This is a genomic window from Flavobacterium sp., from assembly GCF_029945805.1.
GTDB lineage: Bacteria > Bacteroidota > Bacteroidia > Flavobacteriales > Flavobacteriaceae > Flavobacterium.
This window is the reverse complement of the sequence record NZ_JAQSDH010000001.1, coordinates 1-57,671: the sequence shown is the minus strand read 5'-3', so window position 1 is coordinate 57,671 and position 57,671 is coordinate 1. Positions and strand designations below refer to the sequence as shown.

46 protein-coding genes, 1 tRNA gene and 1 riboswitch (1 of these 48 running past the window's edge) are annotated in these 57,671 nt (G+C 35.3%); of the genes, 23 read left to right on the top strand and 24 right to left on the bottom strand.

The features are described 5' to 3' along the window. From pepT to purL, 4 genes are all read right to left on the bottom strand, one after another. Positions 1-205, bottom strand: partial view of a peptidase T gene (gene pepT, locus PSU83_RS00235; RefSeq protein WP_300585410.1) — the 5' portion only. Its footprint begins 1,088 nt before the window's first position; the window shows 205 of its 1,293 coding nt (coding positions 1-205); its start codon is at positions 203-205; its stop codon lies beyond the left edge, outside the window. A 79-nt stretch (positions 206-284) separates the two neighbouring features. Continuing rightward, positions 285-1,061: a DUF3667 domain-containing protein gene (locus tag PSU83_RS00230; protein ID WP_300585408.1), complete on the bottom strand. Its 777-nt coding sequence runs from the start codon at positions 1,059-1,061 to the stop codon at positions 285-287. A 6-nt stretch (positions 1,062-1,067) separates the two neighbouring features. Beyond that, positions 1,068-1,526 (bottom strand): hypothetical protein, encoded by a 459-nt coding sequence (locus PSU83_RS00225; RefSeq protein ID WP_300585405.1) that lies wholly within the window; start codon positions 1,524-1,526, stop codon positions 1,068-1,070. Positions 1,527-1,654: 128 nt separating this feature from the next. Further along, positions 1,655-5,368 (bottom strand): phosphoribosylformylglycinamidine synthase, encoded by a 3,714-nt coding sequence (gene purL, locus PSU83_RS00220; RefSeq protein WP_300585402.1) that lies wholly within the window; start codon positions 5,366-5,368, stop codon positions 1,655-1,657. A gap of 125 nt (positions 5,369-5,493) precedes the next feature. Between purL and PSU83_RS00215 the strand changes: the two genes are divergently transcribed. Continuing rightward, entirely contained in the window at positions 5,494-7,764 is a 2,271-nt protein-coding gene (locus PSU83_RS00215) for a T9SS type A sorting domain-containing protein (protein WP_300585398.1), read from the top strand. A gap of 50 nt (positions 7,765-7,814) precedes the next feature. Here the strand turns inward: PSU83_RS00215 and PSU83_RS00210 are convergent, their stop codons facing one another. After that, positions 7,815-9,341, bottom strand: coding sequence for a right-handed parallel beta-helix repeat-containing protein (locus tag PSU83_RS00210; RefSeq protein ID WP_300585395.1), 1,527 nt, complete (start codon positions 9,339-9,341; stop codon positions 7,815-7,817). A 184-nt stretch (positions 9,342-9,525) separates the two neighbouring features. On the opposite strand from PSU83_RS00210, the gene PSU83_RS00205 reads away from it, so the two are divergent. The 4 genes from PSU83_RS00205 to PSU83_RS00190 all read left to right on the top strand — a co-directional run bounded on the left by PSU83_RS00205 (position 9,526) and on the right by PSU83_RS00190 (position 11,896). Continuing rightward, complete coding sequence (locus tag PSU83_RS00205) at positions 9,526-9,951, top strand: PaaI family thioesterase (RefSeq protein WP_300585392.1); 426 nt, start codon at positions 9,526-9,528, stop codon at positions 9,949-9,951. Further along, the gene (locus PSU83_RS00200; RefSeq protein WP_300585389.1) at positions 9,948-11,012 is read left to right on the top strand and encodes an isochorismate synthase; all 1,065 of its coding nucleotides are present in this window, start codon (positions 9,948-9,950) and stop codon (positions 11,010-11,012) included. The genes PSU83_RS00205 and PSU83_RS00200 overlap by 4 nt, the downstream gene beginning before the upstream one ends. 31 nt (positions 11,013-11,043) lie before the next feature. Next, positions 11,044-11,760 (top strand): bacillithiol biosynthesis deacetylase BshB1, encoded by a 717-nt coding sequence (bshB1, locus tag PSU83_RS00195; RefSeq protein ID WP_300585386.1) that lies wholly within the window; start codon positions 11,044-11,046, stop codon positions 11,758-11,760. A gap of 62 nt (positions 11,761-11,822) precedes the next feature. After that, positions 11,823-11,896 (top strand) — tRNA-His (locus tag PSU83_RS00190). A 45-nt stretch (positions 11,897-11,941) separates the two neighbouring features. Here PSU83_RS00190 and PSU83_RS00185 read toward each other — a convergent pair. Both PSU83_RS00185 and PSU83_RS00180 read right to left on the bottom strand, forming a co-directional pair. Beyond that, on the bottom strand, positions 11,942-12,964 hold the full coding sequence (locus tag PSU83_RS00185) for a M28 family metallopeptidase (protein WP_300585383.1): 1,023 nt from the start codon (positions 12,962-12,964) through the stop codon (positions 11,942-11,944). A 6-nt stretch (positions 12,965-12,970) separates the two neighbouring features. Beyond that, complete coding sequence (locus PSU83_RS00180; protein ID WP_300585381.1) at positions 12,971-14,029, bottom strand: DUF3667 domain-containing protein; 1,059 nt, start codon at positions 14,027-14,029, stop codon at positions 12,971-12,973. Between the two features lie 74 nt (positions 14,030-14,103). On the opposite strand from PSU83_RS00180, the gene PSU83_RS00175 reads away from it, so the two are divergent. From PSU83_RS00175 to PSU83_RS00165, 3 genes are read left to right on the top strand one after another with little or no spacing between them, the layout of a single operon-like run. Next, positions 14,104-14,559, top strand: coding sequence for a DUF1801 domain-containing protein (locus tag PSU83_RS00175; RefSeq protein ID WP_300585379.1), 456 nt, complete (start codon positions 14,104-14,106; stop codon positions 14,557-14,559). Beyond that, positions 14,523-15,062: a GNAT family N-acetyltransferase gene (locus tag PSU83_RS00170; RefSeq protein ID WP_300585377.1), complete on the top strand. Its 540-nt coding sequence runs from the start codon at positions 14,523-14,525 to the stop codon at positions 15,060-15,062. The genes PSU83_RS00175 and PSU83_RS00170 overlap by 37 nt, the downstream gene beginning before the upstream one ends. 13 nt (positions 15,063-15,075) lie before the next feature. Beyond that, entirely contained in the window at positions 15,076-16,032 is a 957-nt protein-coding gene (locus PSU83_RS00165; RefSeq protein ID WP_300585375.1) for an ion channel, read from the top strand. Between the two features lie 23 nt (positions 16,033-16,055). On the opposite strand, the gene PSU83_RS00160 is transcribed toward PSU83_RS00165, so the two are convergent. The 7 genes from PSU83_RS00160 to rmuC all read right to left on the bottom strand — a co-directional run bounded on the left by PSU83_RS00160 (position 16,056) and on the right by rmuC (position 26,015). Then, positions 16,056-16,595: a YceI family protein gene (locus PSU83_RS00160; protein WP_300585373.1), complete on the bottom strand. Its 540-nt coding sequence runs from the start codon at positions 16,593-16,595 to the stop codon at positions 16,056-16,058. Positions 16,596-17,378: 783 nt separating this feature from the next. Further along, positions 17,379-19,436 (bottom strand): FG-GAP-like repeat-containing protein, encoded by a 2,058-nt coding sequence (locus PSU83_RS00155; protein ID WP_300585371.1) that lies wholly within the window; start codon positions 19,434-19,436, stop codon positions 17,379-17,381. A gap of 28 nt (positions 19,437-19,464) precedes the next feature. Then, the gene (locus PSU83_RS00150; protein ID WP_300585370.1) at positions 19,465-20,595 is read right to left on the bottom strand and encodes a hypothetical protein; all 1,131 of its coding nucleotides are present in this window, start codon (positions 20,593-20,595) and stop codon (positions 19,465-19,467) included. A 216-nt stretch (positions 20,596-20,811) separates the two neighbouring features. Next, on the bottom strand, positions 20,812-22,857 hold the full coding sequence (locus PSU83_RS00145) for an FG-GAP-like repeat-containing protein (protein WP_300585368.1): 2,046 nt from the start codon (positions 22,855-22,857) through the stop codon (positions 20,812-20,814). 24 nt (positions 22,858-22,881) lie between these two features. After that, a complete protein-coding gene (locus PSU83_RS00140) occupies positions 22,882-23,976 on the bottom strand; it encodes a hypothetical protein (protein ID WP_300585366.1) in 1,095 nt (364 codons plus the stop codon). Between the two features lie 118 nt (positions 23,977-24,094). After that, a complete protein-coding gene (locus PSU83_RS00135) occupies positions 24,095-24,634 on the bottom strand; it encodes an acyl-CoA thioesterase (protein WP_300585364.1) in 540 nt (179 codons plus the stop codon). After that, complete coding sequence (gene rmuC / locus PSU83_RS00130) at positions 24,624-26,015, bottom strand: DNA recombination protein RmuC (protein WP_300585362.1); 1,392 nt, start codon at positions 26,013-26,015, stop codon at positions 24,624-24,626. Before rmuC ends, PSU83_RS00135 begins: the two co-directional genes overlap by 11 nt. Positions 26,016-26,168: 153 nt before the next feature. Here rmuC and PSU83_RS00125 point away from each other — a divergent pair, with 153 nt between their 5' ends. From PSU83_RS00125 to PSU83_RS00115, 3 genes are all read left to right on the top strand, one after another. Next, the gene (locus PSU83_RS00125) at positions 26,169-27,095 is read left to right on the top strand and encodes a DUF4476 domain-containing protein (protein WP_300585360.1); all 927 of its coding nucleotides are present in this window, start codon (positions 26,169-26,171) and stop codon (positions 27,093-27,095) included. 443 nt (positions 27,096-27,538) lie between these two features. Further along, positions 27,539-28,111, top strand: coding sequence for a pseudouridine synthase (locus PSU83_RS00120; protein ID WP_300585358.1), 573 nt, complete (start codon positions 27,539-27,541; stop codon positions 28,109-28,111). A gap of 20 nt (positions 28,112-28,131) precedes the next feature. Next, on the top strand, positions 28,132-28,584 hold the full coding sequence (locus tag PSU83_RS00115) for a tRNA (cytidine(34)-2'-O)-methyltransferase (RefSeq protein ID WP_300585357.1): 453 nt from the start codon (positions 28,132-28,134) through the stop codon (positions 28,582-28,584). On the opposite strand, the gene PSU83_RS00110 is transcribed toward PSU83_RS00115, so the two are convergent. The 6 genes from PSU83_RS00110 to PSU83_RS00085 all read right to left on the bottom strand — a co-directional run bounded on the left by PSU83_RS00110 (position 28,571) and on the right by PSU83_RS00085 (position 33,011). Further along, a complete protein-coding gene (locus PSU83_RS00110) occupies positions 28,571-29,068 on the bottom strand; it encodes a hypothetical protein (protein WP_300585355.1) in 498 nt (165 codons plus the stop codon). The two genes, PSU83_RS00115 and PSU83_RS00110, sit on opposite strands and share 14 nt — an antisense overlap. 34 nt (positions 29,069-29,102) lie before the next feature. Next, positions 29,103-29,900: an ABC transporter ATP-binding protein gene (locus tag PSU83_RS00105; RefSeq protein ID WP_300585353.1), complete on the bottom strand. Its 798-nt coding sequence runs from the start codon at positions 29,898-29,900 to the stop codon at positions 29,103-29,105. Then, complete coding sequence (locus tag PSU83_RS00100) at positions 29,897-30,922, bottom strand: iron ABC transporter permease (protein WP_300585351.1); 1,026 nt, start codon at positions 30,920-30,922, stop codon at positions 29,897-29,899. The genes PSU83_RS00105 and PSU83_RS00100 overlap by 4 nt, the downstream gene beginning before the upstream one ends. A gap of 33 nt (positions 30,923-30,955) precedes the next feature. Then, positions 30,956-32,092: an ABC transporter substrate-binding protein gene (locus tag PSU83_RS00095; protein ID WP_300585349.1), complete on the bottom strand. Its 1,137-nt coding sequence runs from the start codon at positions 32,090-32,092 to the stop codon at positions 30,956-30,958. A 52-nt stretch (positions 32,093-32,144) separates the two neighbouring features. Beyond that, positions 32,145-32,741, bottom strand: coding sequence for a T9SS type A sorting domain-containing protein (locus tag PSU83_RS00090; protein ID WP_300585347.1), 597 nt, complete (start codon positions 32,739-32,741; stop codon positions 32,145-32,147). A 93-nt stretch (positions 32,742-32,834) separates the two neighbouring features. Next, positions 32,835-33,011 (bottom strand): hypothetical protein, encoded by a 177-nt coding sequence (locus PSU83_RS00085; RefSeq protein ID WP_300585344.1) that lies wholly within the window; start codon positions 33,009-33,011, stop codon positions 32,835-32,837. Between the two features lie 66 nt (positions 33,012-33,077). Beyond that, positions 33,078-33,413, top strand: a riboswitch (cobalamin riboswitch). Positions 33,414-33,517: 104 nt separating this feature from the next. Between PSU83_RS00085 and PSU83_RS00080 the strand changes: the two genes are divergently transcribed. Beyond that, positions 33,518-35,458: a TonB-dependent receptor plug domain-containing protein gene (locus PSU83_RS00080; protein WP_300585341.1), complete on the top strand. Its 1,941-nt coding sequence runs from the start codon at positions 33,518-33,520 to the stop codon at positions 35,456-35,458. Positions 35,459-35,603: 145 nt separating this feature from the next. Continuing rightward, on the top strand, positions 35,604-35,762 hold the full coding sequence (locus PSU83_RS00075) for a hypothetical protein (protein ID WP_300585338.1): 159 nt from the start codon (positions 35,604-35,606) through the stop codon (positions 35,760-35,762). Between the two features lie 100 nt (positions 35,763-35,862). On the opposite strand, the gene PSU83_RS00070 is transcribed toward PSU83_RS00075, so the two are convergent. Further along, a complete protein-coding gene (locus PSU83_RS00070; RefSeq protein WP_300585336.1) occupies positions 35,863-36,384 on the bottom strand; it encodes a hypothetical protein in 522 nt (173 codons plus the stop codon). A 190-nt stretch (positions 36,385-36,574) separates the two neighbouring features. Between PSU83_RS00070 and ctlX the strand changes: the two genes are divergently transcribed. After that, entirely contained in the window at positions 36,575-37,510 is a 936-nt protein-coding gene (ctlX, locus tag PSU83_RS00065; RefSeq protein WP_300585334.1) for a citrulline utilization hydrolase CtlX, read from the top strand. Positions 37,511-37,558: 48 nt separating this feature from the next. On the opposite strand, the gene PSU83_RS00060 is transcribed toward ctlX, so the two are convergent. After that, a complete protein-coding gene (locus PSU83_RS00060) occupies positions 37,559-38,986 on the bottom strand; it encodes an SDR family oxidoreductase (RefSeq protein ID WP_300585332.1) in 1,428 nt (475 codons plus the stop codon). A 47-nt stretch (positions 38,987-39,033) separates the two neighbouring features. Further along, positions 39,034-39,657, bottom strand: coding sequence for a MarC family NAAT transporter (locus tag PSU83_RS00055; RefSeq protein ID WP_300585330.1), 624 nt, complete (start codon positions 39,655-39,657; stop codon positions 39,034-39,036). A gap of 113 nt (positions 39,658-39,770) precedes the next feature. Here PSU83_RS00055 and PSU83_RS00050 point away from each other — a divergent pair, with 113 nt between their 5' ends. Beyond that, on the top strand, positions 39,771-40,136 hold the full coding sequence (locus tag PSU83_RS00050) for a CoA-binding protein (protein ID WP_300585328.1): 366 nt from the start codon (positions 39,771-39,773) through the stop codon (positions 40,134-40,136). Between the two features lie 60 nt (positions 40,137-40,196). On the opposite strand, the gene PSU83_RS00045 is transcribed toward PSU83_RS00050, so the two are convergent. Then, positions 40,197-41,693 (bottom strand): sodium:solute symporter, encoded by a 1,497-nt coding sequence (locus tag PSU83_RS00045; protein WP_300585326.1) that lies wholly within the window; start codon positions 41,691-41,693, stop codon positions 40,197-40,199. Between the two features lie 155 nt (positions 41,694-41,848). Between PSU83_RS00045 and recR the strand changes: the two genes are divergently transcribed. The 8 genes from recR to PSU83_RS00005 form a co-directional block, all read left to right on the top strand. Continuing rightward, positions 41,849-42,469: a recombination mediator RecR gene (recR, locus tag PSU83_RS00040; protein ID WP_300585324.1), complete on the top strand. Its 621-nt coding sequence runs from the start codon at positions 41,849-41,851 to the stop codon at positions 42,467-42,469. A 77-nt stretch (positions 42,470-42,546) separates the two neighbouring features. After that, entirely contained in the window at positions 42,547-43,335 is a 789-nt protein-coding gene (locus PSU83_RS00035; RefSeq protein ID WP_300585322.1) for a polysaccharide biosynthesis/export family protein, read from the top strand. 11 nt (positions 43,336-43,346) lie between these two features. After that, positions 43,347-45,818 (top strand): tyrosine-protein kinase, encoded by a 2,472-nt coding sequence (locus PSU83_RS00030; RefSeq protein ID WP_300585320.1) that lies wholly within the window; start codon positions 43,347-43,349, stop codon positions 45,816-45,818. Beyond that, complete coding sequence (locus PSU83_RS00025; protein WP_300585318.1) at positions 45,815-46,795, top strand: SDR family oxidoreductase; 981 nt, start codon at positions 45,815-45,817, stop codon at positions 46,793-46,795. Before PSU83_RS00030 ends, PSU83_RS00025 begins: the two co-directional genes overlap by 4 nt. Positions 46,796-46,804: 9 nt before the next feature. Next, a complete protein-coding gene (locus tag PSU83_RS00020; RefSeq protein WP_300585316.1) occupies positions 46,805-48,196 on the top strand; it encodes a UDP-glucose 6-dehydrogenase in 1,392 nt (463 codons plus the stop codon). Between the two features lie 41 nt (positions 48,197-48,237). Further along, positions 48,238-49,515, top strand: a complete 1,278-nt coding sequence (locus tag PSU83_RS00015; protein WP_300585314.1) for a nucleotide sugar dehydrogenase — start codon at positions 48,238-48,240, stop codon at positions 49,513-49,515. A gap of 208 nt (positions 49,516-49,723) precedes the next feature. After that, the gene (gene rfbB, locus PSU83_RS00010; protein WP_300585312.1) at positions 49,724-50,770 is read left to right on the top strand and encodes a dTDP-glucose 4,6-dehydratase; all 1,047 of its coding nucleotides are present in this window, start codon (positions 49,724-49,726) and stop codon (positions 50,768-50,770) included. A gap of 363 nt (positions 50,771-51,133) precedes the next feature. Continuing rightward, positions 51,134-57,671: immunoglobulin domain-containing protein (locus PSU83_RS00005; RefSeq protein ID WP_363319829.1), on the top strand; the 6,538-nt coding region annotated here is incomplete at its 3' end.

Sequence of the window (57,671 nt, the reverse complement as noted above, 5' to 3'; positions counted from 1 at the left end):
CATGATCTACATTTGATGGTAGTGTGGCCATAATATAACCATGTTTGTCAATAGTTACTTCGGTTAAACCAATAGTTTTTAACTCTTTTGCCAGTTTGTTAGCTAAGTCAAATTGTTTTTTAGTACTTGGAGTTGTTCCCGAATTTGGATCCGATTCGGTGTCGATGATTACGTAGCTTACAAAGCGGTCAATTATATGTTGCATTTTGATTATTATTTTTAGCAAATATAATCAATTACAGCTTTATGTTTGGTTGTAAAAGGTTACAGATTTCAGCAGTTTGTTACTTTAGATGGAAAGTCCAATCCGTGAAATAACCAACTAAAAAGAGCAGTAATAGTATCAATTCAACCAATAAAAGGAATAAAAAAAATATGCTTTTAAAAAGTGTTTGTGTTCTCGAATAGCAATTTCTGAAAGTCTTATAATAGCTAATCAAAATAAATAATAGAATGGATACCGGAGTCATAAGATTTATAAATTCCGATACAAAATCCATATGCTCAATAAAGTCAATAAAAAAAATAAGAGTTGATGCTGTTACAATAATCATAACACCAAGGAAAACCATTCCGGCTATGATAAAGTGCTCGCTGATGTTCAGTTTTTTTCTTTTGTAAATTAAAAAACTGTTCACGGCAAAAAGCGGAACAAAAGAAAAAATAATCAGTTTGGAATAATCCGTTAAAAAGTCTCCTAGTGATTTACCAACCTCGTTTGCCGCAGATTCAGTAGTATTTAAATAAATATGAGATAATTTATCATGGAAATTGTTCATGAAGATGTTCAAACCGATCATCAGCAAAATCAAATAAAACACGTTGTAATAGCGAATTCGTTTTCCACTTATGTAGTCCAACGCAGCTTTACCTGGTCTTCTGATTGCTTCTTTTAACGAAAATAAAATTCCCTTTTCGAAATGCCAAATTCCATGCAGAATATCATGAAAAATAAAGTGTTTGAAGGTTATTCGATGTGTATCCGTTTTCTGTCCACAATTGGGGCAGAATTTTTCTGATACAACTCTATTACAATTCAAACAAAGAGAACTTTGACTCATATCGTTTTATTTGGAAACCTTTAATTTGTAGTCTTTGCTGCGTTCGCCTTGAATAAACATTTTTAACGTATTGGGATGGATGGTAAAATCAACAGGTTTCCATTCCATGTCTTCATCAGCATCTTCTTGTAATTTTGTAGTATATTGATACCAAAGCGTGTATTTTGAATTGTCAAATCCCTTTTTATAAATAAGAGCTCCTTTTTCATCACATTCAATTCCCCAAATCATGGGTCTTTTAAGTTGGTCATGTAACTGATAAAAACCAGCTCCGTATTCATTCAACTCAACAACAGGTTCAGCGCCTTTGAACGTATATTTTCCCCAAATAGGCTGATCAATATATTCCTTATTATCTGTAATGTAATGGATGCCGTCTTTGGTTTCAATTTTTGTCCAAATTTGGGAGAAACTAGTCATTGAAACTAAGAATAATGTAATAAAAAGTATTTTTTTTACTTTCATAATAGTAGGTTTTATATCCAAATAAAAATAAAAACTATTCTATGTCGTTCGTCTAGCGCCAAAATTAGTTATGAACACATTATTTTTAAAATGTTGATTATCGATTTCGTTCGAATGAAAAAAGAAAACTAGTTCTCAAGCCAGATTCGTGCATTTACAAAAGCTTCTAGCCATGGCGATACTTCGTCTTTTTTATCACTTGGATAATACGCCCAATTCCATGGAAAAGTTGATCTTTCAATATGTGGCATCATAACCAAATGTCTTCCAGTTTTGTCACAAAGCATAGCGGTGTTGAAATCAGAACCGTTCGGATTTGCTGGATAACCTTCATACGCATATTTTGCCACAATATTATATTGATTTTCTGCTTCCGGTAATTGGAACTTTCCTTCACCATGCGAAACCCAAACACCAAGTGTAGTTCCAGCAAGCGTTTTCAGCATAACCGAATTATTTTCCTGAACTTTTACCGAAGTAAAGATGCTTTCGTGTTTCTGGCTGTCGTTATGCAACATTTTTCCATGAATTTTATGCTCCGGATTAATCAATTCTAATTCCATGAACAATTGACATCCGTTGCAAATTCCAACCGAAAGTGTGTCGTCTCTTTTGAAGAAGTTCTTTAACGCAGTATTTGCTTTTTCGTTGTATTTAAATGCGCCAGCCCATCCTTTAGCAGAACCCAAGACATCCGAATTCGAAAATCCACCAACGGCTCCAATAAACTGAAGATCTTCCAGATTTTCTCGTCCCGCAATCAAATCGGTCATGTGAATGTCTTTTACATCAAAACCGGCTAAGTATAATGCATTCGCCATTTCACGCTCGGAATTACTTCCTTTTTCGCGGATAATCGCCGCTTTTGGACGCGGTTTTGAAGGGTCAAATTTTGGTTTATTTCCTGAGAAATGAATGGGGAAAGTATAATTTAAAGGTTGTTTTTTATAATTGTCAAAACGTTCTTTCGCTTTGTTGTTTTTGGATTGTTTTTGGTCGAGTAGGAAAGAGGTTTTAAACCAAATGTCTCTGTAAGTTCCAATATCAAATTTTGTCACACTTAGCGCAGTCGAAGTGCTCACTTCCAAAGTTTGTGAATTTTCAACGGTTCCGATTTTGAAATACTCTAAATCCGCGAAAGCGTTTTCAAATGTTGCATCGTCTTTCGCTTGAAGCACCAATCCGATGTTCTCGGAAAATAAAATCTTAACCAAATCTTTTTCTGTAAAGGATCCGAAGTCGATTTTGGCTCCCAAATTAATATCGGCAAAACACATTTCTAATAAAGTCGTAATCAATCCGCCGGAACCAATATCGTGTCCGGCCACAATTTGTCGGTCTTTAACTAAATTCTGAATCGTATTGAATGCTTTTTTGAAAAATGCAGCATCTTTAATAGTTGCAGTATCATTTCCAACTTTATTTTGAACTTGCGCAAACGAACTTCCACCCAATTTAAACTCGTCCTGCGATAAATTGATATAATAAATTGAACCGCCATTTTTCTGTAAAACAGGTTCCACAACTTTAGTTATATTTGAACAGTTTCCAGCAGCGGAAATAATAACCGTTCCCGGTGCAATCACTTCGTCATTTGGATATTTCTGCTTCATCGAAAGCGAATCTTTTCCTGTTGGAATATTGATTCCCAATTCGATTGCAAAATCAGCACAGGCTTTTACAGCTTCATACAAACGTGCATCTTCGCCTTCATTTTTACAAGCCCACATCCAGTTAGCCGAAAGTGAAACGCTTTTCAATCCGTCTTTCAACGGAGCAAAAACAATATTTGACAAGGCTTCTCCAATAGAATTTCGAGAACCAGCACTTGGATTAATCAACGCCGAAACTGGCGAATGTCCGATGGTTGTCGCGATTCCTTCTTTTCCGTGGTAATCCAAAGCCATTACACCAACATTGTTCAAAGGCAATTGTAATGGTCCGGCACATTGTTGTTTGGCTACTTTTCCACCAACGCAACGGTCAACTTTATTGGTCAGCCAATCTTTACAACCCACAGCTTCCAATTGGAAAATCTGTTCTACATACTGCTGGATTTTATCTTGAGAATAGTCTAAATCCGTATAATTTATTTGAGATTTTTTATCGTTCATTACTACTTTTGGAGAACTTCCAAACATATCTTCCAAAGCAAAATCCATTGGTTTTTCGCCTGTTGATTTTGATTCAAAAGTGAAACGATGATTGTCCGTTACTTCACCAACTTCGTACATTGGAGCTCGTTCGCGTTCGGCAACTTTTCGCAATAATTCAATATCCTCTTGACCAATAATTAATCCCATCCGTTCCTGCGATTCGTTTCCAATGATCTCTTTTGCAGATAAAGTTGGATCGCCAACAGGCAATTTATCCAAATTAATCAAACCGCCCGTTTCTTCAACCAATTCAGAAAGGCAATTCAAATGTCCGCCCGCACCGTGATCGTGAATAGAAACAATTGGATTGGTATCGCTTTCTACAAAAGCACGAATGGCATTCGCGGCTCGTTTTTGCATTTCAGGATTTGAACGTTGGATTGCATTCAATTCAATTCCGGAGCCAAAAGCACCAGTATCAGCAGACGAAACTGCTGCGCCACCCATTCCGATTCTATAATTTTCTCCACCAAGAACTACGATTTTGTCGCCTTTCTTAGGTTTGTGTTTTATGGCTTGTTCCGCTTTTCCGTAACCAATTCCGCCCGCAAGCATGATTACTTTATCGAAGCCTAACTTTTTACTGGTCCCACTGAGCTTGTCGAAGTGTTCGTGTTCGAATGTTAAAACCGAACCTGTAATCAAAGGTTGCCCGAATTTGTTTCCAAAATCAGAAGCTCCGTTTGATGCTTTTATTAAAATATCCATTGGTGTTTGGTACAACCATTTTCTTTCTGCCATTCCGTTTTCCCACGGACGATTTTCAGCTACTCTTGAATAGGCCGTCATGTAAACAGCCGTTCCCGCTAGTGGTAGCGAACCTTGTCCGCCAGCCAATCGGTCGCGAATTTCTCCACCCGAACCGGTTGCAGCTCCGTTAAACGGTTCCACAGTGGTTGGGAAATTATGGGTTTCGGCTTTTATGGAGATCACCGAATTGAATTCTTTTTCCCGATAGAAATCGGCTTTATCTCCCGTTTTTGGAGCAAATTGGATCACTTTCGGCCCTTTGATAAAAGCCACATTGTCTTTATAAGCCGAAACAATATCATTCGGATTCAACTCCGAAGTTTTCTTGATCATTTTAAACAAAGACATATCTTGTTCTACGCCATCAATCACAAATGTGCCGTTGAAAATTTTGTGACGACAGTGCTCTGAATTGACTTGAGAGAAACCAAAAACTTCTGAATCGGTTAGTTTTCTGTTTAGTTTTTTTGATAGATTATCTAAGTACTGCACTTCTTCATCGCTCAAAGCTAAGCCTTCTTGCTTATTGTATTTAGCAATATCCTCAATTTCAAGAATAGGTTCTGGTTTGATATTGATCGTGAAAATCTCCTGATTCAGTTCGCTATATTTCTGAAAAAGCATTGGATCGAAATCGGAGAAATCAGCAGAAACGTTCTGAAATTCTTCAATTCTGATAATACCTTCAATTCCCATATTTTGGGTAATTTCTACAGCATTCGTACTCCAAGGCGTAATCATTGCTGCGCGTGGTCCAATAAAAAAATCCGTCAGGACGGATTTTTCTATTTTAGGTGCGTTAGCGAATAACCAATTTAGTTTTGAGATAGTTTCTGCTGAAAGTTCGTTTTGCGATTGAACGGCAAAAAGAGTAGTACTTTCGTTTCCGAAGAAATGAATCATTAGTGTTGTTTTTTGTAGTTGTTGTAGTCGCAAATTTAGCGTAAAAACCACGAGTGACAAAATGTGTTTGCGATAGTTTTTAAATAATTATTCACTTAATTTAAAATAATAAATATCTTATAAATTTATTTGATACTTTTGATGCTCAAAGTACATTTATGAAACATTTATACGCTGTTATAGTTCTATTAGGATTCTTATCTGTTGGTAATGCTCAGATTATTAATTTTCCGGATGCTAATTTTAAAAATTATTTGTTATTGGCAATAGAGGGTTCAGGTATTACAACAGATATTAATAATAATAGTATTATACTTGACGCTAATGGTGATGGTGAGATACAAATAAGTGAAGCTGCTGCGGTTCATTATTTAAGAGTAGGTTATAATAGTGATATCACTAATCTGACTGGCGTAGAGTATTTTACTAATTTAACGAGCTTAGAAATATATTATACAAATGTTCAAAGTTTAAATGCTAGTTCACTAACTAATTTGATTTATTTATCTTGTAATAATAATGCTATTAATTCGCTTAATGTAGATGGTTTAGTAAATCTTAAACAACTTAATTGTAGAGACAATGACATAAATAGTATTAATTTAAATCAGCTTACTTCACTTGAGGCATTACTTTGCGACAATAATTCAATTACAAGTATTGATATAAATGGACTTTTGAATCTAGAACAATTGTATGTTGGTTATAATAATCTAACATCACTTAGCGTTCAAAACTGCCCACAGCTAATTACTTTGTGGTTTAATAATAACTTTATTCTTTCATTTGATTTTCATGCTTTAACAGGATTAACATCTCTTTATTGCCAAGATAATTTATTGACAAGTATTGATGTGAGCAACTCACCAAATTTATTGGAATTTTTCTTTTCTGGCAATAATCAGCTAGTTACAATAAATATGAAGAACGGAAGTTATCAAACTATTGATTATTCTATTGGTCTGCAAAATTTACGTTTTGTATGTGCTGATGAATCAGAAATAGATAATATACAGACAATTTTCAATAGTAATAATTATACTAATGTAAATCTAAACACTTATTGCTCTTTCGTACCTGGCGGAGATTACTATACAATTCAAGGGAACTCAAAATTAGATTTAAATTTGAATGGATGTGATACTAGTGATTTTAATTTTTCAAATCTTAATTTGTCAATAACTGACGGAACAAATACAGGAAATTTTATATCAAATGGCAGTGGAAGTTATTCTATTCCAGTTCAAGCTGGTACGCAAACAATAACACCTGTTTTAGAAAACCCATCGTATTTTACTATTTCACCAACTAGTTTTTCAGTAACGTTTCCGAATCAATCCGCACCATTTGTGCAAAATTTTTGTATTACTCCAAACGGTTCACATCAAGATGTGGAAACATGGATTATTCCATTAACTCCAGCAAGACCAGGATTTGATTCCAGATATAAAATTATGTATAAGAACAAAGGGAATACAACAGTTTCCGGTAGTTTAGTTTTTGCTTTCGATGATGATTATATGGATTTTATTTCTGCAATGCCATTACAAAATAATCAAAGTTTTAGTTTATTGAATTGGAATTATTCAAACTTGCTGCCTTTTGAAACTAGAGAAATTGAAGTTAAGTTTAACATAAATTCGCCAATGGAAACTCCAGCAGTTACCATTGGTGATCTTTTAAAATTTTCTTCTACCATTTTTCCACTTACCGGAGATGAATATTCCAGTGACAATGCTAATGGTTTGAATCAGATTGTTGTTGGTTCACTTGATCCAAATGATAAAACTTGCGTTGAAGGTAATTTTGTTGAACCTGAAATGATTGGGCAATACGTTCATTATGTGATCCGTTTTGAGAATACGGGAACTTTTGCTGCTGAAAATATTGTTGTTAAAGATATAATAGATGAAACGAAGTTTGATATTTCAACTTTAGTACCATTAGACGCCAGTCATGACTTCACAACTAGAATTACGGGTTCAAAGGTGGAATTTATATTTGAAAATATTAATCTTCCGTTTGATGATGAAAATAATGATGGCTATGTAGCTTTTAAGATTAAGACAAAGTCAACATTAACTTTAGGAAATACATTTAGTAATACCGCCAATATCTATTTTGATTATAATTTTCCTATCGTAACTAATACGACTGCAACAACCATTCAAAGATTAGCAAATCAGAATTTTGAATTTTCTAATTACTTTACGTTGTATCCAAATCCTGTTAAAGACATCTTGCATATTAAATCAACAAACGACCTTTCTGTATATTCCGTTACTATTTATAATCCATTAGGACAAGTACTCCAAGTTATAACCAACCCAACTCAGGAGATTGATGTTACAGACTTAAAAACTGGAAACTACTTCATTAAAGTTACTACCGATAAAGGAATTTCTTCAAGCAGATTTGTCAAAATTTAAGCATAAAAAAAGCTTCTGAAAAGAAGCTTTTTTTATGCTGTTTTAAAAAATTAATCGGGGAAAACGATAAAATTATAAGCGCCAATATCAAAAGGAGAAACTCGTGGATTTCCAAGAATGTCAAATGGTATTCCGGCATCTATTCCAGCTCCTTTTGCAAAAGAATCTACGCCAATAACCAATTTGTTTCTGCTGATATTTAAGAAATTAGGCGTTTTGTTTATAATATTCCCGTTTTGTTCTAATCGAATAACATCATACAAAGGATTCGCTGGAATGGTCGAACTAGCTGAAACATTAATCTTCACAAGGCAATTTTGGAATGATGTGCTGAAAACTGTTCCTTTTTTATCCTGAATCAATTCGTTGCTATTCGAGCCATAAATGATACAATTGGTAAAATTAGCTGTTAACGGCAAGGTGTCTGGAGTAGCATCTTTAAGATAATCTGAAATATATACAGCTAATTGTTTTGAGCTGCTCCAGTTATTATTGAAAGTACAATTAGTAAAATTATAAGTTCCGCCATAAACGGCTCCAAAACAAAATTGTCCACAACTGTTAACGACTATTTTCTTACCTGTAATGGTTCCGTTATAGGATAGAATTCCATAATTGGCACAATCATATATCTGAGTATTTTCAATCGTTATGGCTCCAGTATCGGGTTCAATTAGTAAACCAATAACGGCATTTTTTAGGGTTAAATTTTTAATGTTGTGATTGGTACTTCCTTGTCGGAGGTAAACAGCGCCCCATTGTCCCGGAGCTTCAGAAAAGTCGGGTTCCAAACGATCGCCTTCAAAAATAACTTCATTTTCTAGCGCTTCAGTTAGAGATGTTGAACCAGTAATATTTAAACTTCCACCTTGTTGTACTACCAATCCAGAGTCTGCATGAAAATGTACTCTTGCTCCACCAGGAATGTTCAACGTCTTTCCATTGGGAACACTGGCGTAGCCATAGACGACATAGGGTTTGTCTGTTCGGAAACTATATTCATCTCCATTATCAGGATGGTTATTACTTAAATTTCGACCATTGGTTTCCAAAACTGTTCCGTCTTCGTTAAAGCCAATCGGAATTTGGCCAATCATGCCATTAGTATTATTTGGAAAAATAAAATACGCGTCTTGTATAAGTGTAACTAATTCTACTTTCTGCAAATTGGCACCGTTGTCAAATTCGATTTGGTCGGTATAAAGAAAATCTGCGGGGTTGGCATCACCGATTCCTGCTGTAGTTTCAATGAAAATATACATACTGTCTTTGGCAAGCAATTCCACATCGTGGAAAATTCTATTTTCGTAACCCATCATGCCATCAACGGTCATTCTGTATTTTGATCCAATGCCCTTCGCAAACTTGATCGTTGGAATTTTGATGTCTTTGTTACTTTTATTATATACTTTCAACGTGTAGGTACTTGAACCAATATTGGCAAAAACAGTATCTAAATAAATGGTATCTCTTGAAAAAGTTAAATCTCCTGTGCTGGGTTGGAATACAAAATCCTGACGACATGAGCTAAGGCTAATGGCTAGACCAACAAATAAAAGAATAATGATTTTACGCATCTGCAATAGGATTTTTGGTAAATGTAAGTATTAAAGTTTAATCTTAAAATAGGTCAATTGAAAATTTGAAAATGTCAGACTATTTACTGTTTTAGATAACGAAAAAAACGCATTATTATTACATGTTATTCTGTTAAACTATTTCTTTGATGCTAAATAAAATACTATTTTTACCAAAAAAGCTATGTCATTTGATAAAGATAAAATGCTCCAATTATGTAATGATTGGTGCCAAAATACCTTAATGGAAACGTTAGAAATTGAATATATTGATGCTGGTGAAGATTTTTTAACTGCAAAAATGCCAGTCAATTCCACAGTGCATCAACCTTTGGGATTACTGCATGGTGGCGCTACAGTTGCCTTAGCCGAAAGTGTAGGAAGTGCCGCCTCGTTATTGTTCATCAACTCCGAAAAGCAAGAAGTTCGCGGCATAGAAATTTCAGCCAATCATTTAAGAAGTAAACGTGACGGAACTGTTTTTTGTACGGCAAAAATTATTCACCAAGGCCGAAGTATTCATCTTTGGGAAATAAAAATTACAGATGAAGTCGGCCGATTGATATCGCTTTGCAAATTGACTAACATGATTTTACCAAGAAGAAAATGACGGATTTATTTATAAAAGTCAAAATTCATCAAGAGCAGCAATTGCCTTTTGTTTTGTTCTGCAAGCCTGATTCTGATAGGGTTGTTGGGGTTTTTCAGAAGAACGATCATCTTTATTTTCTAGAAACTTTTGAAGAAAAAGGTTTTGTTTTTGCCCCATTTGAAGCCGATACTTTTCCCTTTATTCCTTTGGAACATTCGGATGTGTATGTTGAGTATGTTTCGAATACAGATTATTTTTTTGAGACGAATGCATTAGAATCCAATACTTTAAAAGGTAAAGATTTTTTTGAAGAATTGGTTTCGAAAGGAATTGAAGCGATAAACGACAATCAATTTTTAAAAGTGGTTTTATCCCGAAAAGAGGAAATTGCTATTTCAGAATTCGACATCGAAAGCACGTTAAAAAAAATGATAGGCCATTATCCGAGCGCTTTCAACTATTGTTTTTTTCATCCTAAAATAGGAACTTGGATTGGTGCTACACCAGAACAATTACTAAAAACTAATGGCACTGCTATAAAGACAGTCGCGCTCGCTGGAACCCAATTGGCAACAAAAGCTAAAACAGTAAGTTGGCAAGAAAAAGAAGAAACGGAGCAACAATTAGTCACTGATTTTATTGTTCAAAGTCTAGAGGGTTTGGTTAAGGAAATTACAATTTCGAGTCCCTATTCTGTTAAAGCGGGTGATTTATGGCATATTAAATCTGACATTTCTGCGGTATTAAATTCGAAGAAAATAATAAAGAAGATCATTACAAGTTTACATCCAACTTCGGCGGTTTGTGGATTGCCAAAAGCACCAGCAAAGGATTTTATTCTGAAAAACGAAGGTTATAATAGAGAATATTATTCGGGGTTTTTGGGGGAAATGAATATCGATTTTGTAACTTTTAGGACCTTGCAAACCGATTTATTTGTGAATTTACGCTGTATGAAAATAATGCTAAATAAGGCGCATTTGTTTGTTGGTTGTGGCATTACCAAGGATAGCGATCCAGAAAAAGAATACATCGAAACGGTGAATAAGACGACGACGATGAAGAAAATCATACAATAAGACCTATTTTTGTCTTTTAAATTTTACTAAAATGAAGCTAGATATATTAGCCTTTGGCGCACATCCGGACGATGTTGAATTAGGGTGCAGCGGAACAATTGCCAAAGAAATTTCCTTTGGAAAGAAAGTTGGTGTTATTGATTTAACCCGCGGTGAATTGGGAACGCGAGGTTCGGTTGAAATTCGAAATGCAGAATCGGCGAAAGCCTCAGAAATATTAGGAATCTCCGTAAGAGAAAATCTCGATATGCGTGATGGATTCTTTGTTAATGATGAAGCACATCAGCTGAAAATTATTCAAATGATTCGCAAATACCAGCCAGAAATCGTGCTTTGCAATGCGATTCGAGATCGTCATATTGATCATGGAAAAGGAAGTAAGTTGGTTTCAGACGCCTGTTTTCTTTCGGGATTACGACGCATAGAAACTAATTTGAATGGAGTAAATCAAGAAGCTTGGCGCCCAAAAGTAGTGTATCATTACATTCAGTGGGAAAACATTGAACCCGATTTTGTAGTAGATATTACAGGTTTTGACGATAAAAAAGAAGCGGCTATTTTGGCGTACAGTTCTCAATTTTACATCGAAAACTCAAATGAACCGGTAACTCCTATTGCAACTAAAAACTTCTTAGAAAGCATTCATTACCGCTCTCGAGACTTCGGTCGGTTGGTAGGTGTAGAGTATGCCGAAGGATTCACAGTTGAAAGATATTTGGCTGTCAATACCTTAAGTGATTTAAAGTAACTTTTTAATTTTTTTCTTGGCAAAAGAGAAGAATTGTAATATATTTGCACTCGTTAAAAATGGTGGTTGTAGCTCAGCTGGTTAGAGTATTGGTTTGTGGTGCCGAGGGTCGCCGGTTCGAACCCGGTCAGCCACCCTTAACTAAAAAGTCCTGAAAATTTCAGGACTTTTTTTGTTTGTATTAGTTCTCATCTGTTTTATCAACAACCAAACGATTCGCCCTATTGGCAATTTCCCAAGCAATGGCAAAAGCAAATTTAGTTCTGGTAGTTAAGGCGTCAAACTCAATCTTACTAACCTCGTCTGTGGCTTTGTGGTAGTCCTCGTGCGTTCCGTTAAATAGGAATACTGCTGGAATGCCGTTTTTAGCAAAATTGTAATGGTCAGAACGATAGTAATAACGGTTTGGGTCTTTTTTGTCGTTGTACTTATAGTCTATAGTTAAGAAGTTGTATTTTTTATTCACGTCTTCACATATAGTATACAGATCTGTTGATAGGTAATCAGAACCAATTAAATAAACATAGTTATTACTGTCCTCGTGAAATTTATCCCGGCGTCCAATCATGTCAATATTAACATCAGCAACTGTATTGGTTAAAGGGAATAATGGGTTTTCAGCATAAAAACGAGAGCCATGCAAACCGTGTTCTTCTCCAGTAACATGGAGTATTAAAATGGAGCGTTTTGGACCATGTCCTTCGTTTTTGGCTTTTTGAAATGTGGCGGCAATTTCCATTAAAGCAACGGTTCCCGAGCCATCATCATCAGCGCCGTTAAATACTTTACCGCCTTTGATGCCTATGTGATCGTAATGAGCCGAAACCACAACAATTTCTTCTGGTTTTTCAGAACCTTCTATAAAAGCCCATATATTTTCGGAATCGGAAAGGTTTTCGTTGCGTTTGGCATTCAAGTAGACTGCAGGAATAGATTGGTAATAACTAGTGGCGCCTTTTGGGAAGCCAATGCCTTGCTTTTTGTAGAAATCAATGATGTAGCGACCGGCTTTTTTCTGGCCTTCACTACCCGTTTCGCGACCTTCCATTTCATCGGAAGCAATTACGGTAAGATGACTTTTCAATCTTTCAGTAGAAATTGTACTGAAATAAGCAGAGGTGTCCACAACTGTAGTGGAAACCTTTTTACTAGAGCAGCTAGCAAATACAATTGATAAAAGGAATACAACAACTATTTTTTTCATGATTTTTTAGTGGATGTTTATAAAGGTGTACAACATAAATACAAGTAAAAGTAGGATCATTAAAAATATATTAATGAATAGCATAGCAATACTTTTGAGTAATGAAATGGTTCGGGTTTCTCCATAAAAACGATGGTGCGCTGGGAAGAAATAATAGAACATCCAAATATAGGTGATACCGGTAACGACTTTACTAAAAATAAGGGTAAAGGTAGTATCAACAAAACAGTTCATGGTTTTTCTAAAAAAGAAAATTAATAGTACAGTTAGTAATAAAAAGGAAAAATAATGAAGCGTAAATATCCCGTGGTCAAAATAATACCAGCGTTTTTTACCATGAAAAAGCCATAATATCAGCGCAAACAAGGGCATATAAAAGAACAAGGCTTTTGGCAAATTCTGCCTAGTACCTTCAACGAATTTCTCCCACATTTCTTTTTGATTGTATTTAGCTTTAACAAGTAATGTTTTTTTTATGATGTTGTATTCCCAGTCGCTTAATTTATCTTCTTCCGGTGCATATTTTTGAAGTGAATCTAATTCTTTAACCGTCTTATAACCAAAATTCATAAACCCGACGTTTTGTTCAGCATTAGAAAGATGTTTTTGTTTTTGTTCTTTTTCTAGCGCATCCATTACATCCGATACCTTTATTTTCTTTTTCGAAATCAAACTATCAACTAATTTTCCTTCTTTATTTTTTACTTGTACTGTCGACTTTTGATCTAAATTAATTAGGTCATTTTCATTAATTGGAAATATTGATATGAAAAAAAAAGTCACAAAACTGATGAAAATATACAATCGTACTGGAGCCAAGTAGGAGAGTCGCTTGCCTGAAAGATATTCTTTGGAAAGTGAGGCCGGCTTTAAAAATAAATTTTTGATGGTTTTCCAAAAGGCGTTTTCGTAATGGGTCAAATCTTCAAAAAAATGAACAAACAAATGGTGAAATGTTTTTCGGGTATCTGAATTTTCCTGACCACAATTCGGACAGAATCTGTTTTCAACAACGTAATTACAATTCAGGCAGGTTTTGTCTTTTCTTAAAGAACTTTTGGACATAAGGGTATCGATATAAAATCAAAATGTAAATCTATTAAAATTATTTCTATTTTTGAAAGAGAAAATTGAAAACCATGCAATCAAACACTACAACTCCAGAAGAGTATTTATCCGAACTGCCAGAAGATCGAAAAATGGCTATGACTAAACTTCGGAATGTGATAAAGGATAAGCTGCCAAAAGGTTTTAAAGAAGTCATGAGTTACGGAATGATTGGATATGTAGTGCCGCATGAAAGTTATCCTAGCGGTTATCATTGCAATCCAAAACTGCCGTTGCCCTTTATAAATTTGGGTTCACAGAAGAATTTTATCGCCATTCATCATTTGGGAATTTATGCTGATACTAGTCTCTCGGATTGGTTTGTGGCCGAATATCCGAAACACGTTAAAACCAAGTTAGATATGGGAAAAGGATGTATTCGTTTCAAAAAAATGGACACTATTCCGTTTGAGTTATTAGGTGAATTGGCAAGCAAAATGACAATGCAAGAATGGATAAAGAGGTACGAAAAAAACTTAAAACGGTAGGTTTTATGATTGAAATTCAGAAAAATACCGATTCTAATTTTGCAAATATTCGAACTATCGCAGAAGAAGTGTGGCCCATTACTTATGGTGCAATACTAAGTAAGGAACAGTTGGATTATATGATGAAAATGATGTATAGCACTACTTCATTGCAAAAACAAGCTAATGAAAAAGGACATCATTTTATACTTGCGTTTACTGATAAAATTCCTGTTGGTTTTGCGTCTTATGAATTCAATTATAATGGAACGGTTGCAACTAAAATCCACAAAATATATGTTCTGGCCAACCAACAAGGAAAAGGAATTGGCAGATTTTTAATTGACTATATTGCTAAAGAGGCGCGTCAAAACAAGCAAGGAGCCTTACTTTTGAACGTCAATAAACATAATGTTGCAATTCATTTTTACAAGAAGTTAGGCTTTTTAATTACCTCCGAAGAGATTATTGATATTGGACAAGGCTATGTTATGGATGATTATGTGATGAAGTTTTCGATCTAAATAAACCAAGTAAATGAAGTTCTTAAAAAAAATAAATAGCAAAGCAAAATCGGATTCGAATACAGGTTTCGGAACTAATGCTTCCTCCTACGGCGGCCGTTTTGTTGCTAAGAATGGGAATGCAAATGTCAAAAAATCGGGTGTAGGTTTTTTTGAAGGAATCAGCTGGTATCATACAATGGTGAATATTCCGCGGTGGAAATTCTTTTTGATTATTGTTGTATTTTATTTCTTCGTCAATTTTATTTTTGCAGGATTGTATTGCGGAATAGGCGTCGAACATTTAAACGGAATTACCGCAGTCACTGCACTTGATAAATTTGGCCAAGCATTTTTTTTTAGTGTTCAAACTTTTACGACAGTTGGTTATGGTCACATAAGCCCAACCGGATTTGCTACTAGTTTTATAGCTTCTGTTGAGGCCTTGTTTGGATTGTTGAGTTTTGCGATTGCAACAGGTTTATTTTACGGAAGATTCAGTAAGCCTAAAGCGCACATTAAGTTTTCAGAAAATGCTTTGATTGCCCCTTATAAAGAAGGAACTGCCTTAATGTTGCGGTTGGCACCCTTTAAAAACACCAACTTAACCGATGCAGAAGCAACAGTAACGCTGGGAATACAAATTGAAGAGAAAGGAATTTTAACTAATAGATTCTATACGCTTGATTTAGAATTAGCAAGAATAAATGCCCTGAATTTGAGTTGGACATTAGTTCATCCCATAACTGAAAGTAGTCCATTATATAACCTTTCAAGAGAAGATTATGCTTCCACAGATGGCGAAATATTAGTATTTTTAAAAGTTTTTGATGATATGTTTAGTACAACTGTTGTAAGGCGTTCGTCTTATTCATTCGATGAAATTATTTTTGGCGCCAAATTTTCTCCTATGTTTTCAAGAAGTGATAATCAGAATAAAACGATACTTCATATTGATAAATTAAATTACTTTGAAAAAGTTAGTTTGTAAATTTCTTTACAGCCTGCGTTTCTTTATCGTAAACTAACATCGAGTTTTACGGCTACTTTTTTAGAAACTTTGTTGCTCACGACACTTGGAATTTCAATACCAAAGTCGTCAGTACTTATAAAGAAATCCGAAATAATGTCGATGGAATTATCAGATTTCTTTATTTTGGCTGTAATGGTAATGTCTTTGATTTTTCCATGAATTTCCATTTTCCCTCTGATACTATATTCTTTTGCAATTGCTGTCAATTTTGACAGATCAAAGTTGTCAATTTTACCTTTAAACGTGGCTTTAGGATACGAATCGCTTTCCATGTAATTTTCATTGAAATGTTCTTCCATCAAGGCCACTTTAAACCGGAAACTTTTAATCAGTGCTAAACTTGCAATTTCGCCCGTTGCAGGATTCATTATGCAAGTAACCGATTCGTTTTTTGCTTTGATTTCTTCAAAAGCAGGAACAGAAGCTTCAAAAGTTAATCTTCCGGTTTTGGTAAGCATCTTTTTTTGTGCAAAACCATTTAAACCTACTAGGATAAAAAGACTTAGTATTTTAGTTTTCATAATTAGTAGTTTTATTGAGGCTGTCCATTTTGAGTCCATTGAGAAATTTTATCGATTGTTATTTGTGGTAATCTAGCTCTACCCAATGGCATCATTCCAGATTTGCCTTGATTTTAGAATATATATTAAAGTTAGTAAAAAATCTGATGTATCGATTAGTAATTAAATTTGTAATAAATCTGGATTTTTTATTAGAAAAAAAATAATTATTATGCTAGTTTGTATTTTGGTTGTAGTTTTTTTTGGTTTTACATTTTTTAATAAGGGCATCTTGACATTGGAACCGAAACCGTTTCATAGTCCATTTCTGTTAATGCTATTTATACACTGTTTCGAGTTGACGAGTAATCGGCAAATACCAAATGCTTAAACAAGACTAGTAAGTTATAAGTTAAAATTGCCAACAGCGACATGCAAAATAAGATAATTTCCATCGATAGAAAATATCGGCTAGGTCTACAAATTGTGTAAATGCCCATCCCAAGCTTCAGAATGTACTAGCTTTGAAAGGAAGATTGACCGGCTATAATAATTTTTGCATGAAATTCAAATGAATCACTGTAGGGCCAAGCAATAAAACACAAACATAAAATACTGCAGTACTCCAATTACCTGCTGGATTAATTGCACAGGAACGGTTGCTAAAAGAGATTGAATCAACTGCTATAGCGGAAATTTAATTTATTGAAGATTTTCTCTTAAGTTTTTCTAGAATCGAAATAATATAAAAAAAGCGTCCCGATTCAATTAAAATCGGGACGCTTTTTTTAGTAGTTTAAATTGCTATTGCTTGATGAATTTTTGAGAGTAACTTTTATTATTTTCATCAGAGATTGATAAAACGTAAGTTCCTGTGGCTAGTTTTTCAACATTGATCGGTTGTGTTAAATCGTCTACAGATAGCACTACTTTACCGGTTAAGTCATACACCAAAGCGGATTTAAGAGTAACATTTAAATTAGTATCCAATTGAATGTTTATAACATCTTTAACCGGATTTGGATATAAAGCGAACGCTCCGTTATTGAATGAGTTTACAGCTAATGTAGCACCTTCAACCACCAATAGCATTTGATTAGGTGTTACATTAGTATAAGTATCAATAATTCCAGAAGGCCATCTTACAATTACTTGGTCGATTGTAGTTGCTTGTCCAATTCCAAAATGAGCATTTAAAGAACTCATATATTTAAATCCTTCACCACTTCTGATATCTCTAATTTGCTTGCCCCAAGCACCGTAAATTTCAATACGAGCGCCAATTCCGTTGATGTTACTTTGAGTTCCTTGTAGTCCAACTTTTAGCCATTTATTGGTGTTTGGAACTGCATAGCGAACGGTGTTTCCATTCAAAATATCAAGGAAACCATCACTATTTAAATCACCAACCGCGCCAATTGAAATTCCAGAATAAGCTACAGATGCAAAAGTACTGTTGTGTTGGTTGAACATAATTTTGTTTCCACCGCCTAATACGTCAAGAAATCCATCATTATCAAAATCATAAGTTACATTGTCAATGTTTGTAGAAGTATTAGTGTCCCATCCTGAACCAACAGTGATATTGGTAAACGCTTCTTCGGTGCTGTTTGTTGTATCGAGGTTATTTCTAAAGTACTTATGTGATCCAGAACTTGCCGTGATAATGATGTCCATATCGCCATCATTGTCAAAATCACCAATAGCAGATGACCATGTTTGGATTGGAGTAACGTTAATTTGAGCTAGTGCTGAAATATCGGTATAAACGCCGTTTCCATCATTTCTATGCAGTTCACACGGAGGTCCTGAACATTTCGAAATGAAAACATCTGTATCGCCATCGTTGTCAAAATCAGTAAATAAAGTGGCATAATTTCCTCCACCAATACCAAGTTTCATAGCACCAGGGGTTACATTAGATTGATAAAAGGTCAAAGGGTTCGTTGCCCCGCCACCATTCAAGTAATAGCAGTTTGGAGCGATATCGTGACAAGAGAAAATATCAAGATTACCGTCGTTATTTAAATCGGCAAAATTTGTTCTTTGGCAGAAAATATAATCTCCGGGGGTTATGCTTGTATACCCTGTGCCAACAGATTTCCATACAGAAAGCCCTTGACCGCTTCCTAAAATTAAATCGGTTTTTCCATCTTTATTGAAATCACCTCCGGCAAGACTCCATCCAGGCATGAAACTTGTCCCTGCAACAGGATAATCGGTAATGGTAAATGTACCGCCAGCGCCTTGTTGATGTACTCTAAGGTTATTAGCACTAACACCAGCGATATCATCAATACGGTCACCATTCATGTCGGTAACACATAAATTGTATGAACTGTTGACAGTAGCTATAGTCTGGACGTTATACGTAATTGGAATTACAGGCGGAACCACAACGGCACTTTCTGTTAATTGGAAACTGAATCCCGTATTTTGTACCGTATTTAACCACATATTATCAAAAGCAATTATATAAGAAGTTCCTGCAGTAACATTGAAAGATGCTACTGATGAAAAATCGGAACCTCCGTCATCATTACCCGTTAAACAAGTTAAAGCAGCACATGTTCCTATGTAAATATGAACACGTGTATCTTTTCTTGGAGTGTTTGCAGCGATATCAGTACTTACCGTCACAGTATGATTTGCTGTTGGGGTGTAAATAAACCATTCTCCAGCAGGATTAGGTTGCGTATTAGCGCCATTGTCAGCACAAATAAGTGTTGGTACAGTTCCATTAATGACACCTACCGTGTAAATTCCGGGGCCGGATAGTACCTGAGCACCCGTACAAGAATTCTGTGCAATAGATACTTGCACCATAAAGAGCAATGTGATAATTAAAGTAATTTTTTTCATGTTTTTGATTTAAATTGTTTGGTTACTTTTATGGACAAGTCGTTAGTGAATTTATCCATTCTTCTATTAAAGCGATTCCTTCTTCATGCAGTATTGTTCTGCCATGAAGAGGCATTCGGACTGATTCATCTGTTGTGTTTAATCTGTAATAAAGCATTGATCTGTTTATGTTTCCGGGTTTCACAATTTTAGTCAATGCCGGTGCGAAGCTATAGTCTTCTGTATCGACGCAAACTCCCATCATTGTTTGTCCGTTAGAACCGCCCGTTAGATTAAACGCAAAACGCATTGGCCGGTAATCACAATGTCTGTCAATGGCATGGCAATGGGAACAATTACTGTCTAAATAGGAGCGAACCCTTGTTTCCAAAGGTCTGGTGTTGTCATTATAATCTATTACAGTATTCTCCGCTGTTGGTCGGGTAAAATTATTTTCTAAATAGCCTTTCTCAGCCCATTTAGTGAGTTGATTTTTAGTTTCGGTACCATAGTTAAAACTGAAATTAAGATTCTGTGGTTTAATACCAATCGGAATGTAAATTTCTGGATCTGTTGTTCCGGGCGCAGGTTTTACTTTATGGCAAATTATGCATTGAACTTCTGTTGGTATTCTATAGCTAGTACTTTTTATAACATTATTTTCGTCTTTCCAAGAAACATCTGTATTACTTCCAGCCATATCAAGATAGGCTTCTGTCTGATCAGTATTCCATACATATTCTGCAAATATCCATCCTGATGCTTTTCTAATCATAAGACGTGTTTCAATTATTCGTGAGCCACCAACCGGAGTTATATTCTGTACATTATCGTAATAAAAAGTTTTTATCAGAACAGCTCCAATAGGCAATTCTAAAACTTTACTGTCTGAAATATAGGTTGCTTTTGTTCCTTGCGGCATCCAAACAAATCTTTTTTTATGAGCATAGTCAGAAAACAATGAAGATGAAGGTTGGTAGGGTAAAACATTTAACGCTGGAGTCAGGTTTTTCAAATCTCCTTCGAAAAATTTATAATCAGATAGTTTTGGATACGGAACTTGAGTTAAATCAACTGTAACAGGAGAAACCGGAATATAGTCATCTTCGTTATCCGAACAAGAGATAAAAATAAATATCGATAAAAAGAGCGTAATCGCCTGAAAGTACTGTTTTTTCATAAAAAAAAATAAAATAATTTCAAATGTAATAATTATTTTCGCAATTAGGTCAAGTGTAATCAATTAAAAGCTAGAGTTCTATTCAAATTAATAGTTGACAGAATAAATTTTTTTCTTTCTGAAAGACGATACTTATGGTTTTAGTTTTAATATAAATTGACATAAAAAAACGTCCCAAAATTTGAGACGTTCTTCTAAATACTGCAGTATGGCTAGTTATTCTTTGATAAATTTTTGAGAATAGCTTTTGTTATTTGTGTCAGAAATTGATAAGATGTAAGTTCCAATCGGTAATTTTTCTACGTTGATTGGTTGTGTTATATCGTTTATAGAAAGCACAACTTTACCGGTTAAATCATAAACTAAAGCTGATTTGAGTGTTACGTTAAGATTGTCTTGCAATTGAATGTTAACCATGTTTTTTGCAGGGTTTGGATATACCGCAAATACTCCGTTATTGAATGAGTTTAGGGCTAGTGTTGCACCTTCAACGATTAAAAGGTTTTGATTTGGCGTCACATTAGTAAGGGTGTCAATCGTTCCTGATGGCCACGTTATTACTACTTGATTGATAGTTGTAGCTTGACCAATACCAAAGTGAGCCGTAATGGTACTCATGTTTTGGAATCCGGTTCCGCTTTGCACATATCTAAGTTGTTGTCCCCATGAACCATAAATTACAACTCTGGCACCTATGCCATTTCTGTTACTTACAATCCCACGAAGGTTAACGTTGATCCATTTGTTTGTATTTCCATTGTTGAATAAAACTGAAGTTCCGTTTTGAATATCTAAAAATCCATCATTATTTAAATCACCAACAGGTCGGTCAACTGAAGAAATATTATAGGTGTTTGGATTAGGCGTGAAATGAAAATTACCATCACCAAACATAATGGTACTTCCAGATCCTAAAACATCCAGAAAACCATCATTGTCAAAATCCTCTGCGATATATTCTCTGCCTAAGCCCGAGTTGGTATCATATCCTGAACCTGATGTGACGCTTGTGAATGTGCCGTCACCATTATTTCTTTTTACGTTGGTATATCCATTAGAAGCCGAGTTTACACCCACTACTACATCCATCCATCCGTCATTATTAAAATCACCGCAAGCGCCAGACCATGTTTGTTCTGGATTAGCCATACCTGCTTCTGTTGCTACGTTTGTGAACGTTCCATTACCATTATTTCTATGTAGTTGATCAATATTGCCGCCAACACCAGAACCACCTTGACCACATTTTGCCAAGTACATATCTACATCGCCATCATTGTCAAAATCAAACCAGTTTGAAGCGTAATTTCCACCTGATGGAAAATCACCAATTCCACCTTGTATGTGGTTCAAATTTGTTCCGTCATTCATGTAATATCTGTTAGGAGCATTGTCATCACAAGCAAATGCGTCTAATTTACCATCGTTATTGATATCGACAAAATTAGTTCTTTGAACCAAATACGATTGTGTTTTTCTATCGGTAGTGTATCCCGTTCCATCGCTGTTTGCTTTTAAAAATGCTACTCCACTTCCTGAACCATAAATCAGGTCATTAAAACCGTTGTTGTCATAATCTCCTGCTGCAATACTCCATGAAGGCAATACAGAAGTGTTAGGAATCGCGTAAGTTGCTGTTGAAAAAGTACCACCAGCTTGCTGATAGGAAATAGCTAATTGTGTTGTACTAACTGCAGAAACGATATCATCTAAAAAATCTCCATTCATATCAGCAATACAGTTGTTGTATCCGCCTGTAATACCTGCAATATTTTGAGAGGTAAATCCCAATCTGTCTGGTGCAGGTGGAGCTGCTTCCATCACTGAAAAAGTAAAACCGTTTGAACTATAGCGGTTGTCAAAAGCAATAATATAAGTTGTCCCTGTTGCTGCTGCAAAACTTACTTGCGAAGTAAGGCCTCCATTAAAATCATCATTTGCACCAACACAATTTAATGCGGCACAATTTCCAGAGTAAACCAACAAACGTGTATCAGTATTATTGTTTTGGGAAAAAACGGCAGACACAGTGATGTTGATATTTTGTGTAGCAGTAAATTTATACCATTTTCCTTTTGTCGGTAAACCGTTGTTGTTATTTAAACTACAAAAAAGTGTTGGCGGAGTTCCCGTTTCGGCTGTAAAAGGCGGCGCTACTGTAGTTGAATTTAATGTAACACTTGTTGCACTGCTGCAGTCTCCTTGAGCCATAGCTAATGAAATACTAAAATACAGAACAATTAAGTATGTAATTTTTTTCATGGTACGAATTTTATTTTTTTTATATTAATTACAAGATTGTGTTAAAGACGAAATATATTCCTGCAAAAGGGCAACACCTTCGTCATGCACTATGGTTCTTCCTAGTAACGGCATTCTTTCACTTTCGTCGTTTGTACTCAAGCGGTAATGCATAATTGATTTGCTATAATTTCCTGGAGTGATAATTTTTTGTAATGTTGGGCTTATGGGCTCGTCGGCTAACAAACAAGTGCCAATAAATGAATCGATATTTGTTTGACTGAAAGGTAATCGAATAGGTCTGTAATAACAGCGCGCTTCATCCTGATGACAGTGCGCACAATTGATATCCAAGTAGGAACGCATTCTTAAATCTAGTGGCTTTGTTGTGTCATGATAATCTACTGTTGAAACAATAGTTGATGGATAACTTTGCAAATAGCCTTGTTCCACTAATTTCTGTAGTATGTTTTTAGTTGTAGTTCCGTAGGTATAACTGTGATTAAGGTTTTGCGGTTTAACTCCAATTGGTGTTGCGATTTCATTGATTTTATGACAGGCAAAACACTCTGCGTCAGACGGAATTCTGTAGTCTGTAGTTACAATTTCACCACTTGGTTTTGCAAATGTGATGTTTTTTGAACTTCCATTTGTAAAGTCAACTCCTGAAAGTAAAATAGCATCTGTCTGTTCGTCATTCCATACATACTCATAAAACTTCCATCCAGTAGAATGTCTTATCATTATCCGAGTTTCAATAATTTTTGTAGAATTGTTTGGCTGAATTGTGGTGTAATAAAAGGTTTTAATCAATGCAGTGCCCACTGGGAATTCCAAAATCTTATTATCTGCTAAGTAAGTCGCTGCAACACCATTTGGCATCCAGATGAATCTCTTTTTAGAGGCGTAATCAGTAAAAAGAGAACTGGCGGGTTCATACGGAAGGACATTTAGAGATGGCTCTTGATTTTTCAGGTCTCCTGTAAAAAATTTGTAATCTGATAATTTTGGATAAGGAACCAAAGTTAAATCAACAGTGACAGGGGATACAGGAAGATATTCATCGTCCTGGTCTGAACACGAGATGTATAAGCTAGTAAAAAGTATGCAAAGGGCAAATGCAAAATAATTTTTTTTCATAGTTTTTTATTGTGGATTTCAAAAATAAGAAATAATTTGGAAATAATACCATTTATTTAAGTAGTGGCAAAATAAGTTACTTATTTATATGAATTGTTCAAGGAAAATTTTAAAAAACTTATAATTTAACACGATAAGACTTTAATATCTTCATAGCAGATTCCGATTTAAAGTCAAAAATTTCTTCGTGCTCGTTTCTTTCTTTTTTCAAACTATTTTGTTTGATGCCCTTAAAAAATCTCCTAATTTCATCATCGTTTGATAACTTTAATCCTGGAACTTCAATATTATTTTCGTTTTTGTCCTTAGCAACCATTGTAAAATAGCTCGAGTTACAATGTTTTACTTTTCCGGTTTGGATATTTTCTGATTCAACTCGTATACCAACTATCATCGAGCTTTTACCCACATAATTAACACTCGCTTTCATTGTTACTAATTCTCCAGCTTCAATTGGATTTAGAAAATCGACTGTGTCAACAGAAGCCGTAACGCAATAATGTCCAGAGAATTTGGAAGCACTAGCAAATGCAATTTGGTCTAACAAGGACAAAATGTAACCACCATGAATTTTACCACTAAAATTAGTATGCGAAGGCAACATTAATTGCGAAATTGCAATTTTGGAAGAAGCTACGGTTTTAAAGTTATTGTTCATCTGTAGTGGCTCTTAAAAGGATGTTTTCAGGCAATGATTTTTTGGCTTTGGCGCCCATTTTTTTCAAGTTTTCAACTCGATTGATGAGGTTTCCACTGCCGTCCACTAATTTGTTCATTGCATTGTCATACTCTGTTTTCGAATCTTTAATTTTGTTTCCAACTTTTACCAAATCCGAAACAAAACCTTCAAATTTATCATATAAAGCGCCTGCTTGTCGTGCAATTTCCAGCGCATTCTCTTGTTGTTTTTGATTCGCCCACATACTGTCAATGGTACGTAAAGTTGCCAATAAAGTGGAAGGCGTAACGATCACTATGTTTTTTTCAAAGGCTTTGTTATAAAGTGTGGTATCTTCATTTAAAGCCAAAGCAAAGGCAGATTCTATCGGGATAAATAATAACACAAAATCGGGACTTTCCATCTGATATAAATCGTGGTAATTCTTACTGCCTAATTGATCCACATGACGTCTTATCGACATGATATGTTCTTTTAAATACTGCGCTTTTTCAGTTTCATCTTCTTCATTAATGTAACGTTCGTAAGCAGTCAAAGTCACTTTCGAATCGACAATCATTTTCTTACCATCCGGAAGATTTATCACCACATCCGGGAAAACGCGACTGCCATCTTCTGCGGTAAAACTTTGTTGAACTTCATATTCACGGCCTTTTTCCAAACCCGATTTTTCTAATACGCGTTCCAAAACCAATTCGCCCCAATTTCCTTGCATTTTACTGTCGCCTTTTAGTGCTTTGGTTAAATTCAACGTTTCCTTGCTCATTTGTTCGTTCATTTCGCGCAAGCCTAAAATTTGTTGGCGCAAAGCTGCATGGTAATCAATACTTTCTTTGTGCGTATCTTCGACTTTCTTTTCAAAAAGCTGAATTTTATCTTGTAAAGGCGTTAGTATGTTTTTTAAATTTTCTTTGTTTTGTTCGGTGAACTTTGAGGTCTTTTCTTCCAAGATTTTGTTGGCCAAATTTTCAAATTCTTTGGTGAATTTTTCCTGAAGCTTTTCGACTTCTTCTTTTTGTTCTTTGTTGCGTTCCCAAAGATTATCAAAATCGGTTTCTTTTTTGGATAGCTGAATCGCTAAAGACTCTTTTTCAGAACGAATAGTTTCTTTCTCCGTATTAGATGTTACTAACTGCTTTTCAAAATCAATTTTGTCTGATAAAATCTGCTTTTCAAATTGATTGCGCTCATTTTGAAATTGCTCTTTCAACTGATTGATTTGTGAAAATAATCCGTTGATTTTTTCCTCTAAAGATGCTTTTTCGGATGTGGAATTGGCTTTAAAAAGCGCTTTACCTAAATAAATCCCAATGGCTAAGGCAATGATAAAAGCCACGATAAGAACTAAATTTTCACTCATTTTTTTGGATATTTTTTAAAAGTTTAAAGATACATAGAAACAATTACATTTAAAGACTCATTTTTTTATAACTCTAGGTCTTTGTCACCATTTTTGAAATTGGGATTTTGATAAAATATAAATTATATTTACACACTTTTAATTAATGATTTTATGAAAAGAACAATTACTTTAATAGCTGTATTGATGATTTCAGCAATTAGCTTTGCACAATTTGGTCCATACGGACATTTGAATGTATTCTCTGAAGATGGAGATAAGTTTACATTAATCCTAAACGGAGAAGTGATTAACGATGTTCCGCAATCGAATCTTAGAGTGGAAGAATTAAATCAACCTTATTATAATGCTAAGGTTAAATTTGCCGACAATTCTTTGATGGATCTATCAAAAAATAATTTGATGATTACTGATGTTGATGGAATTTTTATGGACGTAACCTATAAAATCCGTAGAGATAAGAATAACAAAACAAAAATGAAGTTAAATTATTTTTCTTCAATTCCAGTTAGACCCGATTTTATTCCCCCATCAAGTGTACATGTGATTCATTATGGTCAACCTGCACCACCTCCAGTTCGAGGTGTTGTTTCCCAAACTACAACAACCACACAAACAGACGGTGTTAATATAGGTGTGGGTGTAAATGTAGGAGGAGTAAATATGGGAATTTCTATAAATGACAATATGGGTGGCGGTTCTGTTACGCAAACTACTACCACTACTGCACATTCTGGCCATCCTGCGGATACAGGTTATGCAGAACCAGTTAGAGGTTGTGGAGGAAGAGCGTGCATGACTTCTGGTAACTTTAATGCTGCTTTAGCGACAATCAAAAAGCAAAGTTTTGAGGAAACACGCTTAAAAACTGCCAAACAAGTAATCACTGCCAATTGTTTGAATGTAGATCAAATTATACTAATAGCGAATACCTTTAACTTTGAAGACAATAAGTTAGATTTTGCAAAATATGCTTATGATTTTTGTATCGAACCAAGAAATTATTTCAAATTAAATGGAATTTTTTCCTTCAGTTCTAATGTTGATGAATTATCAGATTACGTTCAAAGCCGACAGTAATAGTTTTGAATTCTAAGTAAACAAAGACTATCCGTTAAGGATGGCCTTTTTTTTGAAGCTTAATAAGCATTGTCAATAATTCATTTATTCATAAAAGAATAATATTTGTCGAATTTTTGATTTTTTGTTCTTCTGTCGGAATAGCTATTGTAAAATAATGTTCTGGATTTTGTTCGTTTCGAAAATCTTAAAAAGCTTAAAACTAGGGAAATAAAAAACAAAATAATTAACATTGCCATGAATATAAGATAGCTGAATTCAAATGAATATTTCAAATTAGTTACGAATGCATATCCTAAAACTAAGGAAGCAAAATTGATGAAAAGTGAGTATAGTGTTTTCATAACTTTGAATTTTTTAATTTGATATGATAAAATTAGCTTTAATTTTGTCCAGTCGTTTATACAATTTTAACATTCCATTATATAATCTTAATCTATTATATGCCTGCTGCCCAACATTTTATCCTTCATAAACCGCACGGCTATTTGAGTCAGTTTATTTACGAGAAAAAACGAAATAAGAAGAAACTCGGTGAATTATATGATTTTCCAGAAGGTACCATGGCTATTGGACGTTTAGACGAAGATTCAGAAGGATTACTATTGCTGACAACGGACGGAACGATGAGTGAAATGGTGCGCAGTACATCCGTAGAAAAAGAATATTATGCGCAGGTAGACGGAATAGTTACAGAATATGCTATTGAGCAAATGAAAAACGGTGTTGAAATAGGCTTTAAAGGAATTCGTTACACAACGAAAAAGTGCGAAGCTAGGATCATATCCAAACTTCCTGAAGCGATTGGCGAAGGACGAAGAATTCGAGATGAGCGTCATGGTCCAACTTCATGGGTTTCCATCACGCTGACAGAAGGCAAGTTTCGCCAAGTCCGAAAAATGACTGCAGCCGTTGGGTTTCCAACACTTAGGTTAGTAAGAATCCGAGTCGGAAACATACATTTACATAACTTAAAAGCCGGAGAAGTTCGCGAAGTGCAAAGTTTTTACAAATAACCAAATAACCGAATACCCAAATGCTTAATGTTGTTTTAGTAGAACCCGAAATCCCAAACAATACAGGAAATATTGGTCGATTGTGTGTGGGTACCGAAAGTCGTTTGCACTTAGTTCATCCCTTTGGATTTGTGATTAATGATAAGAATTTGAAACGTTCCGGTTTGGATTATTGGGTGCATTTGGATGTAACCGAATATAAAGATGTAGAAGAATGGATTGCTATAATTCCAGATAAATCGCGCGTTTTCCTAATGAGTTCACACGCCGATAAATCGATTTATGAAGCGGAATTTCAAGACGGGGATTGGTTGGTTTTCGGAAAAGAAAGCGTGGGTTTGAGTAACAAAGTTTTAGCATTATTCGAAAATCATCTGACCATTCCAATGTCAAGCTTAATTCGGAGTTACAACATTGCCAATTCGGTAGCGTTTGTAGTTGGAGAAGCCAAAAGGCAAATTACTGCACAATAAAATTAGTATACGATTTTAATACTTTATTGATGCTATTTTCCAATGAAGGTTTGGCATCTTTAAAATCATTTTTGACCTTACCGTCTGAAGTAAAAAAATTGGCTACTCTAGTTTTAAGAGCTATATTTTCGGTGTAAATTTCTTTTACCGAAATACTCACGGTATATGTTTTAGTGCTTTGAAATTCGATTTTTAATAGGTATTCAATATCGTAATTGTATTTAACACCAACATTATAAGTGTAATACGCATTCAAGATTTTAGCCTGTATTATTATTGAATTTTCAGTTACTTCTGATACATCATATCCTTTTTTATTGAAATACGCAGCCCATGATTTGGAAGATTGAATTAACTTATCTACAGGTTTGTTTGGCGTTTTTAGTTCCAATGTTGCAAAACCTTGTGGAGTTAATTCTACATCGGTTTGTGCAGCACATACACTAACGAAAAAAAATACGGCAATTTTCAGAAACAACGTCATTTTAATCATTTTAGAGTTAACACAAATATAAATATTATAAATTCTTAAAACTGAATTTTCCTTTTTCCTTGTCAAAAAAGAGATTTTCATCTTTGAATAAGGTATCGAAAATACCTCTGGAAATCAAATTACATGGCTCATCTTGAACAATGCTATCTTCAGTCATTACAATCATTTCATCCGAAAGTTGTATTGCCAGATCGATATCATGAGTCGAAAACAAGATGCATTTATTGGTTTCCTTGGACAACTTTTTCAATAGTTTAAAAACCGAGACTTTGTGAAATAAATCCAAATGAGTTGTCGGTTCATCCAGAATTATTAGCGGCGTATCTTGTGCCAATGCTCTACTGATGAGCACAATTTGCATCTGACCATCACTGATTTCATGGTGTTTTTTATCTGTCAAATGTTCAATATGTGTGAGTGCAATCGCCTGGTTTACTTTCTTCAAATCTTCTTCCGAAAGTTTGCCGAGCCAATTCGTATAAGGCTGTCTCCCTAAAGCAATCAATTCAAAAACCGTCAAATTACTGGGTGGTAACTTCTCGGTTAAAACCAAACTCAAATTCTGAGCCAGTTCCAAAGGATCGTAATCAAAAATGTCTTTGTCATTTAACGTAACAGCTCCAGCTATAGGTTTCTGAATTCCAGTAATGGTGCGTAAAAGAGTTGACTTTCCAATTCCATTTGCTCCAACTAATGAAATAAGTTTTCCTTTTTCTAAATTCAGATTTAGATTTTCGGCAATAGTTTTTTTCTCCTTTTTGGATTGATATCCAATGGATAAATTTGAAGTGGAAAGTAAGTTGGGTTTATCTAAATTTTTCATTGCATACTTCTTTTTCTAACAATCAACCAAATAACAATTGGCGCCCCAATAATAGACGTTATCGCATTGATGGGTAACGTAAAATCATAGCCAGGCATTTGCGAAACCGTATCACAAAAAAGCATAATAATTGCACCGATTAATAGCGTTGCAAAAAACAATATTTTATGGTTACTCGTTTGGAACAATAATTTTCCTAAATGCGGAACCGCTAAACCAATAAAAGCAATTGGGCCAGCAAAAGCGGTAATACTTCCAGCTAGAATACTTGTTGCAAATAGTATAAGGTAACGTGATCTCTTTAGGTTCCATCCCATACTTTTCGCATAATTCTCCCCTAATAATAATGCGTCTAAGGATTTCAGAGAAAATAAGCTAAATAACATTCCAACAAAGATAGAAATTGCCAAAATGGATATATTCAGCCATGATAAATTACCAAGGCTTCCCATTGACCAAAACGTATATTTCTGTAGTTGTTCCGCCGTACTGAAGTAGGAAAACACACTCACAATTGCTCCTGTAAAACTGCTAAACATCAATCCTACAATCAAAATGGACATCGTGTCTCGCAAGCGTTGGGAAACAATTAGAATCATCAGTAAAACCAAGGAACTTCCGATGCACGAAGCCAGGATAATTCCATAAGAAGATAATAAGAACTGAGAGAAAATTGCGGGTAAAAATCCAGAGCCGAGAATCACAAAAGCAACGCCTAAACTAGAACCCGAACTCAATCCAAGAACATAAGGTCCGGCTAAAGGATTTCGGAATAAAGTCTGCATCAACAAACCCGAAACTGAAAGTCCGATTCCAACAAGAATGGCCGTAATTGCTTTCGGTAAACGGAAATTAATTATAATATAGTCCCAAGTTTCTTTAGAGGCTTGACCACCAAACAAACTGCTGAAAACATCTTTAATCGGAATCGAAACTTGTCCAAAGGAAAGGTTCAACAACAATGTCAATAGCAATAGCACTGACAATGAAGTGAAAAGAAGTGTATTTCGGGTTTTGAACATTTTTTTATCTGTGCTTTTCTGTAAAATCTGTGGTTACCTTAGTTTTTCAAAGAAAAAAGGTTCGTAACCCGCTAACAATTCGGGATGCATTATTTTTACCAAATCCTTCAATACAATATCTGGACGGTTTGGTGCTAACTCATAATAAAGAATTCCACCAGTTTTCCCTTTTTTTCCGCTGAACGAATATACATTTTTATTGGTAAAAGCATCAAATTGGGCATAATGTGGATTGGAGTCGGTCATTTCTTTTAAGCTAGAAAACTGCCCAGAAGTAATCCAGAAAGCTGCATTTTTTCCCTTTTCAAAAACAGTTTCAAACGATAAAGACAAACTTCCTGTTCCGCTGGTTTCCTGCCATAAATAGTTTCCGTTTGCCTGTTTTAGTAATAGACTTCCCCAACTCGTTCCTTTTGGCAAATACCATCGATCTTCGAACATATCACCTGCTAAAATGGTCGGAGTAGAAGTCGCTAGTTTTGCAATTTCAATGGTTTTTAAAAAATCTTCTTCAATTTTAGTAAACAATTCGTCAGCCTGTTTTTGTTTGCCATATAAAGCTCCGAAAAACTTAATCCATTCGGTTTTTCCTAAAGCCGTTTCTTCGTTCCAATCGCCGTTTAACATAACTTTTAAACCGCTTTTCTGAAGGTTATCTAATGTTGGATTGTTGTTGTCAATGCCATACCCGATGATTATATTTGGCTGCAAATCGAGAATTACTTCGGTATTTAAAGTTTTATTATTACCCAATTCTTTTACTTTTCCAGCATCAATTCGGGCTCTTACTTTTTCTGATGAAATATAATTTAGATTCGGAAAACCAATCAATGAATTCTCTTCGTCTAACATTTCGAGTGAAGGAATATGCGTTGTAGAAGTTACGACTATGGTTTGTATCGGAATACGAATAATCGGATTTTGTTTTAAACTATCCGGAAGAACTCCATCTTTTTCTTGAAGAATGTAGGTGTAAGTTTTACTCGCTTTTGGCCACGGATTTTTAACCGTTACAACAGAATATCCAGTGTAATTTTCAATAGAAAAACCTTTAGCGTAGCGAACAGTGTTGGCTGAAGAAACTGCAATTTCCTGTTTTGTTTCGGTTTTGCAACTGTAAATAATCAATAAAACAAATGACAACGCAATTTTAGATACAATAGATTTCATAAGGATGTTTTGCAAGTGCTGCAAAGGTAAAAGGAAACCCTTAAAATCTTTTTTATTTTTTCATCAATTTATAATTCGCTTTTTGACCGTTTTCAAAATCGAGATTTAGAATATACATTCCGGCACTTAATTTTGAAGATTGATAGTCTAATTCAGCTTTTGAAGTTGTGTTAGAAATTGTTTTTCCATTAATATCTATTATAGCATAATTGACAATCGTCTGCTCAGTTTCTATATCAAAATTTCTTGGAAACGGATTCGGAGAAATGACAGCTTTTGGTTTGTCAAATTGTGGATTGGAAAGCATTACTCCTCCATTTACTGATTCTATTGTCTGAATAACCGAAGCATAATTTAATAAAGCAGCATTTAAAAGATTTTTATCACAGTCACAAACCGTAGTGTAATACCTCAAAGTACTATTTACATTAGATGAAGGATAGCTTTGAACATAATAAAAAACATTAAAATTTTGAAAAATGGTATTCAATCCTGCGTCATTAGTAACTATAATATTATTTGAAGTTCCAACAGGAGCGCCTATGTTTAAATTCACTAACTGTAATCTAGTTGCATCTGTGAACTCATAATTATTGGTAATTTTTGCTGATTCGATAACAGTAGAATAGGCAAGTAAATCGGCAATCATTTGCGCTGGAAAAGTACCTCTTATGATTTTTATTTTTCCGACGTAATCAGGATAAGGATGTACTTCATTGGTCAGATATCCTTCAATAACATTTTAAGCCGACAAAATAGCATTTAATCCTGCATCATTAGAACTGTTCGTACTTATGTAATCAAATCCATTCCAATAGTAATTAGGATTGCCCACATTTGGGTTCACCAGCCTTATCTCAATACCAGGTTGGGAAAAAGCAAAATTCGAAACCAATACAATAAGTAATAACTTTTTCATAATCAGCCATTTTAAAGTTAGGTAAAACTAAGGAAATATTTTTAGGTTTAAACTTATTCTGTGTTATCTTTGCACCCGAATTAAGGTTGCGATTTCTGTTTTTCAAAATCGCATTAAAAGGGAATTTAGTGAAGAATTACGAATTTAGAATTATGAATTAGGAATTAATGCCTAAATCTAATATCTAAAATCTAATATTTTAAATCTAAAGCTGTTCCCGCAACTGTAAGCTATTAAGCTTGTTGTTATCTACAAAACCACTGTTTGAAATAGTAGATTTTAAATTTCAAATATTAGATTTTATAAATATCTAATATTAAATATTAAAAATTTAATATCAAGAATGGGAAGGTCAACAACAAGACGCAAGCCAGGAGACCTGCCTCATTCATCAGAGTAACAAACTTTCGGGAAAAGAGGTTTGGGTATGGGTAAATTCTATGCTTTTCTCCCACAATTATTTAAATTTTTTAGAGTCGAGAGATTCTAGAATAAATTCAGATTGAATGAAAAAATTATTTAAAATCAGTGCGGCTTTTGCATTGGTAACATCTTGTGCTATGGCTCAAGAACAGGATTCCATCAAAGTGAATTCGCTAAATGAAGTTGTCGTTTCAGACACCAAATTTGCACAAAGCAAAGAAAAATCGGGAAAAGTTATTGAGGTAATTACCGCGGTAGATTTAGAAAAAAAATCCGGGCAAAGTTTGGCTACGGTTTTAAGTCAGGTTTCAGGAATGGAAATTAACGGAAATCAATCTGCCAATGGAAAAAATCTAGGTTACTACATTCGTGGTGGGAAAAACCGTCAGATTTTGATATTGATTGACGGAATTCCGGTTACAGATGCTTCTGGAATTAGTTTTGAATATGATTTACGCTTGTTGCCGGTAGAACAAGTAGAACGCATTGAGATTATGAAAGGCGCAGCAAGTACTTTATATGGTACCGGAGCAGCAACTGGAGTGATTAATATTACGCTAAAAAAGTCTGCTAAAAAGGAAATAGAAGGTAATGCTTATGTAAACATAGGTTCCAATACTACCGCCGAAAATCATCATTATAATGGACAAGATTTTAACCAAGGATTATCGGTAAACGGAAACTATAAAAAAGTAAATTACTTTGCTGGAGTAAATAGCACGGAAACCAAAGGAATGTCACAAGTTGCTGGAAAAGAGTATGAACCCGATAGCTTTTCGAGACAAAACCTTTTAGCAAAATTAGGCTTTAAAGCAACAGAAAAACTGACGTTAGATTTTTTTGGAAATTATGACCGAATCAAAAATGACTATGATTTGACATTTGATAATACGGGTTTTAATGACACGGATGCTAACGTAACTACTTCGGAACAAATTCGTTTTGGAGTCGTCCCAAAATACAAATACAACAAAGGAGAATTCATTTTAAATTCGGGTTTTACCAAAATTAAGCGGGATTATGACGAGTTGAATACTTTCTCAAACACAATTGACTATTCGTTATATGAATCAAGAAGTGTTGTTTTGGATGGTTTTAATAAATACAATTTGAGCAAGCAACTGTTTATGGTTTTAGGGGTCAATTATTTATTTAATGATATGAAAAGCCAAACACCATTCAGTACTATCGAAAGCGAAAGCACCAAATTTAACATCGTTGACGGTTACACAACCCTAGTGTATAATTCAGATTTTGGGTTGAACGTAAACGCTGGTGCCCGATTGAACAATCATAGTGCTTATGGTAATAATTTTGTGTACAATTTCAATCCGTCATACAATTTCAAAACTTCGTTTCCGCTGAAAGTTTTAGCTTCTTACAGTACTGCTTACATCACGCCAAGCTTGTATCAATTGTATTCTGAATATGGCAACGCCAATTTAACACCGGAAAAAAATGCAACTATTGAAGCGGGATTTGAAACCGAATTGCTAAACAAAAAAGTAAAATGGAATGCAGTTGCCTTTTACAGAGATCAAAATAATGCCATTGACTTCTTTTTTGATCCCTTAACTTTTGATGCTTTTTATGTCAACGTAAATGGGGAAACCAAAGCAAAAGGTATGGAAACAGCTTTGAATATCGCGATAACTTCAAAATTACGATTCAACGGAAACTATACCTTCACTCAAGTTGATAAAGCCTTAGATAGACTGATTCCAAAGCACAAAGCAAATGCTGGTTTGGATTTTCAACCCACAAACAGGACACTTTTTAATATAAGTTATCAGTATTTCAACGCCCGAAATGATGCGTTTTTTGATGGCAATACTTTTGGTGTTGTCACCACCAAGTTAGGTTCTTATCAATTGGTTAATGCCTTAATAAAATACGAATTGATCAAAAGTCGCCTAACGGTATTTGGTGCAGCAACTAATATTCTGAATCAAGAATTTGTTGAAAATGTGGGATACTCCACACGAGGAAGAAACTTCAAAATTGGATTAAACATTGTTTTGTAGTTTAAAAAAAAAGCACTCGAAAGAGTGCTTTTTTATGTTTTGAAATAAGATTATTTTCGCTGCAATTATGCAATAATATCACGCAAAGCTATAAGTTTTTGAGGTTGTAATGGCGTTATATTTACTGTACTTAAAATAAGAAATTATGAAAACACTATTCAACTTTCGAATTGGCTTGATGGCCTTTATGGCAATTTTATTATTTTCATGTGCCTCACAACCTAGAAATCATGGAACAGCCTCTGACAGAACTGGAACAAACGGGGCAACCAACGGAACTGGAAAGGTACCACTTGGAAAGTAGCTAATTGTCAGAACTTGGTTATCAATTTCAGATGGTTCTAAATCCAAGACTTATTTGTTTGATAATTATGGTAGAAAGCAATGCTTGTTGTATTTACATTTTAATCTTTCAAACTGTATAAGATTTTCCTAAAATCTTCTTTAAACTTGTCTTTTGACTCTGCAGCGGTCCATGAGATTATTTTGTAGAATGACGTTTTTGTTTCTACAATACCCAACAAATAATATATTTGAACAGTTGCTTCACTGTCTAAATACGTTAGATCCGCCTCAATAAAATTTATATTATTTTTCTTTGTTTCTATTGGCTTAGACACTTCTCTACTTTTTTCATCTTTAGCAAAGTCTTTAATGAAATTTTCATAAAATTCATTAATTGAAGTGAAATTCAAATCAGCCAAAAGCAGCTCTTCCTTACTATCTTCGATTACAAAACTGTAAACATCTTTCACTTCATTTTTATATTGAACTGCCGCGGATTCATTAAGGCCAACGGTTCTCGACATGTAATCTGGAATACTGAGGTCGAAGCTGTGTCCGATTTTATAATTTTTCAGAATTGTTTGGGAGTACGATGAAATACTAATTAAAAATAATAAGGTGGAGTAGGTGATTAATTTCATTTTATTTATGGTCTAATTGCTATTTGAAAGTTCGTAAAATTTGTTCTAAAACTAAAAATTATCAGCCCAAGATAGGATTTTTTTGTCAAGAGAAACTAACTTTTTTATTTGTTTCCGTTTGTCTGGAGTTTTGTTATCTTTGGATTACTATAAAAGCGACGAGGCTAAATTATTATCTAAAAATCACAAAATGAAACAAACAACCAATTCAATCTTGATGATTCGTCCCGTTGCTTTCAGAATGAACGAGCAGACGGCAATCAACAATTATTACCAAAAAGTTCTTGACGGACTATCCCCAGAAACAGTCAATGCGAAAGCCCAACAAGAATTTGATGTTTTTGTTACCAAATTGCGTAAAGTGGGTGTCAATGTAACGGTCGTAGAAGATACTTTAGAACCCAATACACCCGACAGTATTTTTCCGAATAACTGGATTTCTTTTCACGAAAGTGGTGATGTAGTTTTGTATCCAATGTTTGCTAAAAATAGACGTTCCGAACGTCGAGAAGACCTACTTGATGTTCTAGAAGACGATGGTTTTGTAATCAAGGAAATCATGGATTATACTCAGGCGGAAGACGATGGAATTTTCCTTGAAGGAACCGGAAGCTTATTATTAGATAGAGAAAACGGAAAGGCTTATTGTGCGCTATCGCCAAGAGCTGAAGAGGAATTAATGATTGAATTCTGCGAGGATTTCGAGTTTACGCCAGTAATTTTTGAGGCATTTCAAACGGTAAATGGTGAACGAAAACTGATTTATCATACGAATGTTATGATGTGCTTAGGCGATACTTTTGCAGTAATCTGTGCCGATTGTATCGATGATAAAAAAGAACGCAAAATGGTTTTGGATAGTCTTCGCGGTGATGATAAAGAGATCATTTTAATCACAGAGGATCAAGTAAACAACTTCGCGGGAAATATGCTTGAAGTAAAAGGTAAAGACGATAAACGATATTTGGTAATGAGTGAATCAGCCTATAAAAGTTTGACCAAAAAACAAATTTCTCAATTAGAAGCTCATGTAGAAATAATCCATTCGTCGTTAGATACTATCGAAGCTTGCGGTGGTGGAAGTGCGCGCTGTATGATGGCAGAAATATTTCTTCCTAAAGAATAGAAAATTAAAATTATAAACCAGAAAGCCCAAATTTATTTTGGGCTTTTTTTATTCAGAATTCGCAATTCTTTTTATCATTCCGCCAAAGATGAAAAAATGAAATGGCACTAAAGAATACCAATACAATCTTCCCCATAATCCTTTGGGACGAAAAGTCGCAATTTGATGTAAAGTGTTGTCTTCATCAATCCTGAACTCGAGCCAAGCTTCGCCCGGTAATTTCATTTCAGCATACAGCAATAAGCGTCTTTCTTCTTTATTAGCAAGCAATACACGCCAGAAATCTAAAGCATCTCCGCTATCCAAATGGGTAGGATGCGTTCTTCCTCTTCGTGCACCAACTCCGCCAACCAATCGGTCTAAAAAACCGCGTGTTCGCCAAAGCCAATTGCCATAATACCACCCGCGTTCGCCACCAATGGACCAAATGTTTTGTAAAGCTTGTTCCGGATTTTCAAGTTTTAAGCTTTGATGGTCTTTCAGACATCCAAATTTTGGTATTTGTACAAATTCTGAAAAGTTGTGTCCAAATCTTCCGCTGACCATACTGTCTTTCCAGCTGGAGATTACCAAGTTTTGTTCGATTTTTATAAAAGCTAACTTAATCGCATCAACGTAAGTTATGGGTTTTATATGGAGTAGTTTTTGCAAACGGTTGTCATTACAGATGACTTCCATTTTCATACTATCTACTAGATTTATAGCCAATTTATATGAAGTTGAGGTTACGAAATACAACCAATAAGACGATAACTTCGGCGTCATTACGGGTATGGTTAAAATCCATAATTTAATACCTCTAGTTTTGGCATAAAGTAGCATCATTTCTTTGTAGGTTATTACATTTGGGCCACCAATATCAAAAGAATCATTATAGCAGTCTTCTCGCAATAAAACGCCAATTAAATATTGAATTACATCTCGAATTGCAATTGGTTGGCATTTGGTTAGCACCCATTTAGGTGTAATCATAACCGGTAGTTTTTCACATAAATCCCTAATAATTTCAAAAGAAGAACTTCCAGATCCAACGATTATTCCTGCACGCAATACAGTAGTTTTAAAATTTCCTTTATAAAGTATTTCTTCAACATTTTTTCGGGATTGTAAGTGCTTTGAAAGATGACTGTCATTTATTATCCCGCTCAAATACACTACTTGTTTTACACCGATTTTATCCATGTACTGATTGAAATTTTCTGCAGATTTTGATTCCATGGTATCAAAATCGGAAACAGAAGAGCTCATGGAGTGAATAAGATAATACGCTGCATCTATATGTGTTGGAAGACCATCAAAATTGGGTTCGTCAAGAAAATCGACTTCCCAAACGCTGACCGCTTCGAGAGTTGCCTTATCTAACCCAAGTCGATTTTGATCGCGAACACAGCACACTACCTGATGGCCTTGTGATAAAAGTTCGGGCAACAATCTTCGTCCTACGTAGCCATTAGCGCCAGTTAAAAGTATTCTCATCTGTGCAATTTTTCATAAAGTTAGTTTAAATTACACTTTAACGGTTTTTAAATTCCTCTTATTATACTCAATACGGAACTGATGATGTATTGAATCCCGATAGCAATGGTAAGGAAGCCCACAATTCTGGAAATGGCCACAATTCCGGATGCGCCAAGGTATTTTGCCAAATAATGTGCACTGCGAAGAATAATGTAAATCAGAATTGCTACAATCAAAATTGCTATGCACGACCAAATAATGTCGGAAGCCGAATGGTGTTCCTGATAATACGCAATAAGTAACGAAATCGAACCTGGTCCAGCAAGCATTGGCATTGCTAAAGGCGTCAAGGCAATTTCGTTTCGGTTTTCTATGTCTTGTTGTACTTTTTTGTTAATTCCTTTATTTTTATTGAATTTTCCGTTAAGTAATCCAAATCCGGAACTAGCGATGATAATTCCACCTGCAATTCGAAGCGCTGAAATGGTGATGCCAAAAAACTGCAAAACATATTGTCCCAAGAAAAAGGAAATAATTAGAATGATAAATACATTAATTCCAGTCAAAAGTGCCACGCGTGAGCGTTCTTTTTTAGAATAATCTTGGGTTAATCCAACAAATATTGGAACGGTTCCAATCGGATTCAGAACCGAAAAAAGAGCTGCAAATAGAAAAATAAAAATCTCCATAGTTTTTTTGGCAAAGATAAATAGTGAGATTCACTTTGAATATGAAATTGAAGTTAAATAATTCTTCGTGATTATAAAGTTAGCATTATCTTTGGCAATCAGAAATGAAAACTATGAAAAATAAAAAAACTTTAGTGCTAGGCGCAACTACAAAACCGGATAGATATGCCTTTAAAGCTATAAATGCACTTGTAGATAAAGGACATTCTGTGCTTGCAATTGGTCAAAATCAGGGCGAAGTTGCAGATGTTAAAATTTATACTAAACAAATTCCATTGGCTAATATTGATACGGTTACGTTGTATCTAAATCCGTTACGTCAGCGCGATTACTACAATTATATTATCGAGACGAAACCGAAACGTGTAATTTTCAATCCTGGAACAGAGAATCCGGAGTTTTATCAATTATTAAAAAGCAACGGAATTAAAGTTGAGGTTGCTTGTACGCTGGTTTTATTGGCGACGAATCAGTATTAGAATTAAAAATTACGAATTACGAATTACGAATTACGAATTACGAATTACGAATTTTCAACCTTAGTATCTTGTGTTTTCGGTTGCTGGTTTGCTGATTAAAAATAATCCAATAAACGTAATCAGTCCGTTGACGATGATTAGTTCGTTATCGATTACATAATTTCCTAGAAGAACAGCGGAATACTTGCTGATCAAAAAGCAGATTGCTGGTGAAAGAATGCAAATTAATGGCACAAACTTGTCATGTACCGTTTTCGATTTCATAAACAATCCAAAAGCATACAATCCTAAAAGCGGACCGTAAGTGTAACTGGCTACTTTAAAAATCATCGTAACTACCGACTTATCATTAAGTGAATTGAAAACGATAATTACCAAAAACATCAATATCGAAAACGTAACATGTACTAAATGACGCGTTCGCACAATGTTGGGCTTGTTTTGGTTTTTTTCTTTATCCATACCAAGAAAATCAACGCAAAACGATGTTGTTAAAGCGGTTAAAGCCGAATCAGTTGTGGCGAAGGTTGCTGCAGTCAATCCCAATAAAAAAACTACGGACGGAATAAGGGTCAAATGATTAAATGCAATTTCAGGAAATAATAAATCGGTTCTCTTTACGTCGCCAACCATTGGAATTCCGATTCCGTTTTTTGCTGCATATAAGTATAGTAAGGCGCCTACACTCAAAAAGAAAATATTGATTAGTACAAATATTCCCGTGAAGGTGTACATGTTTTTTTGCGCTTCGCCGATGTTTTTGCAACTGAGATTTTTCTGCATTAAATCTTGATCCAATCCGACCATAGCGATTGTCACGAAGATTCCACCCAAAACCTGTTTCCAGAAATAATTTCCTTTGAGATAATCTTCAAAAAAGAAAACCTTGGAATAATTGCTGTTTTTTACGGCTTCAAATGCTTGGAAAAACGATAAATCCATGCTCTCGCAAATGAAATAAATTGTTAGAAAAACAGAAGAAACTAAGAAGAACGTTTGTAAAGTGTCCGTAATAATTATAGTTTTCAATCCGCCGCGATAGGTGTAAGCAAATATCAATGCCAGAGAAATCAAAACGGTGAGAGCAAATGGAATGTTGAAGGCGTCAAATACGTAGCGTTGCAATACAATGACAACCAAATACAATCGAAATGATGAACCAATTGTTCGGCTAATCAAGAAGATAGTTGCGGCGGTTTTATAGCTCACAACACCAAGTCTTTGCTCAATGTAGCTGTAAATTGAAGTCAGATTCATTCGGTAATACAGCGGAAGCAAAACCGTTGCAATAATTAAAAAGCCAATCGCATTTCCGAGTACAAACTGGAAGTATTTGAATTGTAAATCGGGATTTCCAACCTCTCCTGGGACCGAAATAAAAGTCACGCCCGAAAGCGCTGTTCCAATCATTCCGAAAGCGACCAAATACCATTTCGAGTTTTTATTGGCTTTAAAAAACGTATTGTTATCAGAGCCTTTTTTGCTCACCCTATTCGAAATCAAAATCAATAATCCGAAATAAATAATGATAATAACTAGAATTGTAGTTGGTGTCATGGATTGGGTTTTACAGTGAGCCAAAATACTAAAAATTGGGGGTTTGGTTGTTCGGTTGTGCAGTTATTTGTAAAGAATGAAATGTTAATAAAAATATATTGGCTAACATTCTTAAAACCTAGTAATCTAAGGTTCAATTTTGTTACTTTTGCGCCATGGAATTTTCTTCAAAATTGCTTGAAAAAGCTGTAAATGAGATGGCGCAATTGCCTGGAATTGGCAAACGTACGGCCTTGCGTTTGGTTTTGCATTTACTTAAACAGCCATCAGAGCAAACCCAATTTTTAGCTGAGGCGCTAACCACAATGCGAGATGAAATTAAATTTTGTGTTAATTGTCACAATATTTCGGATGTTGAAGTGTGCGAAATCTGTAATAATCCTCAGAGAAATCATAAAATTATTTGTGTAGTAGAAGATGTGCGCGATGTGATGGCGATTGAAAATACCAATCAGTTTAAGGGAATTTATCATGTTCTAGGTGGGAAAATTTCGCCAATTGATGGCATTGGTCCTAGCCAGTTGAATATTGCGTCATTGGTTACAAAAGTAAAATTGGGCGAAATCGAAGAATTAATTTTTGCATTAAGCTCAACAATGGAAGGCGATACAACAAATTTCTTTATTTTCAGACAACTAAAAGATATGGATATAAAAACCTCTACCATTGCTCGTGGAATTGCTGTTGGTGATGAATTGGAATATGCCGACGAAGTTACTTTGGGACGCAGTATTGTCAATCGAATTCCTTTTGAAAATACGCTGAAGAATATATAACCTAATAATATCTAAACTACATTTTTGTAATTACAATTGAAAAACTATCTTTGTTTGCTAATTTTTTATTTAAAATAATGAACCAACCCAAAATATATTTATTGTTTCTCTTCAGCTTACTACTAACTTCCTGTATACCAAACAAGGATTTAATTTATTTACAAAACAAGAATAACTCCAGTAATCAAGTAGTAGAACCCGTAAATCAAAAGCCTTACCGATTACAGACAAATGACATATTAATAGTAAATATTAGAGCAATAGACCCTAAGTTAGTAGAAATATTTAATAGTAATTTAAGTCCGGGTGTTACTGCTGGTGGTGAAAGCAGTAATTATTTTAACGGATATTCTATTGATGATCATGGAAATATTAAGTTGCCTATTCTAGGTGAACTTAATGTTTTAGGTTTTACGGTAGAAGAGGTCAGAATTAAAATAGAAAAAATGCTTCAAGATCAATATTTCAAAACGGAAGCGGGTATTTTTGTTACGGTTAAACTATCGGGTTTTCGCTACACCATTAATGGAGAAGTTGGAAGTACAGGAACAAAAATTCTTTATCAAGATAAGGTTAATATAATGGAAGCTATCGCTAATTCTGGTGATATTGAAATTACGGGCGATCGAAAAGATGTAAAAGTGATAAGAAGATTTCCCCAAGGTAGTGAAACCTTTAGTATCGATTTAACGGACAGCAATGCAACCAGTTCGCCTTGCTTCTATCTGCAGCCTAATGATTATATCTATGTTAAGCCACTAAAACAAAAAACTTGGGGTACCGGAAGAACAGGTATAGAATCTTTGACAACGATTATTACCTTACTTTCATTAGCAACAACAACTTATTTGTTACTTAAAAACTAATAACCAGTTTCATGTTAGACGTAAAAGATTTTACTTTTTTTGATAAACAAAACAGCTTTGATTTTAAAGGCTTTTTAATCAAAACGTTGAGTTATTGGAAATGGTTCGCTGTTGGTCTTATCGTAGCTTTCGCTATTGCGCATCAAGTGAACGTGAGAAAACAGAAAATTTATGGTATAGAAACTACTATTGCCGTTAAAGAGGAAAATAATCCATTTTTTACGGCAAATACAAGTTTAGTATTTAATTGGGGTGGTACATCGGATAAAGTTCAGACAGTCTCAACTACCCTTAAATCTAGGTCTCATAATGAAATGGTAGTCGATAAAATGCAGTTTTATATTGATTACATGAAACAGACCAAATATTTTTTGAAGGATGTTTATGGTGCGGTCCCATTTAAAATTACTTTAAACAAAAGCGAAAATAATTTGCTGAATCAGTTTATAAAAGTAAAAATGGTTTCCACCGATTCGTATCAAGTAACTGTATTATTTCAAGCAAATAATGCTGCAGTTATCCGATATGATAATTCTAAAATGGACATCGCAAATGTACCACTAGGAGAATTTAAGAAAATTTTTAAAGTAGGGGAAGAGGTTAATCTGCCATTTCTTAATTTTAGACTTGATTTAACGGATGTTAAAGATAAGACCTTCAATCAAGAAGTTTTAGTACGTTTCAATAGCTTTGATGAAACGGTTTCAAGGGCAATGGAAATCAATGTTATCGTTGATGAAAAATCGGGTTCTATTTTAAAATTGGCGCGTCAAGGAAATAATAAAGCGAGAATGGTTGATTTTTTAAATACAACTGTTGATGTTTTAATTAAGCGACAGTTAGATAGTAAAAATAAATTTGCTGAAAACACCATAAACTTCATTGACGAACAAATGAGCAAAATGGAAGGTCAACTTAAGAATTCAGGAGATGACTTAAAAAACTTCGGCAAAAATAATAATGTTATAGATATTGAGGGTGGTGGTTTAAATTTTAAACAGCAATTTACACAATATGATGCTAATAAAGACGAGGTAGAACGAAAAATAGCCTATCTAAATACCTTAAAAAAATATTTGAAAAACAGCACAGATTTTTCAAAATTACCAGCTCCAACTGTTGCGGGAATTGATGAACCAAATATAAATGTAAACGTATCAAATCTTATTGCACTTTCGGTTCAGCGTTCAGAATTAGCCTATTCATTTAAAGGACAAGTTTTATATGAAAGAATAGATAACGAAATCTCATCGGTAAAAAAAGTATTACTCGAAAATGCGAATTCGTATAATGTATCCTTGTTATATGATTTAAATTTAGTAAATCAAAAACTAGCAAAAATTGAAGGTGAGATAAGTTCACTTCCTGAAAACAAACAAGAATGGTTAAAGCTATCTAGAAAATACAATCTTAATGACAATATTTATAATACATTTTTACAAAAGCGTCAAGAAGCCGCTATTGTAAAAGCCGCTAACCTACCAGATATTCAGTATATTGATCCTGCGAAAGATGTTGGTGGCGGATTGTTGGGTCCTAAAACTAGCGTTAACTACGTTTTGGCATTTTTTATGGGACTTTTGGTTCCTCTGATATTTGTATTTTTTATTTTCTTCATAAGCAACTCGGTTCAAAATATTGAAGATATTTCAGCTCATACACAATTACCACTTATCGGTATTGTTGGAGTAAAACATTCTGATAGTAACTTATCCGTATTTGAACGACCAAAATCGGCACTTTCAGAATCATTCAGAGCAATTCGTTCTTCCTTACAATTTTTATACAAAAAGCAAAGTGTTCAGGGAACAAAAACACTAATGTTGACTTCTTCTGTTAGTGGTGAAGGAAAAACCTTTTGTTCCATAAATATCGCAACCGTATTCGCATTGAGCGAAAAGAAAACAATCATTTTGGGTCTCGATTTAAGAAAACCTAAAATTTTTGACGATTTTAATATTAAGAATGAACTCGGTGCAGTCAACTATCTCATAGGTGATAATACGTTGGAAGAAGTTATCCAACATACGCACGTTCCTTTTCTAGACGTAATTACATCGGGACCAATTCCGCCAAATCCATCCGAGTTGATACTTGGGGATTCGATGAAGGAGATGATACAGGAATTGAAAAAAACATACGATTACATTATTTTGGATACGCCACCAGTTGGATTGGTTTCAGATGCTTTAGAATTGTCGCAATATTGTGATGTTACTTTGTATGTGGTTCGACAAAATTTCACCAAAAAAGAAATGTTGACGTTACTGAACAATAGGACCAAACGTGGCGAGCTCAATAATGTGAGCATCATCTTTAATGGCTATGAAAACAAAGCAAAATATGGTGTTGGATACGGTTATGGATATGGATACGGATATAGCTATGGGTATGGTTACGGAAGTGGCTACCATGAAGAAGAAGAACCAAAAGAATTTTTTGCAAAATGGAAATATCGTTTGTTAAAAAAGGTAGGTAGATGATAAACAATAAAACAGCAGTGTTGATTACAGGTGGTGCAGGATTTATTGGATCTAATCTGTGTGAGTATTTTTTATCAAAAGAATATTTCGTGGTATGTTTGGATAACTTCGCTACAGGTCACAGGCACGCGATTAAGGATTTTATCCAGCATGAAAATTTCGAGTTGATTGAAGGCGATATCCGAAATTTAGAAGATTGTAACAAAGCGGTGGCGAATGTAGAATATGTGCTACACCAAGCTGCTTTGGGTTCTGTTCCCCGGTCGATAAACGACCCTATTACTAGTAACGATGTAAACGTGTCTGGCTTTTTGAATATGTTGGTCGCGTCTAGAGATGCTAACGTTAAAAGATTTGTCTACGCAGCTAGTTCTTCCACTTATGGCGATTCTGAAAGTCTGCCAAAAGTAGAAGATAAAATTGGAAAACCGCTGTCACCTTATGCTATTACCAAATATGTAAACGAATTATATGCCGATATTTTCAATAAAACCTATGGTTTGGAAACAATTGGATTACGCTATTTCAACGTATTTGGAAGAAAACAGGATCCTAATGGAGCTTATGCGGCAGTAATTCCAAAATTTGTAATGCAACTAATGGCGCACGAAAGTCCCGTAATTAATGGTGATGGAAATTTCTCAAGAGATTTCACCTATATAGACAATGTAATCCAGATGAACGAGTTGGCTATGTTGACCCAGAATCCGGAAGCGGTTAATACAGTTTATAATACCGCATTTGGTGACAGAACTACGCTAAATGATATGGTAACTTATTTAAAAGAATACCTTTCAGCCTTTGATTCGGAAATTGCAAATGTTGAAATCATCTACGGACCAAATAGAGCAGGAGATATTCCCCATTCTTTGGCAAGTATTGACAAAGCAAAACAATTATTACACTATAATCCGCAATATTCTTTTAAGTCTGGTCTTAAAGAAGCTGTAAAATGGTATTGGGAAAATTTAAAATAGAATAGTAGAATGAAAATTAAAAATATTTGTTGTATCGGAGCGGGATATGTTGGTGGACCAACGATGGCGGTCATAGCTCAGAAATGCCCCGATATTAAAGTTACGGTAGTCGATTTGAACGAAGCGCGAATTGCGGCATGGAATGATAAAGATGTTAACAATATTCCGATATATGAGCCAGGACTGAATGAAATTGTTGCAAATGTTCGGGGCAAAAATTTATTCTTTTCTACAGAAGTTGATAAAGCGATTGACGAAGCAGAATTAATCTTCATATCTGTAAATACCCCAACAAAAACTTATGGTACCGGAAAAGGAATGGCAGCCGATTTAAAACATATTGAATTGTGCGCCAGACAAATTGCCAGAGTAGCTAAAAATAATAAAATCATTGTTGAAAAATCAACATTGCCCGTTAGAACGGCAGAAGCATTAAAAAGTATTTTGGATAATACCGGAAACGGTGTTCAGTTTCAGATTCTATCTAATCCAGAGTTCCTTGCAGAAGGTACGGCAGTTCCTGATTTATTGAATCCGGATCGAGTTCTAATAGGAGGAGAATCAACGCCAGAAGGTCAGTTGGCTATTCAATCTTTAGTGGATGTTTATGCAAATTGGGTTCCAACGGATAGAATTTTAAGGACTAATGTTTGGTCTTCTGAATTATCTAAATTGGTTGCCAATGCGTTTTTAGCACAACGAGTTTCGTCAATCAATGCCATTTCTGAATTATGTGAAAAAACGGAAGCCAATGTCAATGAAGTAGCCAAAGCAATTGGAATGGACAGTAGAATCGGGCCTAAATTCCTCAAAGCTTCGGTTGGATTTGGAGGATCTTGTTTTCAAAAAGATATTCTAAATCTGGTTTACATTTCAAAAGCATTCGGATTAAATGAAGTAGCTGATTATTGGGAACAAGTGATCATAATGAACGACCACCAAAAAAGACGTTTTTCTAAAAACATTGTACAAACACTTTACAACACCGTTTCTGGAAAAAAAATAACCTTTTTAGGATGGGCATTTAAAAAAGATACCAACGATACAAGAGAGTCTGCAGCGATTTACGTTGCCGATGATTTGATCAATGAGCAGGCAAATATTGCTTTATATGACCCAAAAGTTTCTCAAAAACAAGTGCTTTCTGATTTGGATTATCTCGATACGAGGAAGCCTGCAGAAAATGAAAAACACATTACTTCGCATGAAAACGCCTATGATGCTTGTAAAAATGCACATGCAGTTGCTGTGCTAACAGAGTGGGACGAGTTTAATGAATATGATTGGCAAAAAATTTATGACGCTATGTTGAAGCCGGCTTTCATTTTTGATGGAAGAAATCTTTTAGATGGTGATAAATTAAAATCTATTGGATTTATTTATCAGTCTATTGGTGTTTAAATTATGTAAAAAGTTAAGATTTAATTAGTAAAAAAAAACAAATGAGTATTAAAATAGCTGTTATCGGATTAGGATATGTGGGATTGCCATTAGCGCGATTATTCGCGACAAAATATCCGGTTGTCGGGTTTGATATCAATCAGAATAGAATTCAAGAGTTGAACGCTGGAATCGACGCTACACTTGAAATAGATGAGATTACTTTGAAAAATGTTCTTGTTTCTTCGGTTTCAAATAAGAATGGATTGCTGTGCAGTCATACTTTAGCAGATATTGCTACTTGTAATTATTACATAGTTACTGTTCCAACGCCAGTTGATAAAAATAATCGTCCCGATTTAACACCACTATATAAATCGAGCGAAACAGTTGGAAAAGTATTAAAAAAAGGTGATATTGTTATTTACGAATCAACGGTTTATCCCGGAGTAACTGAAGAAGAATGCATTCCAGTGTTAGAACGGGTAAGCGGATTGAAATTCAACGTTGATTTCTTTGCGGGGTATTCTCCAGAACGAATCAATCCGGGAGATAAGGAACATACGGTTGAGAAAATACTCAAAGTAACTTCAGGTTCCACTCCAGAAATCGGACAGAAAGTCGATCAACTGTATAAATCAGTTATCACGGCCGGAACGCATTTGGCACCCTCAATAAAAGTGGCAGAAGCAGCAAAAGTTATCGAGAATTCTCAACGCGATATCAATATTGCGTTTGTGAATGAGTTGGCTAAGATTTTTAATTTATTAGAAATTGATACCCATGCAGTATTGGAAGCAGCCGGAACCAAATGGAACTTTCTGCCCTTTAAACCAGGGTTAGTAGGCGGACACTGTATAGGTGTTGATCCCTATTATTTAGCACAAAAAGCCCAAGAAAAGGGCTACCATCCCGAAATTATTTTGGCAGGTAGACGATTGAATGATAGTATGGGAGAATATGTTGCTTCTCAGGTTATCAAGATGATGATTAAGAAAAACATCAAAGTTAATGGCTCCAAAATATTAATGTTAGGAATAGCTTTTAAAGAAAACTGTCCAGATGTTAGAAATACAAAAGTAGTAGATGTTGTAAACGCTTTACAAGATTTTGAAACTAATATAACCATTTATGATCCATGGGCAAATCCTTCTGAAGTGATGCATGAATATGGATTATCAACGGTTTCAAAATTACCGTCAGGAAAATTTGATGCCATAGTACTTGCAGTTGCTCACAGAGAATTTACGGGAATTGATTTTGAGATTTTAAAAACAGAAAATGCGGTAGTATTTGACGTAAAAGGAGTTTTAAAGGAAAAAGCAGACGGAAAATTGTAAAGATGTCTTCTATTTCATTAGTCGTAGTATAGAATTTAAGTAATTAATTACAACCCTAAGATATAATTAGAAGAGCTTTGTCACACTGTGCTTAGCCTGCCCTGAGCTTAGTCGAAGGGTCGAAGTGCTATAGTAAAGGTTTTATTTCCTGCGATCTAACAAGCTAGTACAAATTAAATCAACATTTTTGAAAATAATATTTATTTAAATGAAAAAAATTTTAATAACAGGTGGAGCAGGGTTTATTGGTTCTCATGTCGTTAGACGATTTGTAACCAAATATCCGAAGTATCAGATTTTTAATTTGGACGCCCTAACGTATGCGGGTAATCTTGAAAACATTGCCGATATTGATCAATTGCCCAATTATACTTTCGTGAAAGGAGATATAGTCGATGCTGATTTTATAAATGACTTGTTTCAGAAACATCAATTTGATGGTGTTTTACATTTGGCTGCAGAGTCACATGTGGACCGGTCGATAACTGATCCCTTGGCGTTTGTAAGAACGAATGTTATTGGAACAATGAATTTATTGAATGCCGCTAAAACCATCTGGAAAGACAACTTTGAAGGAAAACGTTTTTATCATATCTCAACGGATGAGGTTTATGGAAGTTTAGGTGCAGAAGGGCTGTTTACCGAAACAACTCCATATGACCCAAATTCTCCTTATTCCGCTTCAAAAGCAAGTTCAGATCATTTTGTTAGAGCGTATGGCGAAACTTACGGATTGCCGTATGTTATTACTAACTGTTCTAATAATTATGGGCCAAATCATTTCCCAGAAAAACTAGTTCCGTTATTCATTCACAATATTATCAATAATAAAGCGCTGCCTGTTTATGGCGATGGAAAATATACACGTGACTGGCTTTATGTTATTGACCATGCCATCGCAATTGATTTAGTTTTCCACGAAGGGAAGAATCATCAAACGTATAATATTGGCGGCTTTAACGAATGGCAAAACATTGACTTAGTAAAGTTACTATGTAGTCAAATGGATTCTAAATTAGGTCGAGAACCTGGTGAATCTGAAAAACTGATTTCGTATGTAAAAGATAGACCAGGACATGATTTGCGCTATGCTATTGATGCTTCTAAAATCAACAAAGAGTTAGGATGGAAACCTTCTGTAACTTTTGAGCAAGGTTTAGAAAAAACAATTGAGTGGTTTTTGACGAATCAAGATTGGTTGGATAATGTTACATCAGGTGCATATCAAGAATACTATGAAAAGCAGTATCAGTAGACTTTTTTCTGATAGTAGTTGTTTTTTTATAAGACTTTGCTCGTTGTAAATAAATTTAATTTATGATTAATACCCGTTCCTATACATTGTAGATGTGTTGGGTCTTTTTTTATATTTTCTATTTATACAAATTTTTAGATACGGTCTCACACTATAAATTCTTCGTTTATAGAAGGTTTTTAATTTTTTACAGGTGAATTCAATTTTATATACTCAATAAAAAATCACAATTTTTTAGCCATAGTTTATTTTTCAAGAAAATTTTCGTCTTTAATCGAGTATATAAGTTAGTAATCGATTAACTTATTTTTAACGTAACATTATTTTTATCTTGACATCATTAATAAACCTAATTCTAAAATTATGATGAATAACTACAATTTATTGAGTTATCGAAAGTTATCGAAACTCAGTTCGCAGGGATTGGATTTAATTGATAAAGAGGCAAATTCTAGTAGCACAACTCGAATGAAGTGGCTACTGAGTTTAATGCTGTTTTTTGCTATTTGTTTTTCAGGGAATAATTTGAAAGCTCAGACTGTTTTATTATCTGGAACAGGTGATGGTGGTTTTGAAACCGGAACAACTTTTACAGCAAATTCTTGGACGTATGTTGGTTCTGGTACTAGAACTTGGCAGGTAGGAACAGCAGGCGGTGCGCAGGGAGTCACGCGAGCTGCATATGCTGGTGCTGCTGCAAATGCTAATGGGATTAATGCAAATGTAGTGCATCATTTTTATAGGGATATTGCTATTCCGGCTGGTGCTACTAATGTATTCTTAAATTATTTTTACAAACAGATCGCCGTAGATAATACTTACGACTTTTTTTATGTATCTACTACAACTACTGCCAATACCCCTAGTAGTGGTACAGTTCCGGGAGCTGGATATAATATCAGATTTACTAATACAGCTACAGTTTATTCCGCTTTCACCGCAATGCCACAGATTAATTTAACTTCATTAGCAGGAACAACTGTTAGAATAGTTTTTTCATTCAAAAGTGATGGTATCGCACCACATGTTTCTCCTACAGTTGACAATGTCTCGCTTGTTTATACGGCTGGTGTAGCTTGTACTGGAGCCCCTAATAATGGTACTATTGCTATTTCACAAGCTTCAGCATGTTCAGGAGGAAACCTTAATTTTACGTCTTCTGGCTTAACAACGGGTACAGGTATTACCTATCAATGGCAATCCTCAACAACAAATAGTAATCCTTGGACCAATTTAGGGACTGGTACATCTTATAGCGCTACTAGTGTTGCAGGAACAACTTATTATAGATTAGCAACAACATGTTCTAATAGCAGTACTACTAGTTATTCCAATACGGTTTCTTTCGCAGGAGTAAGTTGTGGTTCAGCTAATGTACCAACAACTGGAAATACTACAATTGACTGTGGAACTAATACATTAATTTATGATAATGGAGGACCTTCACTTGATTATGCAAATAATAGTGATGGCTATTTAGTTTTAGATAATTCAGGGACTGGTGTTATTTCTATTAGTGGCTCTTATACATATTTAGAAACCAATTATGATTACTTGAGATTTTATAGTGGAGTAGGTACAGGAGGAACTTTATTGTATACTTATAGTAATTCTTCTGGAGGTACTATAACTCCTTTCAGCAGTGCTCCTGGTCAGTCAATTACAGTTCAACTTACATCTGATATTAGCGGAGTTGGAGGAGGTTTTGCTTTACAAGCTATATACTCTGGAACTTGTTTGACTTGTACAACACCAGTAGGAGGAACTGCCAATGCAGTAGCATCTACATTTTGTAACTCAGGTTCTACGAATATAGCTGCAACGGGATATAGTTCAGGTACAGGAACACGATACCAATGGGAATCATCTACCAATAACTTTGCTACAGCAGGAACACCAATTGGATCTGTAGCTTCAGCCTATGCTAATTTAGCTACAGGTACTATTACGACTACTACTTATTACAGATTAAAAGTATTTTGTACATCTAATCCAACAGGCGCTGTATATTCTAGTGTAGTTACCGTTACAGTAAATACTCCAGCTACTATCACCGCTTCTACAGATAACACTAATTTCTGTGTGGGTGGAAGTGCAAACTTAAGTGTCAGTGGAGCTGCTACCTATACATGGACCTCCATTCCAGCTGGATTTAACTCAATACTTGCAAACCCATCGGTTTCTCCAACTGTAACAACTACTTATAGTGTTGTTGGCGTAGATTCAAATAGTTGTACTACTAGTCCCGCTACTGTTGCAGTTGTTATTTTAGCCACTCCAAGTGCGGTTTCAGTGATTCCAAGTGCGGCCACGGTTTGTGATGGTACTATTGTTACTTTAACAGCAACAGGCGGATCTATTACACCTTTTATTCAGAATGTCTATGTTGAAAATTTTGACAGTGGACTAGGTTCTTTTACTGCAACTACAGGATCTTCTAACGCGGTTTCAAACTGGACTCCTCGTGCAAATGGATATGTTACAGGTGTTACCTATAGTGGGTCTACTAACGGATTTGTATTAGCAGATGCGGATGCTGGAGGTTCTGGTGTGACTGTAAATACGAACTTAATTTCTTCGTCAATAAATACAACGGGTTACACTAATCTAACACTTTCATTTAATGAATATTTAAATAATCCTACTAGTACACAAGCTGCAGTAGAAATATCTTCAGATAATTTTGCTACGTTTACAGTTTTGCGAAATGACTTAGTTACTGATATTGGTTCTTCTACTGCATTTGCAACAACTTCATTTGCTGTACCTGCACCATTTTTAAATCAAACCAATGTTAAAGTTAGATTTAGGTATGTTGCTGGATATGATTGGTATTGGGCAGTTGATGAGGTTAGAGTAACAACTTTAATTAGTCCTACAGCTCCAATTACCTGGACAGCAACTCCAGCTAGTACATTATATACTAATGCTCTTGCTACTGCAGGTAATGAATATGTACCAGGTAATTCGGCTACTACTTTGTATGCTAAACCAAGTGTTCAAACTACTTATACTGCTTCGGCAACTAACGGAACTTGTTCTGCAGCTCCAGCTAGCACAATTGTAAACGTAAATGCTGTACCAGTTATTACCTTAGCCAACAGCATTACAGTTTGTAAAGGTACAGGTGCGACTATCACCATACCAGAAAACAATAATACGTACTCTTGGTCTCCAAGTACTGGAATAACGGTTCTTGATATTCAATCAGTTCTTGCAAATCCGGTAAGTACTCAAATTTACACGGTTACTACTACCAATACTAGTACTTTCTGTCAATCGACAAGACAAATTACGGTTAATGTTAATGACCCAGGAACTATAGTGACGCAGCCTACCAATAAAGTTGCGGCTACAGGATTCGGAACTACTTATACAGTTGTAGGTACAACAGGAATCACTTATGGGTATCAGTGGCAGAGAAAAACGGGACCTACTACGTATACTAACTTAGTAAATAATGCTAATTATGCAGACGTTGATTCATCTGTGTTGACGGTAAGTAACGCAGGTACAGGTACAGCTATAAGTGGTGCGATTTACAGATGTTTATTGACTCCACCTTCTCCTTGTGCCGATTTGAGTACAGATGATGTTACATTAACAGTAAGCAGTACCGGTATTGCCGCTAGTCCAAGTGACGTGAACATTTGTTTGCCAACTCCTACGACAGCACAGTTTAGTGTAGTTACAAACGGAGATCCGGCTTATTTAGTTGAATGGCAAGTGAGTACCAATAATGGGTTAAGTTATTCTGCTATTTCGTTAATTGATGTCGATGATACGTTTTTATATCTTGGAGAAAATACATCTGCTGTATCAGGATTAACCTTTTCGCATCCGTTAGATGCAGGCGATCCAACAGGATGTAATTACAAAATATTAAATGTATCTGGAATTTCAAGTCCAGCAACTTTAAAATTTAAAGCCTTTGTAAATGAGTCATTGCCAAGCGAAGTTGCAACTTTGAAAGTTGGCAGCCCGATTACATTTGACCCTAATCTTTCTACTGTTCCAGTTAAAGTTTGTGCGGCACCTAGTGCAGCCCCAGTAACTTTAAGTATTACTACTTTAGGAACTGTGGATTCAGTAGTTTGGAAATATGCTACCTCAGCGGGTGGTACTTATACTGTTTTAACGACTAGCCCTCCAGCGGGCGTTACTTATGCTACCGCTATATCAGGAAGTACTTATTCATTAACAGTTACCACTACAGCACTTATTACACCAATTGGTAACTATTACTACAAAGCCTTCGTTACTAGTTCAGGTCCATGTGCAAACGTTGACTCTAACGAAGCGGTTATCTCAGTAATACGACCTGCAATTGCTATTGCTCAGTCAAGCGCTTCTTACTGTTTACCTGGTGCTGCAGTTACCTTAACTGCCAGCGGAAGTGATGCCGGAAATTATGTATGGTCATCATCTCCTGCTGCGTCTAGCGATACTACGGCGGGTATTTCAGTAACGCCTTCAGTAACTACTTCGTATACCGTTTTGGGAACTGATTCAAACGGTTGTACTAATAGTGCTACCGTTAATGTTGGCGTAGGAACTTCGTTTACTGTTGTGGCTTCTGCTGCTCCAGCTACTGTTTGTCCTGGAGGTTCAGTTGCTTTAAGCGCTGTTCCAACAGCTGCAGGAGGTACTACTTATTTGATTAATACAACACCTTATCAGTTTGCTTCGGTAGCTGGAACTTTTACCGCTTTAGTTGGAGGTACTTCATCTGGATTAGCTGCTACTGCTGACGATACTATGTCAGGAAACATTGTTCCTGGATCTGGATTTAGTTTTACTTATGGTGGAACAGCATATACTGCATTCCGAGCATCTTCAAATGGACAACTTGTATTTGGATCTGCTGGAACGCAATCAGCAGCTAATGATTTAGCCTCTACAACGTCAACTGAAAGACCTGGATTGGCTCCTCTGTGGGATGATACACAACTTACGGCAGGTTTAACCTATCAATTAAGTGGTACTGCACCAAACAGAGTATTAACTGTTGAATGGTTGAATATGGAATGGAATTATGCGTCAACTACTCCAGTAATTTCTTATCAAGTGAAACTATATGAAACTACAAATGTTGTTGAATATGTTTATAGAAGAGAATCGACAGCAATTAGTTCAGGTTCTGCATCCATTGGATTGATGGGTACAGCGTCGAGTAACTTTATTTCGTTACAAGATACAAGTGCTTCACCAGCCTTGAGTACTTCAACGAGTGCAAATTCCATTAGTACTAAACCTACAAATGGTAGAATTTACCGTTTCACTCCAGTGACTCCGATAACTTATAGTTATGCATGGTCGTCAACACCTTCAGGATTTAGTGCAACAGGCGCGCCTGCTACAGCTAATCCAAATGTAAGCACAGTTTATAGTGTTACCGCTACTTCCAATCAAGGATGTACAGCAACCAATACAGCTTCAGTTACAGTTGATTCTGTACCTGCAGTTTTTACTGCATTACCTGCTACACAAAATATATGTGCAGGAACTACAGCTACATTTACTGTTAGTGCAACAAGCGCAACACCATTGACATATGTATGGAAGAAAGACGGGCCTCCATTATCTAATGGTTCAGGAGTTTCGGGTGCTACTACAGCAACATTAACCATCACAGGAACAACAGCTGCGAATAACGGAAGTTATACAGTTGATGTTATAAATTGTAGCACAGTTACAAGTACAGCAACTGTACTTACAGTTAATCCGCTACCAACAGCAACAGTGACTGGGACAATAAGTTTGTGTCAAAATGCTGTATCACCTTCAATTACTTTTACTGGAGCTGCAGGAACTGCACCTTATACGTTCACGTATAAACTAAATGATGGTGCTGACCAAATAATAACTACCACTTCAGGTAGTAGTGTAATAATTGCTGCGCCAACAGCTGCAGCGGGATCTTTTGTTTACTCTTTAGTTAGCGTAAATGATTCAAGTTCTTCTGCTTGTTCACAATCACAAGCTGGAAGCGCAACAATAACTATTAGTCCTGTTCCAACTAATGTGGCAGCAGCTTCAAACCCAACTTCAGTATGTTTTAATACTCCATTTAATTTGACTTCGTCTTCAAATCCTGTCCCGGGTATTGTTTTCGTACAAAATTTTGATGGTGTTACTGCTCCAGCTTTACCTTCAGGTTGGCTATCAATTGTTACTGGTGAAGTTACCGCATGCGTCACTTCTGTATCGGGTTCAGATACTGCACCCAATTCAGCTTTCATTAGTAATCCTGCAAGTGTCAGTGATAAATTATTAAGAACTCCAACAATTGCTATTGTTTCAGCTGCTGCTCAATTGAATTTTAGACATAGATATGGCTTTGAATCTGGATTTGACGGAGGTGTATTAGAAATTAAAATCGGAGCTGGTGCATTTACAGATATAGTAGCTGCAGGAGGCAGTTTTGTGGCCAACGGTTATACTAGTACTATTAGTTCAACTTTTAGTAATCCAATAGGAGGCAGAAGTGCGTGGTCTGGCACTAATGCTGCTTATGTAACAGTAACTGTTAACCTACCAGCTGTGGCTGCTGGTCAAAATATTCAACTTCGTTGGAGAATGGGTAGTGATAGTTCCACAGGATCAACAGGTTGGTTCATAGATACTGTTTCAATTATAGATTCGGTTGCACCAACATATAGTTGGACATCTTCGCCAGTAGGATTTACGTCTAATCTACAAAATCCAGTTGGGGTTACTGCCATTCAAAGCACAACTTATACCGTTACGGCGACAACTCCTGCAGGATGTACTTCAACAGCAAGTACTACAGTAACAGTAACTCCTCAACCGCTATGGTATTTAGATGCTGATGCTGATGGATATTATACTGGAACATCAATTGCATCTTGTACTTCACCAGGAGTAGGTTATACTACTA

Bases quoted from the DNA above. Each gene is read 5' to 3' on its own strand.
- PSU83_RS00230 (WP_300585408.1), bottom strand. From the start codon at position 1,061: ATGAGTCAAAGTTCTCTTTGTTTGAATTGTAATAGAGTTGTATCAGAA.
- PSU83_RS00225 (WP_300585405.1), bottom strand. From the start codon at position 1,526: ATGAAAGTAAAAAAAATACTTTTTATTACATTATTCTTAGTTTCAATG.
- PSU83_RS00215 (WP_300585398.1), top strand. From the start codon at position 5,494: ATGAAACATTTATACGCTGTTATAGTTCTATTAGGATTCTTATCTGTT.
- PSU83_RS00210 (WP_300585395.1), bottom strand. From the start codon at position 9,341: ATGCGTAAAATCATTATTCTTTTATTTGTTGGTCTAGCCATTAGCCTT.
- PSU83_RS00205 (WP_300585392.1), top strand. From the start codon at position 9,526: ATGTCATTTGATAAAGATAAAATGCTCCAATTATGTAATGATTGGTGC.
- PSU83_RS00200 (WP_300585389.1), top strand. From the start codon at position 9,948: ATGACGGATTTATTTATAAAAGTCAAAATTCATCAAGAGCAGCAATTG.
- bshB1 (WP_300585386.1), top strand. From the start codon at position 11,044: ATGAAGCTAGATATATTAGCCTTTGGCGCACATCCGGACGATGTTGAA.
- PSU83_RS00185 (WP_300585383.1), bottom strand. From the start codon at position 12,964: ATGAAAAAAATAGTTGTTGTATTCCTTTTATCAATTGTATTTGCTAGC.
- PSU83_RS00180 (WP_300585381.1), bottom strand. From the start codon at position 14,029: ATGTCCAAAAGTTCTTTAAGAAAAGACAAAACCTGCCTGAATTGTAAT.
- PSU83_RS00175 (WP_300585379.1), top strand. From the start codon at position 14,104: ATGCAATCAAACACTACAACTCCAGAAGAGTATTTATCCGAACTGCCA.
- PSU83_RS00170 (WP_300585377.1), top strand. From the start codon at position 14,523: ATGGATAAAGAGGTACGAAAAAAACTTAAAACGGTAGGTTTTATGATT.
- PSU83_RS00165 (WP_300585375.1), top strand. From the start codon at position 15,076: ATGAAGTTCTTAAAAAAAATAAATAGCAAAGCAAAATCGGATTCGAAT.
- PSU83_RS00160 (WP_300585373.1), bottom strand. From the start codon at position 16,595: ATGAAAACTAAAATACTAAGTCTTTTTATCCTAGTAGGTTTAAATGGT.
- PSU83_RS00155 (WP_300585371.1), bottom strand. From the start codon at position 19,436: ATGAAAAAAATTACTTTAATTATCACATTGCTCTTTATGGTGCAAGTA.
- PSU83_RS00150 (WP_300585370.1), bottom strand. From the start codon at position 20,595: ATGAAAAAACAGTACTTTCAGGCGATTACGCTCTTTTTATCGATATTT.
- PSU83_RS00145 (WP_300585368.1), bottom strand. From the start codon at position 22,857: ATGAAAAAAATTACATACTTAATTGTTCTGTATTTTAGTATTTCATTA.
- PSU83_RS00140 (WP_300585366.1), bottom strand. From the start codon at position 23,976: ATGAAAAAAAATTATTTTGCATTTGCCCTTTGCATACTTTTTACTAGC.
- PSU83_RS00135 (WP_300585364.1), bottom strand. From the start codon at position 24,634: ATGAACAATAACTTTAAAACCGTAGCTTCTTCCAAAATTGCAATTTCG.
- rmuC (WP_300585362.1), bottom strand. From the start codon at position 26,015: ATGAGTGAAAATTTAGTTCTTATCGTGGCTTTTATCATTGCCTTAGCC.
- PSU83_RS00125 (WP_300585360.1), top strand. From the start codon at position 26,169: ATGAAAAGAACAATTACTTTAATAGCTGTATTGATGATTTCAGCAATT.
- PSU83_RS00120 (WP_300585358.1), top strand. From the start codon at position 27,539: ATGCCTGCTGCCCAACATTTTATCCTTCATAAACCGCACGGCTATTTG.
- PSU83_RS00115 (WP_300585357.1), top strand. From the start codon at position 28,132: ATGCTTAATGTTGTTTTAGTAGAACCCGAAATCCCAAACAATACAGGA.
- PSU83_RS00110 (WP_300585355.1), bottom strand. From the start codon at position 29,068: ATGACGTTGTTTCTGAAAATTGCCGTATTTTTTTTCGTTAGTGTATGT.
- PSU83_RS00105 (WP_300585353.1), bottom strand. From the start codon at position 29,900: ATGAAAAATTTAGATAAACCCAACTTACTTTCCACTTCAAATTTATCC.
- PSU83_RS00100 (WP_300585351.1), bottom strand. From the start codon at position 30,922: ATGTTCAAAACCCGAAATACACTTCTTTTCACTTCATTGTCAGTGCTA.
- PSU83_RS00095 (WP_300585349.1), bottom strand. From the start codon at position 32,092: ATGAAATCTATTGTATCTAAAATTGCGTTGTCATTTGTTTTATTGATT.
- PSU83_RS00090 (WP_300585347.1), bottom strand. From the start codon at position 32,741: ATGATTGCCGATTTACTTGCCTATTCTACTGTTATCGAATCAGCAAAA.
- PSU83_RS00085 (WP_300585344.1), bottom strand. From the start codon at position 33,011: ATGAAAAAGTTATTACTTATTGTATTGGTTTCGAATTTTGCTTTTTCC.
- PSU83_RS00080 (WP_300585341.1), top strand. From the start codon at position 33,518: ATGAAAAAATTATTTAAAATCAGTGCGGCTTTTGCATTGGTAACATCT.
- PSU83_RS00075 (WP_300585338.1), top strand. From the start codon at position 35,604: ATGAAAACACTATTCAACTTTCGAATTGGCTTGATGGCCTTTATGGCA.
- PSU83_RS00070 (WP_300585336.1), bottom strand. From the start codon at position 36,384: ATGAAATTAATCACCTACTCCACCTTATTATTTTTAATTAGTATTTCA.
- ctlX (WP_300585334.1), top strand. From the start codon at position 36,575: ATGAAACAAACAACCAATTCAATCTTGATGATTCGTCCCGTTGCTTTC.
- PSU83_RS00060 (WP_300585332.1), bottom strand. From the start codon at position 38,986: ATGAGAATACTTTTAACTGGCGCTAATGGCTACGTAGGACGAAGATTG.
- PSU83_RS00055 (WP_300585330.1), bottom strand. From the start codon at position 39,657: ATGGAGATTTTTATTTTTCTATTTGCAGCTCTTTTTTCGGTTCTGAAT.
- PSU83_RS00050 (WP_300585328.1), top strand. From the start codon at position 39,771: ATGAAAAATAAAAAAACTTTAGTGCTAGGCGCAACTACAAAACCGGAT.
- PSU83_RS00045 (WP_300585326.1), bottom strand. From the start codon at position 41,693: ATGACACCAACTACAATTCTAGTTATTATCATTATTTATTTCGGATTA.
- recR (WP_300585324.1), top strand. From the start codon at position 41,849: ATGGAATTTTCTTCAAAATTGCTTGAAAAAGCTGTAAATGAGATGGCG.
- PSU83_RS00035 (WP_300585322.1), top strand. From the start codon at position 42,547: ATGAACCAACCCAAAATATATTTATTGTTTCTCTTCAGCTTACTACTA.
- PSU83_RS00030 (WP_300585320.1), top strand. From the start codon at position 43,347: ATGTTAGACGTAAAAGATTTTACTTTTTTTGATAAACAAAACAGCTTT.
- PSU83_RS00025 (WP_300585318.1), top strand. From the start codon at position 45,815: ATGATAAACAATAAAACAGCAGTGTTGATTACAGGTGGTGCAGGATTT.
- PSU83_RS00020 (WP_300585316.1), top strand. From the start codon at position 46,805: ATGAAAATTAAAAATATTTGTTGTATCGGAGCGGGATATGTTGGTGGA.
- PSU83_RS00015 (WP_300585314.1), top strand. From the start codon at position 48,238: ATGAGTATTAAAATAGCTGTTATCGGATTAGGATATGTGGGATTGCCA.
- rfbB (WP_300585312.1), top strand. From the start codon at position 49,724: ATGAAAAAAATTTTAATAACAGGTGGAGCAGGGTTTATTGGTTCTCAT.